The organism is Bradyrhizobium sp. SZCCHNR1051 (genome assembly GCF_032489615.1).
In the GTDB taxonomy this organism is placed as follows: Bacteria; Pseudomonadota; Alphaproteobacteria; order Rhizobiales; family Xanthobacteraceae; genus Bradyrhizobium.
The window spans coordinates 114,881-172,551 of record NZ_JAUEYJ010000001.1 but is presented as its reverse complement, the minus strand read 5'-3'; the positions used below and the strand labels follow the sequence as shown (position 1 = coordinate 172,551).

Here is a 57,671-nt window from a genome sequence, read left to right as displayed (position 1 = left end):
CGCGCACCAGCAGGTTCGACGTTCCGTTGGCCAGCGCCGTCGGGTTGAAGGTGTTGTTCGCCATAGATCATCTCTCCCCAAGTTCATCCGACGCCCGGCAGGGCCCCGTACCGAAACTGGCCAGACGATGCGGAAGCGCATCGGCCCTGCGTCGGACGTGCTGCGCGCCGCGCCTCACGCCCGTGCGCTTCTGTGCCGCGCGCTTTTCTGACGCGCGTTACTTTGTCGCACCTCGCTATATGCTCGGAGCAATCGGGCCAAAAAAGGCGTGGGGGAGTCCGCAATTATGTTGTTCTCGAGACATTGCGGATCTGTGACGGATGCGCCGCGATCGCGTGCCAAGTGATTGATTCTTGGTGGCAAGCGGCAAATGCGAGGGGTCGCGATCAGGCGCGAGCTGCATGTTGTCGTCAAGATGCTGCCTGCATCTCGCCGGTGAGTGGCCGGTCTCCAGAAGTCAGCCGTAGGGTCTGTCAGACGTTGTCAAGGCTGCCCGGCGACACTTGCGCGCGGCTTTGCCGCAGGGCCATCGCTGGAAAAATGCCGCGATGGATCATCCGTCCGGGTGAGCTTTAAGGTGAAGGCGTCCCTGGGCGGGGCGGCCGGCCAACCGCGCCGAACGCAATTCAGGATGTCGGCGCGACCTGGCGCTGCGCCAGGAGCGCAGTCCTGATCTTCTGCAGCAGCGCGGTGTAGAGCTGATTCCAGGCCGGATCATTCTGCCCGTTCGCGTCCAGCCCTTGCTTGGTCAGGCCGAGGCTGATCCGGTAGACGGCGAGGGCGCCGTCGATGTTGCCGAGCGGAACGAAGGCATCGCCCAGATTCTGGTAGGAGTTTGCAAGCGTCTGCTGCAGCAACGGATCGTTGGAGGCGCTGTTGGCGAGGTGGGTCATCAGCGCGGTGTTGGCGCGACGCTGATCGAAGGCTTCGGCATGCCGGCCCTGGGCGGCGAGCACGTCCGCCAGCAGAGCGTGACACCAGGCGAGATCGCGCTGGAAGCTGAGATTGCCGCGGTGTGCTGCGGTCAGCTTCTGAACGATGGCGAGGCTGGCGGAATAGGCGGCATGCGCGGCCTCGAGGTTTCGCTGAACGAACAGCACGGCGCCGATGCGGTTCAAGGCGACCGAGAGGTTGCGTTGAAACCCGGCGTCGTCCGGATTGGCTCCGGTCAGGTGTCTGACGATGGCGATGCTCTGCTTGTAGTTCTGCAAGGCCTCCATCAGATCGCTGGCGGTGGCCGCGCGATCGCCTTCCGCGATCCCGGCGGCGGCCTGATCCAGCAGTCTGCCGGCGGCGACCGTGACGCCGACCGCAAGGCCCCCGTGGGGAACGTCGCCGCGCGGCTGCGCCAGCAGTGCGGCGAGCGCGACCGGCTCGTCGCTCTCTACGGAGTCCTGCACAGACTCTGCCCTGGAGGTTCGATGCCGATCAAAGGGCGCAGGCGGCGTCTGCTGCTGAGAGGTGCGCGGTTTCGGACGCAATCCCTGTCCGAAGCCGGGAATTCGAAGCAACATGCCCTCGACCTGCGCGGCCGTGATCAGGCGCGTGCATTCGAACTGTCGAGGCGTGCCCTGCCATCGCGGGCACCACAGAAAGTCCTCATGGTCGAAGCGATGACGGACATCATTCCAGCAACTGTTGCAGGCGTGACGGTTGATGACCCGATAGGGGGTCGCGAACTCGTTGGTCGGATGAGTGAAGCCGCTGATCAGCACGACCGGAGTGCCGACAGCCCAGGCCAGCCATGACAGCCCCGAGGAAAGACCGATGAAGAATGCGGCGTGCTTGAGCCAGCGGGCGCGCTCGGGCAACGGCCGGTCACCGGTCTGATCCTCGGCTGCGGCGGGAATTTGCGTTTGGTAGGCGCCGTGGCTGCGCGCTGCGGTCTGATCGATGCAGATCACGCGATAGCCGGCCGCGCGCAGGAAATCGACGACGCTCTGCCAGCCCTCAGGATTGTTCCAGTGCTTGCACGCGGTCGTCGCCTGCACCGCGATGCAGACATAGGGCTCCTCGATGGGACGGCTGTCTTCGCTCAGTGCGACGCGCGGCGGCTGCTCGGCCGGATCGACGCCGAGGATATGAGCGGCCGTCCGATGCAGGCCGACCTGCCGGAAATCACAGGGCTGATGGACCAGCTCGGCATCGTCGAAGAACAGCGCGACCGAGTAGGTGGCGTAGTATCGCTCCGCCTGGATCGTCTCATGGCTGAGGAACGTGATGTCAGGGTAGGCGGCGCGGAACAGCGGGATCAGCGGCTCGCCCATAGCACAGCTCAGGCGGCACCGATGCAGGTCCTTGAACCTCACCGCATAGCCCATCCAGCCGATGATGTCGCCGATCGTGCCGACCGGGAACTGGATCAGGACGTCTCGGTCGGTGGCATCATAGTCGTGGCACAACAACAGCTCGGGCCCTGACCAGACTTCGAGCCTGAACGGGACGAAGTAGCGTTTGCTGCTGTTGACGTGCCCTGAACGCAGGTCGATGTCGAACAGGACGTTGGTGGTCTCGAGATCGCTCAGCCGGACGCGCCAGGGGTGTCCGGTGTCGGGGAGCATCACACGGCAGCCGTCGTTGAAATCGAAGCGCAGCCCCTGGGGACCCTCCTGGGTCGGCACGGCCGCTGGCGGCGGCAGTCGCGGCTTGCGTGCGTGATCAGACGCCTCGGTGCGGGCGCCGGGCTGGGCGTCGGCAGGTAACGCACTTGTCGGCACCATCGCCGGGTCCGAGGTGCGGGGAAAATTTGCAACGTTCATGTTGAGGTGCTGACGCGGTCTGCGTTCATTCGTGAGCGATGACGCCGACCGCGGCTGTTCGGCCTTGTTACTCCACGAAGGCGCGGCGCCACTGATCGAGAACCGGCTTCATCAGATAGCTGAGCATCGTCCGGCTGCCGGTTTGAACATAGACTTCGGCCTGCATGCCGGGCATCAGGTTGACGTTGCCAAGCCGCTTGCGCTCCTCGTCGGACAGCGTGATCCTGACCGTGTAGAAGGTGGAGCCGGTTCGCGGGTCATTGGTGATATCAGGCGACACGAACGAGACCTGGCCGCTCAATTTCGGCGTGGTGCGCTGGTTGAAGGCGTTGAAGTGGACCATCGCATCCTGCCCGGTGTGAACGTGATCGATATCCTTGGGCTGGACGTGCCCTTCGACCTGCAGTTCGTCCGAATCGGGGACCAGCTCCATGACGGTCTCACCCGGCTTGATGACGCCGCCGATGGTGTGGATCGCGAGCTGGTGGATGGTGCCGGAGTTCGGCGCGCGCATCTCGATGCGATCGAGTTGGTCCCGCGCGGCGACGCCCTTCTCGACCAGATCGCCTTCCTTGGCCTGGGACTCGCTGAGGTCCTTGACCACCTCGCTGCGGAAATCCTGATCGATCTTGACGGTCTGGAGCTCGGCTTCGCTGATCTTGGACCTCGTCTCCGCCACGCTGGACACCAGCTGGCCGCGTTCACCGTCGATCCGAGCGGCTTCCCGCTGCAGCGTGGTCAGTCGCGTCAGCGGAACGAGCCGCTTGTCATAGAGCTCCTGCACGCCGGCCAACTCGCCCTTGATCAACTCGATCTGCTTGTTCTTGGATTCGAGCTGAGACTCCATACCGCTGATCTCGTTGTTCAGCTGGACGATGCGGCCTTGCAGCAGCTCCTTCTGGCTCTTGCGGGTCGTGGCACGGGCCTTGAACAGCGCGTTCTCCGACGCGATGACGGTGCGGACATTTGGATCGTCCTGACGTGAGGTCAGCGTGGACGGATAGTCCGGCTGATCGAGACCGTCACGCTCGGCCGAGAGCCGCGCAATCTTGGCGCGCTGTTCGTTCAATTGCTTGGTGATCGCCTGGAGCTGGGCCTGGCTCTGCGTGGCGTCGAGCCGCACGAGCAGATCGCCCGCTGCGACGCGCTTGCCGTTGTCGACCTTGATTTCCGCGACAATGCCGCCGGTCGGATGCTGAATCGCCTTCACGTTGGATTGCACCACGAGATTGCCGGGGACCACGATCGCGCCGGCGAGCGGCACGAGGGTCAGCCAACCGCCGCCGAGAACGCCGGCGACAAGCAGCACCCGCATGCCGAGACGCAGCTCGTTCTCGAACATGCGGCTGACGCGCGGCACCAGCGATTCGTCCGAGCCGTCGTCGAGATCGGCCGCCGTTCCTTGCGTCGCAATGAAGGTCATGCCAGTGGTCAAGGCCGTGCCGGCGGTGCCGACCAGGCGGCCGACTCGGGTTTGCGGAACGACAGGCGCATGCGCCAGGCGGGCAGGGAGGTTCTGCTGTCCCATCGGCCGCGGCGCACCGACGCCGAAATTGCCGTCGCGTCGCGCATCCTGCAGGTCGAGCAGGGGTGCCGAATTGCCGCCCGCCATGCGTGCAGGCGGATTGCGCTGGGGTGGCGACAGCTCCGGCTCGTAGCCACGCATCGGTGCGGGCTGCTGCCAGTCCATCTCGCGGATGCCTTCACCCCGGCGTGCCCGGGGCGCCTGGGCGCCGAGACCGAACAGCGACAGCGACGCACCGAGGGCGCGGCCCATGGTGCTGCCCTTCTTCTTCGAGCGCGGCTTTGGCCTGACTTGCGACGGCGGCGGACGCCGGCGCTTCTTGCCGCCGTCACGTGCGCCGCGGCGCTGCCGCGGGTCCTCGTCCGAGCCGTCGTCGAATGCGCCCTGCAGCCGCTGCAGTTCGAGAATCAATGCATCGCCCTGCGGACCGACGGCGCGGGTCTTCGGTCGCACATAGTCGTCGTCGTCGAAGGGCCTGAAGTCGTTGATGTGTTTCATTGATCAAGCGCTTTCTGCTGGGGCGGCGCGACGAAGCGAGCGGGCGTTCGGATTTGGCGCCGCTGCCGGAGCTGCAACCCTGGGCGGAGCAGGAGCATGCGCGACGGCAGGTCCCGCGGCCTTGTTGGCCCCGGCGACGCGGGCAAAGATCTCCTGGCAGGGCCCGAATGCGATCGCCTTGCCCTCGTACAGCACCAGCGCCACGTTGAGCGCATTCAGCGCGCTGGGACGGTGTGAGATCACGATCACGATGCTCTGATTCTGTTGCCGCATGATCTGAATGGCGCGGCTGAGCGCGTTCTCGCCGTCGGTGTCCAGATTGGCATTTGGCTCGTCGAGGACGATGAGAAACGGATCGCCATACACCGCGCGGGCCAGACCCACGCGCTGCCGCTGACCGGCCGACAGCGACATGCCGCCTTGGCCGATTCGCGTCGAATAGCCTTCCGGCAGCCGCAGGATGATGTCGTGCACGCCGGCGATCTGCGCCGCCTTCAGAATCGCATCCGAGCTCGCATTCTCGTCGAAGCGGCAGATGTTGTCGGCGATGCTGCCATCGAACAGGGCAACGTCCTGCGGCAGGTAGCCGATGTGGCGGCCGAGATCCTCGTTGCTCCATTGGTCGAGCGCTGCGCCGTCGAGGCGGACGGAACCATGCTGTGCAGGCCAGATGCCGACCAGCGCCTTCGAGAGTGAGGTCTTGCCGGAGGCACTCGCGCCGAGCAGTGCCAGACCCGTGCCTGCCTTGATCGAGAACGACACGTTTTGAACAATCGGCCGGTCGGTGCCCGGCGCGGTGACCGTCAGCTCCTGTACGGTCAGCTCGCGGAACGGGCGGGGCAACGCGACCGGCGGCGCTTCCGGCCTGGCGGTGGCCTTGCAGATATCGCGCAGACGCGCGATGCCCTGGCGCGCGGCGACCAGCTGTTTCCAGCTGCCAAGTGCGATCTCGATCGGGGCGAGCGCGCGGCCCATCAGGATCGACGAGGCCATCATCACGCCGCCGGAGGCCTGCTCGGAGACGACGAGCGCCGCGCCGATGCCGAGCATGCCCGACTGCAGGATGAAGCGCAGCACTTTCGCGGCGGCCCCGAGATTGGCGTAGACATCGCTCGCGCGAATGTTGTCCTTCAGATAGCGCTCGTTGACGGCGTTCCAGCGTGCCGAGAAGCGATCCAGCATTCCGAGCGCGCGAATCACCTCTGCATTGCGCTGGGTAGCATCGGCGAGAACCTGCCGTGCGGCGCTCGTATCGCTGGCGGATTTGCTCGCCTGACGCGACAACCGGTCGGTCACCAGCGTCATCGAGATGATTCCGACCGTGCCGATGACGGCCGTGATGCCGATCAGCGGATGAAACAGAAACATGCCGATCAGGAAGATCGGTATCCATGGCATGTCGAGAAAGGCGGTCGGTCCCATGCTCGACATGAAGGCGCGGAGCTGGTCGAGATCGCGCAGTGGCTGCTGCATCAGCATCGGCTTGGTGCCGCGCAGGGGCAGGGTGGCCAGAGCGTGATGAATCGCGTCCTGCAAGCTCGCGTCGAACACGGTCGCCACCCGGCACAGCATGCGGGTGCGCAATGCGTCGAAATAGCCTTGAATCAGATAGACGACCAGAATCATCACCGACAGGCCGACGAGCGTGGCGAGATTTTTGCTCGGAACGACGCGATCATTGACCTGCATCATATAAACCGAGCCCGAGAGCATCAGGATGTTGATGACGCCGCTGAACACGCCGATGCCGGCCATGCGTTTGACAGCCTGGCGCAACCCGCGCGTCACCGGATCGTCGCTTCCCGAGAGAAGGTCGTTGAGGGCAGCCGCGGCTTTCGTTCTCGGGCGGTCTTGAGCCAGACTCATCCAGGCGCGTCTCCCAAAACACAGTGCTTCACTCCGCGCTATTGACAGTCGATACCGACGATTTTCCGGCAACAATTGGACACGTGGGCAATTCTGTCGCAGCGACGGGGGTACACGACCGGTGCGAGGTACAATGCGCCGGGCCGGCTCTGAAAAGTTGTGGCGTCGCTCAGCGCGATCGGGTCTGCGCGAAATCTGTCCGCGATCGTCGATAGTTGCAGCGTGATAACAGCCATCGGCATGCGACGCGCGTCACACATTCGTCCGTCTATCACCTTGGTTCCGTACGCATTGGTCGCGGTCCGGGCCGAATGACGCCACGAAGGCGAATAAATCTTCCTGCGGTGCAACGCACAGGCGTTGTCATCTCGATCATGCGGTATTCGATGATGGTGCTGAGAACGATCATGATGGCGGCGGCAACACGAGGGCGTGCGGCTCCGCGCACCAATCCAAGACGTGCAATCAGCTCAGCCGGCCATGGTGGCCGACGATGTGTTCTATCATCGAACGTGCGGCCGCTGTGGAACCAGTGACCCGTCCAGCATCGGGCGCACGAGATCAACATCAACTCGAGGGAGGACGAAGCAGATCAGTCCGCGGGTGATCCGAGCAACTCGTCACCGGCTCGGGCCGCGGCAGCTGATCGACCATAGGCGTGATCCAACCGATCACGTTCAAGCGTAGCGGGGCAACGATTGGGTGCAGAACGGCGCTGTGACGCCGAAGTCGGACGAAGTTGCTCACTTAGTAAAGCGTATCCGGGGGACGACAAAGTTGCTGGACGACATCACCATCGAGACGCGTGATGCGGGAATGGATTCGGGTCGAGGGGCGGCCTGCAGGGTTGAATACCTAATCATCCCGCGCCGGATCGATCCGCTGAGACGAAATACGGTCGCCGGGTCGGCGGTGAATCGCGCCGATCGCGTGCGCGCAGCTCTGGAGGCGCACGCATGAAGATCCGCAAGACCGACTATGGAACGATCATCCTGCACTGGACCCTGGTTGGGGCCACTGTGATCGCCTTCATGACAGGGCTTCGCATGGCGACCGAAGCGCCTGGACACGCGTGGATCGCCAACAATCTCGACTGGCTGCTGCCCCGGCACCGGACCTGGACCTGGCACATGCCGGCTGGGGTCGTGCTCGCGAGCGTGGCCCTCGCCTACATGATCTATATCTCGAAGTCAGGGCTCGGTCGCCGCGTCACCATCGACAAGATGCGCTTCAAGGGCTTGCTCGGCCGCCGGCCGGCGCGGCTGGGATCGATCAGTGTGATGCTGCATTGGGTGCTTTTCATCTCCATGGCGATCCTGATCGTCACCGGAGGCATGCTCTTCTTCGGCGTGGCCTCCGGCTACGTCACCATGATGATCCACTGGTACGCGACCTGGGTGATCCCGGCCTTCGTGGTGCTGCACGTCCTGGTTCACTTCAGCATCGGCGGAAAGATGCAGCTCTATCGCGTGTTCCGGCCGGCGCCGTTGCCGCCCCCGCCGCCGAAGCTCGATCCCGTCGAGCTCCTCACGATGTTGGTTGAGCAGTCGGAAAAGCTGGAGGAGGCGGAGGCGCCTCCGAAGAGGCCGGCGCCCGCTGCGCGGCCTGCAGCGCGTGAGCCGATGCCGGCGCCGCGGCGCATGGAGGAGCCGATGCGGGCGCGCTCCGAGCCGCGCGTGCCGCCAGGCCGTATGCGTCCGCCGTCGGCACCTGCCAAGGGCAATTCCCGCCGCCGCAATCCGAGCTTCCAATCCAACCCGTTCATGGTCGCGATCGCCGCAGCCATCGTGATCGGTTCCGCGATGTTCGCCGCCGACTACTACGCCGAGGACACCGTCACGGTGTACCGGATTGCCACATCCGATGCGCCGACCCTCGACGGCGATTCGTCGGATCGCGTCTGGCGCAACATCCAGCCGCACATGGTCACGACCAACCAGGGCGACAATTTCGACGGTACCGGCGAATCGCGAGTGTGGATCAAGGCAGCGCATGACGGCACGTGGGTCTACTTCCTCGTCATCTGGGAGGATCCGACGCGGTCGTTGAAGCAGCTGCCGCTGATCAAGAAGGCGGATGGCTGGCATCTCCTGCAGAACGGATTCGACAAGGGCGACGAGAACGACTTCAACGAGGACAAGTTCTCGCTGTTGTTCACGACGCTGCCGATCACCCTGGCCGCGGACCGAACGTTTCACATGAGCTCGCAGCCGATGCCAGACAAGCCGCCGACCCTGTCCGGTCGCGGCATCCACTACACGCCGGCGCCGAATCTCTATGCCGACGCCTGGCTGTGGAAGGCGACGAGCGGCGGCCCGACCGGATGGATGGACGATGATCATTTCGGTCCGCCTGCGGAGCCGACACCGGATCAGGTCAAGGGACTCACGCCCTACAAGGGCGGGTTCGCATCGGATCCGGGCACCGCGAACTATTCGGACAATTTCGTGATCGACAGGGAGGCCGCAAGACTAGGGAATCGGGGTGTGAGACCGAAGCGTCTTCCGAAGGACGTCGCCGCGATGACCGCGGCGATGGGCGAGATCAATCTCGATCCGAACATCGGCGAGAGCGAAGGCGCACGCTGGTTCATGACGGAGGCCGAATCCGTGCCGTATTCGGCCGAGGCGGATGCGCAGACGCCGATCGGGACCGTCGTGCCCGGTGTTCTCGTCAGCGGCGAGTTCACTGGTGATCGCGCGGACATCCGTTGCGCAGCGCGTTGGGCCGCGGGCCATTGGACGCTCGAAATTGCCCGCAAAATGGACACGAAAAGCAAGTACGACGTTCCGATCAAGAATGGCGTGTTCATGCGTGTCGCAGCGTTCGACCATACCCAGATCAGACATACGAGGCAGATCCGGCCTATGCGACTTGAGGTGCAGTGATGGGTAAGATTTGCAAAATCCAGTACAACAGGGAAACGTTCTACGCGAATGTGGGCGATATCCTGCTCGACGGCGCCATCAACAGCGGCGTGGATCTGCCCCATGACTGCCGCAGCGGAATCTGCGGATCCTGCAAAGTGACGGTCGTCGACGGCAAGCTGTTCGGCGGCATGGAAGGCGACATGGCGCATGCGTGCCAGGCGCGTGTGGTGTCCGACCTGAAGATCATCACGGAGCCCGTGCCGGACACGGTGACGATGAATTGCGAGGTGGGTGATCTCGTCCGGCTCGCGCCCGATGTCGTCGGTGTCACCATCGAGATGCCGAAGCCGCTGCGATTCTTCCCCGGGCAATACGCCAAGGTCCAGTACCGCGGTTTTCCGACGCGCTGCTACAGCCCGACCTATCCGATGGTCGGCGCGCCTGACAGCCATCTGCTGTATCTGCACATCCGCATCCTGAAGGATGGCTTGGTGTCGTCGGCGCTTGGCCGCGACATCCAGGTCGGCCATCGCGTCAAGCTGACGGCGCCGCTGGGCACTGCGTTCTTCCGGCAGAAGCATCGCGGTCGAATCATCCTGGTCGCGAGCGGCACGGGCTTTGCCCCGATGTGGGCGATCGCGGTCGCCGCCATCACCGAAAATCCGAAGCGCGAGATCGTCTTCATCGTTGTGTCGCGCACCTTGCAGTCGTTCTACATGCATCAGGCGCTGTGCCGGCTCGCGCGCTTCCCGAACGTGAAGATCATCCCGATCGTGTCGGAGCCGCAGAACGTCTCGCCGGCGATTCGCAGCGGCCGGCCGACCGAACACATGCCGGAGCTCACACCGAACGACGTCGTCTACACCTGTGGCGCGCCGGCCATGACGGAGGCGGTTGCGAAGATGGCGCGTGGGGCCGGAGCGAAGTGTCACTGCGATCCGTTCGTATCATCGGCGCAGCCCTCCGAGTCGAGCGGCGGACTCATGAATCGGCTGGTCGGGTGGCTCGACAGCCAGCGCGGCCGGCCGGCCATGTTCCAGCCGGCGGAATGAGATCGTGGCGGCCGCGACGCGCGCGGCCGCAGTCCGGCGCTCAGCCGGCCACGAAAGCGAGCAGAGTGCCCGTGGCCGATGCGGGCGGCACGACCAGGCTCGCACCGCTGCGCACGGCTGCAGCCCCCAGAGCCTTTTCGGTCGTGGTCAGATCATGTGAGGCCAGCACTAGGCCGGCGCCGCCCCGCTCCGGCAGACCGGCAAGCGACACGCCCGGATAGCGCGCTGCGAGTTGATCCCTGGTCAGGAACACGAAATCGGCGCGGTCACCGCCCGAGGTGACGGTCACTGCGCCGTCGGCTTCGTCTCGCCCGTCGCGATCGATCAGGCGCGACAGGTGAGCCGCGTCCTTGGCCGGGTCCGGCGTCACGATCAGCGCCTGCTTCAGTTGCCTGGCGGCGTTGGCATGGCGCATCAGTTCCGGGATCCACACCGTTTCGCGCGTCTTGTGCTGGCAGGCGAAGATGCGCAGGCCGCCCGGAGCCTCCGCGACCGGCCATTGAAACACGCGGAATTTCGCGGCCGAGATGCTGCCGTCGGGCAGGGGCACCGGACGCTCGAAGTCGATGGGACCAATCGGCTCAAAACCTTTCGCGCGGATTTCCTCGGCGCCGGCCGCGGAATCGATCGCCGTGAAGGCGATGCGCTCGATGCCTTCGCCGCGCTGGGCGAGGAAGTTGCGGGTCGGAACGTTATGGTCGGTCTCGGCGAGGATGCCGAGCAGCTCGATGTAGTCCGGATCGAGCATGATGGTGTAATTGCCGGATCCCATCTTGGCGCTGTGCGTGCCGCGCGGAGACAGCGTAAAACCCAACCGCTTCCAGGTATCCGCCGCCGCGTCGAGATCCTTCACCACGACGACCGCGTGATCGATACCGATGACATTCTTGAGGGCCACGCGTTTGTCTCCTTGCAGCGAACTTGGCATATTGGCGGCCGAACTATGCCCAATCGACCCATGCACCGCAACCGGCGCAGCCGGGCGCCGGGCGCAAGGCAAGATCGACCTCCGGGATGTTGGTCGATCAGCAAGGATGAGCTGTCCTCCATGAGCATGACCGCAGAAAACGTTCAATGGCCGCCGTCCTTGTGGACCGCACAGACCCCGCCTGGCCCTGATCTGCCCGTGCTACAGGGCAGCTTGCAGGCCGATGTCGTGATCATCGGCGGCGGCTTCACCGGCTTGTCGACGGCGCTGCATCTGCGCGAGGCCGGCGTCGATGTCGCGATCGTCGAGGCGATGGAGCCGGGCTGGGGCGCATCCGGCCGGAACAACGGTCAGGTCATTCCGACGCTGTCACGTCCCGATCCTGACGATCTCGTCGCGCGTCATGGCGCCGCGGGCGAGCGCTTCGTGGCGATGTTACGCGACAGCGCGTCCAGTCTGTTCGATACCGTGAGACGGTACAACATCGACGCCGAGCATGAGCAGGCCGGCTGGGTCCAGCCGGTGCATACGCCCGGCCGCATCAAGATCGCCGAGCGCAGGTTCAAGCAGTGGTCGAAGTTCGGCGCCGATGTCGAGCTGCTCTCACGCGACCAGACGCGCGACATGCTCGGCTCGGACGCGTGGCATGGCGGCTTCTGGAACAGGACCGGCGGCCACATCAATCCGCTGGCGCTCGCGCGCGGGCTGGCCCGAACCGTGCTGAGCCTTGGGGGCCGCATCTACGCGCGCTCTCCGGTGATCGATTTCGAGCGGCGGGGGGATCGCTGGGTCGTGCGCACCGTGCAGGGCGAAGTGTCGGCGCGCGCGTTGGTGCTGGCGAGCAATGCCTATAGCGGCGAGTTCTCCAAGGCTCTCGCGCCGGCCATTGCCCATGAGGTGATGCCGGTGCTGTCCTGGCAGATGGCGACGCAGCCGTTATCCGACAACGTGCGCAAGACGATCATTCCGGCGCGGCAGGCGATGTCCGACACCCATGGCGAGCTCTATTTCGCCCGGTACGATGCGCGCAACCGTCTGGTCACGGGCGGTGCCGTCATCAGTCCCGGCAACAAGGCCGAGCGGCTGAAGGCGCGGGTCGCCACCCGTCTGCAGCGGTTGTGGCCTGTTATCGGCGAGGTCAAATTCGACTACGTGTGGAACGGCTATGTCGGCATGACCACGGACTACATGCCGCGCGTGCATCGCCTGGGTCCCGACGCCTATGGCTGGACCGGCTGCAACGGCCGGGCCGTGGCGCTCACGATCCCGCTCGGCGCTGAGCTCGCCAAGGCCGTGCGTGGCGTACCCGCCAACGAGCTGGCGCTGCCATTCACGGAGCCGGTCACCATTCCGGCGCACGCCCTGCTGCGTCCGTTTGCGCCGCTGATGCTGCTCTTGTACCGATACCGTGACGCGCGCGAGATCAGCTAAGAGGTGGGATGTTCGGTCCGGGCGAAGTCGCCGCCCGGAATGGCCTCGAGCAGAGCCTGCGTATACGGATGCTGCGGGTTGCCGAACACGTCGTGCGTGGGTCCATGCTCGACGACGACGCCGTCCTTCATCACCGCGACCAGATCGCAGATCTGGGCTGCAACGCGCAAGTCATGCGTGATGAAGATGATCGACAGGTCGAGCCGCTCGCGCAGGCTGGTCAGCAGCTTCAACACCTGCGCCTGGACGGAGACGTCGAGCGCGGACACCGGTTCGTCCGCGACCAACACCTTGGGCCTCAGTGCCAGCGCGCGCGCCAGCCCGATGCGCTGACGCTGACCTCCGGAGAACTCATGCGGGAAGCGGTCGGCGGCGGACGGGTCGAGCCCCACCAAGCTGAACAGCTCGCGCGCCTCGGTCAGTGCCTGGTCTCGCGCGGTGCCGTGCACGATCGGTCCCTGCGCCACCAGCTCGACCGCCTTGCGCCGGGGATTCAGCGAGGCTAACGGGTCCTGAAACACCATCTGCATCTGCCGGGTCCGGCCTCTGACCTCGCTGCGCGAGAGGCGAGCCCAGTCCTCACCGTCGAGCAGGATCGTTCCTGCGTCGGGATCGATGAGGCGGATGATGCAGCGGGCGAGGGTGGATTTGCCGGAGCCCGACTCGCCGACGATGCCGAGAGTTGCGCCCTTTGGCAGTGCGAGCGAGACGTCCCTGACCGCATGGGTGACGCGCTCGCCGCGGCCGAGGAAGCCACCGGTGCGATAGGTCTTCGAGACGCCGGAGATGGTGAGGATCATCCGGTCCGACAGCTCGCGTGCCGGGGGCGCCGCCACGGGCGGCACCGCGGCGATCAACTGCCTGGTGTAGTCATGCTGCGGCCGTTGCAGGATATCCGCCGTCGCGCCCTGTTCGACGACGATCCCATGCTGCATCACGACGACGCGGTCGGCGATCTCGGCGACGACACCGAAGTCGTGGGTGATGAACAGCACCGCGGTCTTGCGCCGCTGCTGCAACTCGCGGATCAGCTTGAGGATCTGGGCCTGCGTCGTGACATCGAGCGCCGTGGTCGGCTCGTCGGCGATCAGCAGCTTCGGATCGAGCGCCAAGGCCATGGCGATCATCGCGCGCTGGCGTTGGCCGCCGGACAACTCGTGCGGATATGCCTTCGCCGCGCGCGGCGGATCGGGAATATGGACGTCGGACAACAGGGACAGCACGCGCGACCTGATCTCGGCCTTGGAGAGATCGGTATGGATGTCGAAGACCTCGCCGATCTGGTCGCCGATCGTGCGCAACGGATTGAGCGCGGTCATCGGCTCCTGGAACACCATCGCGATCTCGGCGCCGCGAATGCTGCGCATCTCGGCCGCCGTGGCGGTGCAGAGATCGCGCCCGGTAAACAGGATGCGTCCGCCATCCGTGCCTACACCGTCGGGCAGCAGCCGCATGATGGCATTGGCCATCATCGACTTGCCGGAGCCGGATTCGCCGACGATGCAGACGATCTCGTTTTCGGCGATCGCAAGCGAGACCTCGGAGATGGCATGCGTTCGGTCGGCGCCTTTCGGCAGCCGTACGCTGAGGCGATCGGCGGTCAGAACGGGCTTGGCTGGACTCATCGCTGCTTCAGCCGTGGGTTCAGTGCATCGTTGAGGCCCTGGCCGACCAGCGACACCGCAAGCACGGTGATGAGGATGGCAACGCCGGGGATCGCCGACACGTACCACTGCACGCGCAGCACATCGCGCCCGAGACCGATCAGGTTGCCCCAGGAGGCGACGTTGGCGTCGGACAGCCGCAGGAAGGCGAGTGCACTCTCCAGGAGGATCGCGACCGCCATCACGACGCCGGCATAGACGATCACCGGGGGCAGCGCGTTGGGCAGGATCTCGCCCAGGATCAGCTGGGTGTCGCGCATGCCGAGCGTGCGGCCGGCCTGGACGAATTCGCGGCCGCGCAGCGACAGGAACTCCGCCCGGGTCAGCCGCGCCGGCGCGGGCCACGACACGATGCCAACCGCGATCGTGACAGTCGTCAAGGTCGAGCCGAACACCGCCACCAGTACCAGCAGCAGCACGAAGTTCGGCAGCGTCTGGAAGGCCTCGGTGATGCGCATCAGGATGTTGTCGACCCATCCGCCGTAGTAGCCCGCGAGCGCGCCGACCATGACGCCGATCGCCACGGCAATCAACGTCGCGACGCCGCCGATCAGGAGCGAGATGCGGGCGCCATGAAAGATCTGGGCGGCAATGTCGCGGCCGGAATTGTCGGTGCCGAGCAGGAAGCGCGGATTGGCGAACGGCCAGATCAGCGGACGCCCGGCGAGCGCGAGCGGATCGCGCGGATAGAGATAGCCGGCGCTGATCGCCATGCCCACCACCACAAGAAGCAGGATCAGGCCGAACACCGCGGAGGGACTGCGGAAATAGCGTTTCACGGCGTCCATGCTCAGTTCTCCGCCGTGATGCGCGGGTCGAGCCGCGCATAGAGCAGATCGGTGATGAAGTTGACCGCAATCACCAGGAGCGCGGAGACGAACACGATGCCGAGCAGGGTGTTGAGATCGCGCTGGACCACCGATTCATAGGCAAGGCGTCCGAGGCCAGGCAGCGAGAACACGGTCTCGACGACGACGGAGCCGCCGAGCATCGTCCCCGCCTGCAGCCCGATCAGCGTGACCATCGGCAGCAGCGCGTTGCGCAGAACGTGGCGGGTGATGATGCGGGTCTCGTCGAGGCCCTTGGCACGTGCGGTGCGGACGAAATCGAGGTTCTGGACCTCGAGCATGGATGCGCGCATGATGCGCAGATAGATGGCCAGGAAGATCAGGCCGAGCGTCAAGGACGGCAACACCAGGTGGCGGGCGATGTCGAGCACGCGCCAGAGGCCGCTCGTGACCGCGCCGATATCCTCGAAGCCGCCGGCTGGCAGCCACTGCAGGTAGATCGAGAACACGACGATGGCCATCAGACCAAACCAGAACGACGGGGTCGCGTAGAAGATCAACCCCACGGTGGAGATCAGCGTGTCGGGCCACCGGTTGACGTCGCGCGCAGCGATCACCCCGAAGACAAGACCGAAGAAAAAGGCAAAGGACAGGGACGAAGTCATCAACAGCAGGGTCGGCGGCAGCCGCTCCAGGATCACGGCGGCGACGGGCTTGCCGTAGATCGCGGAGAATCCGAGATCGAGGCGCACCAGCCGCCACAGGTAATTGGCCAGCTGCATCGGGACCGACAGATCCAGCCCATAGAAGCGGCGCAACTCGCGGGCAGTCGCAGCATCGCCGCCGCCCATCTGGGCCATCATCGCGTCGACCGTGTCGCCCGGCGCGAGTTGCAGCAGCAAGAAGACGCCGATCAGGATCAGGAACAGGGTGGGGATCGAGGCGGCGAGCCGCCGCCCCGCAAGGCTCAAGATGCGCATGGCCTTATCCTGACGGATTCCGGCTCAGGCGGAAAGCCACAGATCGTGCCAGCTCGACGATCCCCAGCGCGGAGTGTTCGAGTGGTTGCGCGCCTTGGCCGTGATAACGGTGACGAAGATCTGCTCGATCGGCATCCACACCGGCAGCTCGGTATTGGCCTCGCGCACGAAATCGGCATAGAGCGCCTTGCGCTTGGCCGGATCGACCTCGGTCGCCGCGTCATCGATGATCTTGTCGATCTTGGCGTCGTCCCACCCCCACTGGTTGGTCCACGGCGCGCCCTTGGGCTGGCCGGAGCGATACCAGACCGTAGTCGAAACCGCGGGGTCGTTGCGGTACTGGTGCCAGCCGGTCGCGAGATCGAAGGTGTGCTCGTCATAGACCTGCTTGAGGAAGCCGCCGCCATCGTTGCGCACGATCTCGATCGCGATGCCGACCTCGCCCAGCGACTGCTGGAGGAAGGTCGCCCACAGCGAGATGTCCTCGCCCCATGGCGCGGGCAGCAGCCGCAGCGAGAAGCGGGTGCCGCCGGCGCCGGGCTTGTAGCCGGCCTCGTCCAGGAGCGCCGCCGCCTTGGCCTTGTCGTAGGGATATTGCGGCGTATTGGCGCCGGGGTAGAAGTCGGTCGAGGTCGACGGGATCGGACCGGTGCCCAGCTTGGCGAAATCGCCGAGGAAGTTCTCGATGAAGAAGGGAACGTTGATCGCGTGTGCGATGGCGCGGCGAACCTTCACGTCCGCCAGCTCCTTGCGGCGGACGTTGAACTCGAGCGTATTGGTGCGCGCGTTGCCCTCGTTGCCCTTCGTCGAGACGATGAAGCGCTTGTCCTTGCCGAGCCGCGCCATGTCGGAGATGGTCAGGCCAGAGAACGGGCTGTAGTGCAACTCGCCGGCCTCCATCTGCGCGGCTGCGGCGGCGCGGTCAGTGATCACTTTCCACACGATGCGATCGAGGTAGGGCGCGTTCGGCCGCCAATAATCGGTGTTGCGCTCGGCCATGATGTATTGCCCGCGCTCGTACTTCACGAACTTGAACGGACCGGTGCCGATGGGGGCGAGGTTGGCGGGGTTCTGCCGGATGTCGCCGCTCTCATAGATGTGCTTGGCCGAGACGTAGCCGAGATCGGGTAGCGCGCGCAGGAGCAGGTTGAGCGGCATCGGCCGCTCGTAGCGGAAGATCGCGGTCTGCGGATCCGGCGTGTCGACCGCTGTCAGGAACAGCTGCAAGGTCGATCCGTAGTTGAGGATCTTCTTCCACATGTTCATCGCGGTGAAGGCGACGTCCTCCGACGTGAACGGCTTGCCGTCATGCCAAGTGATGCCCTTGCGCAGCTTGAAAGTGACGGTCTTGCCATCCGGCGTCGCCTCCCAGCTCTCGGCAAGCACGCCGACCGGCTGGCCGTTGGCATCGAGGTCGACGAGGTTCTCCTGGATCTTGCCTCCGATGATGTAGACGCCGGTCGATGCCTGGAGGCTCGGGTTGAGCTGGCGCTGCTCGGCGCCGTAATGCACGTTGAATACGCCGCCTTTGCGCGGGGTCTCCTGGGCGAAGGCCCGGAATGGATTGACCACGTTCGCGGCGATGGCGGCGGAGGTCAGGAGGGCGGTCCGGCGGCTGATCTCGAAACGGCTCGAATTCATCAAGGTCTCCCGAAGGCCAAGCGGGGACGCTGGCCGATGGTGCAATCGCGGCGAAGATTACGCGGATCGCGGGTCCAAGTCATTTGCGAATTGCGATGCAGATCTGCGCCATTCTCGGCCGGTCCATGCAGCCGGCGGCACCGTGGCATACATTGCTCGTATACAAACGAATGGGAGAAGATCTTCGCCGACGGGGACTTGAATGAGGTGGGGATTGCCGGCTGCCACGAACCGACGGGAGGCAACTCTGACGCGGCGCCAATAGACTGCGCTATCTCAGGTCGACGTCATGGGGCCTTCGATCGGCAGCCGCAGCTCGAACGCAACACCGTTGTCGCCCGGCCGCAGCGAGATCTCGCCGCCATGGCTTGCCATGATGGCGCGCACGATCGCCAGCCCCATGCCGGTACCGCCGCTGTCGCGCCGGGTCGTGAAGAAGGCATCGAAGATGCGGTCGCGGTTCTCCGGCGAGATCGGATCGCCGTCATTGCTGGCGATGACGATCAGCATCTCCTTGCTCTCCTCGGCCTCGAGGCGGATGCGCCGGGCGCCGTGCCGGACGGCGTTGTCGACGAGATGCGTGAGCACGATCAGCGCGGTCTCGTTCGGGAGCATGGTGCTGCGCTCGACCGGGCCGGACGTCTCGATGACGGTCGAGGGGAAACGCGCTCGCAGCGTGCTGACGGCCTCGGCTATGCTACCGGCCTCGACCGTCGACACCGTCTCCGCCCGTGCCAGCTCGCGCAAGCGTTGGGCCAGCGCCGCGAGGCGGTCGGCGTCGCCAAGGATGTTGGTGAGGAATTTCTCCTGCTCGGCGCGTGTCAAGGTCTCGGAAGGACTGGCCAGAGAGTCGAGCAGCAGCTCGGCTGCGCCCTTGATCGAGGTCAACGGCGATTTGAGCTCGTGCGTCAGATGCGCGGAAAAGCTCCGGATGTAGTTGGAGCGTTGGGCCAGTTGCTCGGCCATGGCGAAGAAGTGCTCGGCGAGCTCGGCGAAGTCGCGGGTGCCGTAATGGGCGAGCGGGCGGAAGCCGGCGGGATCGTTGCGTCCGATCCTGCCGGCGCGATCGACCAGCTCGCGCATCGGCCGTGTGATCGTGCGTGCCACGACGAGGCCGACCAGCAGCGTCGTGAGGACGATGGCGGAGCCTGCGGCAACGAACTTGCCGCGCTCTTGATAAAGATGCTCGAAGATGTTGCGGGGCGTGCGCGAGGTATAGATGACCCCGGCGACGTGATCGTCGACGATCACGGGCATGGCCGAGAACACATGGACACCGACGCCGCGGCTGATCGAATAGATCGGTGGCGGCGTCTTGTCCGGAATGCGAATGCGGAGCGCGGCGCTGTAGCGTCCCTTCAGGGCGGCAGCCACCTCGTCGATATGGGCGAGTGACTTGCCCATTTCATCGCGGCCGGCGATCACGACGCCTTGCGGATCGAGCACACGGAATCCGGCCAAGGTGACCTTCTGCGTCTCCCTGACGATCGGAAGCAGCCGCGCGCCAATCGCGACATAGGCGGGATCCGCAGGATGGATCGCGTCGCGGGCGTCCGGGCGGCGGACGAACAGATCGTTGGCCAGCAGATCGAGTAGGGGACGGATGGGTGTCACCTCGTCTGCGGAATCGGGCCGTGCCTCGGGCGGGATTTCGGCGCCGAGCGGAAGGCCAGCGGCAAGGCGCGCGGACACCTCCTCGGCAAAGACCGCCGCGAGCACACGGCTCTGCGCGATCAGCTCTGCCTGTGTCTGACGGATCAGCTGGTTGTCGTAGATGCGAAAGAAGAACAGCCCGACCAGGGGCAGGGTGGCGACCAGCGCCAGCACGCCGAAGACGATCTGTCCCAGCGACGGCCGCCATTTCGCCTTGGGCTTGGGCGCGATCATGAGGCGCCGCAGCGGCCGAGCCGGAAGCCCACGCCATGGACGGTCTCGATCGCGTCCTCGCAATGCGCGGCTGCGAGCTTCGCTCTGATGTTGCGGATGTGGCTGTCGATCGTTCGGTCGGAGACCTGGATGTTGAGCTGATAGGCGGCGGTCATAATCTGCTCGCGACTGAAAACGACCGCAGGACGCGTCATCAGCGTACGCAGGATGCTGAACTCCAGCGCTGTGAACGTCAGCGGCGTATCGCCGAAGCGCGCCAGATGCTGCTGCGGGTCGAGACGAAGCCTGCCGTGCGCCAGCTCCTCCGGTTCGAGCGAACGATCCGCAGCACCGGAGTTGACCCGGCGGAGAATGACGTTGACGCGGGCAACCAGCTCGCGCGGGCTGAACGGCTTGGTCACGTAGTCGTCGCCGCCGATCTCGAGCCCGAGAATGCGGTCGATCTCCTCGTCGCGCGCCGACAGGAACAGGATCGGCACCTGCGAGGACCGGCGGATGCGCCGGCAGACTTCGAGCCCGTCGAACTCCGGCATGCCGACGTCGAGCACGATGAGGTCGGGCCGGTCCTCGGCGAACCTGACCAGCGCGGCCCGACCGTCGGCCGCCTCCGTCACCGCCATGCCGGCCTTGCTCACGGCGACACGCAGAACCTCGCGGATATGCGCGTCATCGTCGACAATGAGGATTCGGGGGGACACGGCCAGGGCTCCGCGGCGAGGCATCAACTGGGATTCTGCGTTAGAGGATGTCTATCGAGATAGCGCTGCAAGCGCCAGCCGCGAAAACTCCAGGATCGCCACGACGCCATTTCGGCCAGCTGCTGGTCCAGCAGCCGGTTGTGGATCCGGGGCAGACCGGCGTCCTGCGGCAACAGCAACATGGCCCGCCGCACGGCCGGCAGGGCTTGGGTACCGAGGCTGGAGAGATAGTCGCTATCGATGGCGGAGCCGCTGCGTCCTGCCTCACGGCTGTTGGTCACGTTGTAGTCGGCGATCAGCCCGTTGAAATTGACCAGCGCGCACCCGTAGAGCGTCGCCGCGAGCGCAAGCAGGTTCATGCGCACGAGCCATGCATTGGGCTTCTCCAGAATGATCCGCGCCATGATCAGGATCAGTCCCACGGCGACCAGCGCCATCCATATCAGAGCCGCGATGCGCCACTGCGTCAGGAGATAGCTCTCGATATAGATGTGGACCCGCTGAATCGAGGATACGACCAGCATCACGTTCTGTCCGACCCAGAGATAGACGAGCGGGCGGATGAGCCGCGACCCCTCCTGTCCCGAGCGGACGGCGGCGATGACAAAGGCGGCCGCCAGAAGTGCCGTAGCGATCAGCGGGTAGGCGCCTCGGTGGGCGTAGGTCGCGTAAGTCATTCCGTTGGGAAGCGCCGCATGTCCCCACAGATAGACGCCATCCAGGGCGGTCTGGATCGCAAACAGCAGGTTGAACAGAATCAAGGAGCGGACGACGGTCTGCTGGTTGAGGAGGGGGCTGACGACCGACGGCGCCTGGTCGCCATCGAGATCGATCGGAGGACGTTGCGTCTTGCCTCGTTGGCGCCAGCGCAAGTTGATGATTGGCCAGATCAGGGACACCATCAGGAGCCAGAAGATGGGACGGCCTACGCTCAGGCTCGACGCAATGTGCTGAGGATGCAGTTCGTCGAGCCATTGCTCGATGACGGGATTGGCTGCCGCGAACAGGAGAATGAAGACGAGGCTAAGGGCGAGGGGGATGCTCCAGGTCAGCACGATGCGTGTAAAATCGTTGGCACGAAGCGTGGCCAAAGTATCGGGGATCAGTTGGAACGGCCCGATCAGAAGAAGTTGCCGTGCTGCGCTCAGCGGCACGAGAAGTCCTTCGGCGGCCGGATCGGTCGACAGGGCGACGGCCGATATCGTCCCAAGGACGACGATCAATACCGACAACGTCGTCAGGTCCTCGATCGCGGGCAACAGGCCTGCAACGAGGACGATATTCGCAAGAATCGCGCGCGGGCGGTGGATCCGGTCGTGATTGGCGAGGAGGCTGGCTGCGAAGAGCGCTGCCGCAAAGATCGGGAAGGAGAGGCCTAGCGTCTGGTCGTAAAGCAGGATGTCGGCGAGCCCGAGCAGGCCGATCGCGATGATGAACTTGTGCCACATGGACTCAGATGCCTCTGGGGAAGCCGTCAGGTCGGCGGAGCCTTTCATTGAAGTAGTCCTTGGTTGAATCACGACTCGGTCGGCAGCGCCCGCCGATGAAGCGAGCATGACCCCCGCGCGTGCAGCGGTGCCGGAGACGGTCTGCAGCATTTCAGGATTTGTTTGCAGATTTCGTGCAGACGCGATTCCACATCTGGCGCAGGGGAAGCGTGGTTGTTACGCAATGGTCGTCTCTCCTTGGGATGATCGGCTGCACACATGCTCGGACGTATCAGGACCGCGGTTCTCTGGCTTCTTGCTCTGCTCTTCATTTTCGTCACGCTGAACAGCAACGAGCCCTATCTGGTTCGGCTGCGGGGCAGTGGCCACGCAGCCCTGCTTCTCATAGGACTTGCCGTTCCGCTGCTACTGATGCTCGGCGGTCGGTGGCGGCGGGATGCCGCCGGACGCGCTCTCGTCGTGGCATGGTGTGTTCCGCTGATCATGCTGACGTCGACGCAGTTCATGTTTGCTTGGCGCAAGTACGAGACGTTCCGCACGCCCCCGGACGTGGCGCATCTGCTCGGCCGGCATTTCATCGTCGGCTACACGGCCGTGGACGACGCCGCCGCGCTGGCGCGACAGGGATTGATCGCGGGCGTCTATGTGACACACCACAACGTACGTGGCCGGACCGAGCCTCAATTGCGCGCCGAGATCGCGCGATTGCAGGCCGAGCGCCGGAGCGCCGGGCTGTCGCCCCTGCTGGTTGCGGCGGATCAGGAGGGAGGCACTGTCGCACACCTGTCTCCGACCCTGCCGAACATGCCCGGCCTCGCGACGCTGGCCGATCTGCCGGCCTCTCGCCGCGCGCAGGATGCGTTCGCGATGGGACGTACCCAAGGTGAGGCGCTCGCGGCTGCGGGCATCACCCTCAATCTGGCTCCTGTCGTCGACCTTCGCCCGAGCTGGACGCGCAACCGACTGGACTTCCACACCTTGATCGGCCGGCGCGCGATCTCCAACGATCCCACGGTGGTCGGCGACATCGCGCTTGGCTATGTCCGCGGCCTGGAAGCAAGCGGTGTTCGCGCGGCGGTGAAGCACTTCCCTGGCCTGGGGCGCGTCGCGGCGGACACGCATCACTTCTCAGCACAGCTCGACACGGCAGTCGATGTGTTGGAACAGTCGGATTGGCGGCCGTTCCGACAAGTGCTGCAGGGCTCGCACGCGGCAATGATGGTCGGTCACGTGATGGTCGATGCGATCGATCCAGAGCGGCCTGCCTCACATTCCAAGGCCGTGCTCGATGGCCTCATTCGCGGCCGCTGGAACTATCAGGGCGTGGTCGTGACGGATGATCTGGTGATGGGGGCGGTCTATGGCCGTGATCTGTGCAAAGCCGTCGTGGAAGCGCTCAATGGCGGCGCCGATCTCTTGCTGGTGGCCTATGACGGGACTCAGTTCCATCGCGTGCTTGCTTGCGCCAAGGAGGCTCGGGCGGAAGGACGCATCGATCTCGATGCACTCCGGAGGAGCGATGAGCGGCTGAGGCGCTGGAGGCCTGAGGACAATCCGTCCGAGCCTTCGACCATCTCGACGGTTCGGGTGGAAGGCGTGCGTCGGAATGTCGTCGACTGACTCGCAGCAGGAGCCCACGGTCAGCGCGGGCCGTTGCCCGTCCAGTTGCGCCAGGCGACGTTGGAGAGACTACGCAGGTCGGTCGCCAGCGGGCGTCGCGTCTGCTTATCGTGCTGGGCAATGACCTGCTCGGACTCACGAATCTTGAGCTGGAGCTCAGCGACTTGCCGCTTGGTCAGTTCCAGCGCTTTCCCGTCGGCGCTCTCGCCGACGGTGAACCGGGCCGTCTCGATCTGCTTCAAGACCGCACGATTCTTTTTGAGCTGGGCGCGATGCCAGGCAACCTTGCTGTCACTGTCCGCAACCATGGTGCACTCCCGCGAAATGCCGCGAAGACTAAACAACCAGGTCTTGATTCGCGACGGCTCCAGGCCGGCATCGGCAACATGGGAATACCATTTGTCGATCTGTTGTCCTGATTACTTGGGGCACGAACGCTCCAGTCCCCCGCGAGCGTCTCGATCTCATTGATCAGTTCGGATGCCCCAGCCTGTGGAGTGGCTTGCGTAAGTTCATGATTTGTTCTAGATTGCAGCGATGCTTGCCTATGGGTGCTCCATGCGCGATCTGTGTTGGGTCCGAGACGAGATCGATCGAATGCGTCTACAGGTCGGGCGGCAGCGTCGTGAAATCCTGCAACTGCGGCGAGCCGGAGTGGCGACAGCCGCGGCCGAGGCGCTGTTGCAGCGCATGCTGCAAACTCTCGAGCGGCTGCGGCAGCAGCGCGAGCAGCTCAAGGTGGAGCAGGCGAGCCTGCTGCCTCGCAAGCAGCGGGGCGCCCGGCACGCATGAGATGCTGGCGGCGTTGGGAGCATCGCGGAGCGATGCCAGTCATCTGGAGCCAGAGCGAAAAACGGACCCTCCGGACGCGAGGGCTCTGATCGGCCGATGTGCGTCAGCGGTTCGATGCTTGCGACAGGTCGTTGTTCGGCGCGCCCGAGCCGACTTCATCCTGATCCGTTGCACCCTGGCTGGAGCGTGCGGAACCCTGCGACTTCCTGTTGGCTGCCGTCGTTGGCGCTGGTTCGGAGGTACGAGCCTCGGGCAAGACGATGTCCGGCGGCACGGTCATGAGCTCTTCCGCGGTAGCCTCGCACGATTTGATCTCGAAATTGTTGTCCAGGATCTTTTCGCCGTGCGTGCCGAGCGTGATGAGATCAGCCTGTTCCGCAGCCTCCCAGACCTCGCGCTCGGTACGAAACGGACGGGTCAGCTGTTCGTCATTCTCAAACAATGCGTAGGGCACGAGCGCCTCCAGATTGCGATCCATCGAGGCAGCGATGCCGCGCTGCTCAAAGCCGGCCGTCCATTCGAGGCAGGCACGTCCAGACAAACTGCTGCAGGTGCTGGCTGGTTCCACGCAGGAGATTGCCGATCCGACCGACCAGTTGTGACGATCCGTCCGGCCCGCCCGGCGGAACATGGACGCAAGCGCGAGGTTGCCCGCGGTGTCGAATTTCCAGGAGAATTCAATGGACATCAAGGGAAAGAGGATCGCGATCCTCGCGACCAACGGGTTCGAGCAATCCGAGCTCGAAGTGCCGCGCGATCGCCTCAAGCAGGCGGGCGCGACCGTCGAGATCATCTCGCTCGCGCCGGGCGAGATCAAAGGCTGGGATGACAAAGATTGGGGACGGTCCGTCAAGGTCGACAAGACTTTGGACCAGGCTTCTGCTGCGGACTACGACGCCATCGTGCTGCCGGGCGGCCAGATCAATCCGGATCTGCTGCGTCTGGAGCCGAAGGCACTGCGATTCATCAAGGAGATCTTCGAAGCCAAGAAGATCGTTGCGGCGGTCTGTCATGCGCCGTGGCTCCTGATCGAGACGGGAATTGCCAAGGGGCGCAAGATGACGTCCTACAAATCGATCAAGACGGACGTCGCCAATGCCGGCGCGCAGTGGCAGGACGCGGAGGTCGTGGTCGATCAGGGCGTGATCACCTCGCGCAATCCCAGCGATCTGGAAGCCTTCAGCGCCAAGATCATCGAAGAGGTCAAGGAAGGCCGCCATCTCAAACGCAATGCGGCCTGAGTCCGCAGCGATCGGGGCGCGGGGACGGGCCCAGCGTCCGAAGGTGTTCGGACGCTGGGCCGCAGTCCACACGGAGCGCCTCCAGCGCAATGGGGGAACGCCGCCAGAGGCCCAGAAAAGACGCGCGGCGGGCTGGGTCGTTCCCAATTCCGCCCCCGATCGCACATTGGCCAGTGGTCGACGGCCTCGCAACGTTCAGTGAGACGTCGGAACTTCGCTGCTCATCCCGGGTTTGCCGCTCTTGAACGGGCCGCGGGAGATGTGTCGTGAGTGAGAAAGCAAAAATCGAGGACTACAAGGCTCCGGCCGGCGGTTGGGGATCGGTGCGCGCGGTCGCGAGCATCCTGACGCAGGAGGAGGTCACGCTGCTCGGCAGCGAGATCCTGCTCAAACAGAACAAGCCAGGCGGCTTCATGTGCGTCAGCTGCTCCTGGGCCAAGCCGGCAAAGCCGCACCCGTTCGAATTCTGCGAGAATGGCGCCAAGGCAACCGCGTGGGAAATCACCGGCAAGACGGTCGGACCGGAGTTCTTTGCTCGGCACACGCTAGCTGAGTTACGGACATGGTCGGATCATCAGCTGGAAGAGCAAGGGCGTCTTGCTCATCCCCTGCGCTACGATGCTGCGGCGGATCGCTATGTCGCCGTGAGCTGGGAGGAGGCCTTTCGTGACGTCGGCGCGGAGTTGAACAATCTCGATCCGCATTCGGTCGTGATGTATACCTCGGGCCGGGCTTCGCTCGAGACCAGCTACATGTATCAGTTGTTCGGCCGCATGTACGGCACCAACAATTTTCCCGACAGCTCCAACATGTGCCACGAATCCACATCAGTGGCTCTGCCGGAGGTGATTGGCGTCCCCGTCGGTACGGCGCTCCTTCAGGATTTCGACAAGGCAGATTGCTTCTTCTTCTTCGGCCAGAACACGACGACCAACTCGCCGCGCATGCTGCATCCGTTGCAGAAGGCGGCACAACGCGGCGTGCCCATCATCACGTTCAATCCGCTGCGGGAGCGTGGGCTGGAGCACTTCACCAATCCGCAAAATCCCATTCAAATGGTGCTCACCGGGGCAACGCGGATCAGCACGCAGTATCATCAGCTGCGCATTGGCGGCGATGGTGCGGCGCTACTCGGATTGTGCAAGGCCGTGATCGAGGCGGATGATGCCGCGGTCGCGACCAAGAGCCCGCGCGTGCTCGATGTCGCCTTCATCGAGCAGCACACGTCCGGCTTCGAAGCTTTCGCAACCTGCTGCCTGCAGGCGTCGTGGAGCGATATCGAACGCTCCTCCGGCCTCACGCGCAGCGCTATTCTGGAGGCCGCCAAGGTCTACGCAGGCTCACGCGCCGTCATAGCCAACTATGGGATGGGAATTACCCAGCATCGCCATGGCGTCGAGACAGCCAAGATGATCGTGAATCTGCTGCTATTGCGCGGCAACATCGGGAAGCCCGGGGCGGGTATCTCGCCTGTCCGCGGCCATTCCAACGTGCAGGGGCAGCGTACCGTGGGAATCTCGGAGAAGACCAAGCTGGTGCCGCTCGACAAGCTGGCCGAGCTTTATTCCTTCGAGCCGCCGCGCTGGGACGGTCTCAGCACGGTCGATGCCTGCCAGGGCATCATCAAGGGCGACGTGAAGGGCTTCGTCAGCCTCGGCGGCAATTTCCTGCGCGCCGTTCCGGAACGTTCGCTGATGGAGCCGGCATGGTCGAAGCTGCGGCTGTCGGTGCAGATCGCAACCAAGCTCAATCGCAGTCACCTCGTTCCGGGCGAGGTGACCTATCTGTTGCCGTGCCTCGGCCGCATCGAAATCGACCGGCAGGCGGGCGGAGAGCAGGCGGTCTCGATGGAGGACTCCACTACCTGCATTCACGGCTCGCGCGGCCAGCGCCAGCCAGTCGCCGAGACCCTGTTGTCCGAACCAGCCATTGTCGCCGGTCTCGCCAAGGCCACCCTGAAGCCAAATCCGCGAGTCGACTGGGATGCCTGGGTCGGCGACTACGCGCGCGTCAGAGATGCCATCGAGCGAACCTATCCCGACCAGTTCAAGGACTTCAACAAGCGCCTGTTTCAGCCCGGCGGCTTTCCGCGGCCCATTGGCGCCCGCGAACGCAAGTGGAAGACATCGACCGGCAAGGCGAACTTCACCGTGCCCAAGGCGGCACTCAATCCGACGGAGGAAGGCAATGGCGTGTATCAGCTGATGACCTTGCGCGCCGACGGCCAGTTCAACACCACCATCTACAACGAGGACGACCGATTTCGCGGCGTCACGGGTGGCCGTCAGATCGTTTTCATGAACGCGAGCGACATGGCTGATCTGGGCATCAAGCAGGGCGAACTGGTTCGGCTTTCGACCGAGGCCGATGACGGCGTGGCGCGCTCGCTGGGCGGGCTTCAGGCGGTGGCGTTCGACATTCCGCGCTACAGCGTTGCGGCCTACTATCCCGAATGCAACGGATTGATTCCGCTATGGCACTACGCGGAGGGGAGCAAGGTGCCCGCCGCCAAGTCGATCCCGGTCCGGATCTCGCGCGACATGGCCGCCTGAGCCGTCCGGAGCGGTCAGCCCGCAGCGCGTTGTCGTGCGTCGCCCGGCGCCACCGTTGCGCAAGGGCTTGTGATCTCCGGCGGGGTCGCGCCGGGGCGGAGCGGGACGACCAGCCGGCACACCAATCCCTCGGGACGCCAGTCGAACGAGGCGCGCCCACCGAGCTGGCTTTCCACACTGGCCATCAGGCTGCGCGTGCCGAAGCCGCGCGAGGTCGGCGCGCGCACCAAGGGACCGCCGGTTTCAATCCAGATCAGATCCAGGCGCTCATTCTCGATGGTCCATTTGACTGAGAGATGCCCGGAGCGGACCGACAGCGCACCGTATTTGGCCGAGTTTGTCACCAGCTCGTGCAGCGCCAGCGCCAGCGTCTGCGCGGTCGCCGGCTCGAGTTGCAGCTCGGCGCCGTCGAAAGCGACCTGGCCGCCAGTCGCATAGGGCGCGAGTTCTTCGGCCACCAACCGGCTTATCTTCGCACCTTCCCAGCTTGATAGCGAGAGGATGGTGTGTACGCGGGCCAGCGCGCTGATGCGCCCCTCTACCGCGTCGACATAGGTCTTCACGCTGTCGGCTTTTGTCAGGCGAACGATCGACTGGGCCAAGGTCAGCGCATTCTTGGCGCGATGATCGACCTCGCGGGTCAGCAGGTTCTGGCGTTCCTCGGCGCGTTTGCGCTCGGTGATGTCGATCGTGACCCCGCTGACGCGGATCACGCGACCGGTCCTGTCGGTTGTCGCTGCGGCCGTTCCGACGCACCAGCGTTCTTCGCCATCTGGCCGGTTGATCCGGAACTCAGCCTCATACGATGTCGTGCCTCGGCTGAATTCCGCGACCACTTGGCGGGCACGCTCGGCATCCTCCCGGTGCAGGAGCGCCATGATGTTCACGGTGTTCAGCTCGAAGCTCTGAGGCGAGACGCCGAAGATGCGGTACTGGCCCTCGTCCCACATCCAATCGCCATTGACACCGTCCCAGTCCCACGAACCCATCCTGCCGGCCGCGATCGCCATGCTCCGACGCTGCTCGCTCTCGACGAGCTTTGCTGTCGATCGCTCAAGCTCGGCCGTGCGGGCCCGTACCCGGTCCTCCAGCTCAAGGTTGAGATGTTCCAGCTCGCGTGTCTTGCGATAGAGCTCGGCAAAAACCTTGATCTTGGCGCGCAGCACCTCCGGCACGACGGGAACCGGTACGTAGTCGACGGCGCCCATCTCATAGCCACGAAGGCGGTCGAAGTCGCTCACCTGGATGGCGGAGATGAAGATGATCGCAATCTTCTGGAACCTCGGATGCTCACGGATCATTTGCGCCAGTTCGAAGCCGTCGAGCTCGGGCATGCAGACGTCGACGAGGATCACCGCGATCTCGTTCTTCAACAGAATTTCGAGCGCCTCGCGCCCGGAGGTGGCGACTACGAGTTTCTCGCCGAGTTCCTTCAGGATGACCTCGTAAGCCAGCAGCTTCGCCGGCTGATCGTCGACCAGGAGGATGTTGACCTTCGCATGTTCCATCATGATGAACCGTTCAGCGGTGCAGCCACATGCGGATCGCAAGGAGCAGCTGCTCGGTGTTGACGGGTTTTGCCAGATAATCGGAGGCGCCAGCTTCGAGACACTTTTCGCGGTCTCCCTTCATGGCTTTCGCGGTCAACGCGATGATGGGGAGCCGGACGAAGGCGGGATTTTGCCTAATGACGCCGATCGTCTGGTAACCATCCATCTGCGGCATCATGATGTCCATCAGGACGATCGAGATCGCGGGATTGCTCTGCACCAGGTCGATCGCTTCGCTTCCGGTGGTCGCCGTCAGCACTTTCATGCCGCGGCGTTCCAGCACGCTGGAGAGAGCAAAGATGTTGCGGGCGTCGTCGTCGACCAGCAGCACCGTCTTGCCGATCAGATCTTCGTCGGAACTGTTCAGCTTCTCCAGCATACGCTGCTTCTCGAACGGCAGTTCCGTAATCACACGGTGTAGGAACAACGACGTCTCGTCGAGCAGCCGCTCCGGCGACTCGACGCCCTTGACGACGATGCTGCGCGCCATCGTATGCAGTTCCGCATCCTCCTCGGCCGACAATTCCCGCCCGGTGAAGACGACCACCGGAACGCTCGATAAGAAATCGTCGGAGCGCAATTGATCGAGTACGTCGAACCCGCTCATGTCTGGCAGCCGCAGATCGAGAACCACGCAATCGCACGGCGCGCTGCGCAGCGTCTCGAGCGCCGAAGCTCCCGTATCCGCCGCGATGATCTCGATGTCGTCGTGATCCAACAACTGGCGGATGCTGAGTTGCTCGGCCGCGTTGTCCTCGACGATCAGCAGCCGCTTGCGTCGCGGCTTGGCGTATTCCTTGATCTGCGACAGGGCCGCGCTGACGCCTTCCGTTGTCGTGGGCTTGCTGACAAAGGAGAACGCGCCACGCGCCAAAGCGTGCTGGCGGTCTTCGTCGAGCGTGATGATCTGCACCGGGATGTGCCGCGTCAGCGGATTATGCTTGAGCTGGCTCAGAACGGTCCAGCCGAGCATGTCCGGCAGGAAGACGTCGAGAGAGATCGCGGCCGGTTGATACTGCTTGGCGAGGTCCAGCGCCTCGGCGCCGCGGCCGGCGATCAGCACCTTGAAGCCCTTGTCGCGCGCGAGGTCGATCAGGACGCGCGCGTAGTGCGGATCGTCCTCGACCACGAGCAGGATCGTATCGCCGGGTTCGAGATCGAGACGATCGTCCGGCGGGGGCTCGATCCCGCGCTCCGGCGCGGCCGCTTGCTGTAGTGCTGGGGGTTGAACATAGGGAACGGGCGATGCTGGACTGACGCGGGGCGTCGTTGCGGGACCTGAATATTTGAGCGGCAGATAGAGCGTGAAGGTGCTGCCCTTGCCGGGTGCGCTCTTGAGATGGATCTCGCCGCCCAGGAGGTTGGCGAGCTCGCGGCTGATCGCGAGCCCGAGGCCGGTGCCACCATATTTGCGGCTCGTGCCGGCATCCGCCTGCTGGAACGCCTCGAAGATCAGTTTCTGCTTGTCTTGCGGAATGCCGATGCCGGTGTCCGAGACTTCGAACGCGATCACGGCCGGTGCAGTGTTGAGCACCGGATGTTCTGCGCTCCATCCGCCGAGCGCCGCAGATACCTTCAAGCGCACCCCTCCTTCGGCGGTGAACTTGAAGGCGTTCGAGAGCAGATTCTTCAACACCTGCTGCAGGCGCTTGGAATCCGTGACGATGCTACGCGCAAGGTTCGGGTCCACGTCGATGTTGAAGGCGAGCAGGCGATTTTCCGCCTCGTGGCGGAACGGACGTCCCACGGTTTCCAGGAGGTTGGTGGTGAGGATCTCCTCGGCATCGACCGTCACGGTGCCGGACTCGATCTTGGAGAGATCGAGGATGTCGCTGATCAGATTGAGCAGATCGGTGCCGGCGCCATGGATGGTGCGGGCGAACTCGACCTGCTTGAGGGTGAGATTGCCGTCCGGATTCTCGGTCAGCTGCTGGCCGAGGATAAGGATGCTGTTGAGCGGCGTGCGCAGCTCGTGCGACATGTTGGCGAGGAACTCGGACTTGTACTTGGATGTCAGCGCGAGCTCGGTCGCCTTTTCCTCGAGCGCGCGGCGGGCCTGCTCGATCTCCTGGTTCTTGCGCTCGACCTCGACGTTGCGCTCGGCGAGCTGTTGCGCCTTCTGCTCGAGCTGCTCGTTGGTCTGTTGCAGCTCGCGCTGCTGGGTCTGAAGCTCCGCGGCGAGCTGCTGCGACTGCTTCAACAGCCCTTCGGTCTGCATCGTGGCTTCGATCGAATTGAGCACGATGCCGATGGAGTCGGTGAGCTGCTCGAGGAACGTCATCTGCGACGTCGTGAACAAACTAAGCGACGCCAGCTCGATCACCGCCTTGACCTGGTTCTCGAACAACACCGGCAGCACCACGAGGTTCTTCGGGACGGCGCGGAGCAGGGCGGAGCCCACGGGGATGACGTCGGATGGAATCTCGGAGACGAGCCGCTGTCGCTTGTCGATCGCGCATTGTCCGATCAGCCCCTCGCCGAACTGGACGTGCGTCCGGTGAGGATAGATGCCGTCATCGGCGTATGAGGCAAGCAGGCGCAGCTGTGGCGTGGACTCGGTCTCGACTTGGTAGATCACACCGCGGTGGGCGTTCACCAGCGGCGTCAGCTCGGTCAGCAGCAGGCGGCCGACGGTGGTCAGGTCGCGCTGGCCCTGCAGCATGTTGGTGAACTTGGCCAGGTTGGTCTTGAGCCAGTCCTGCTCTGTGTTGAGGTCGGTGGTGAGCCTCAGATTGGTGATCATCGTATTGATGTTGTCTTTGAGCTCGGACACCTCGCCGCGGGCATCGACCTGGATGGAGCGGGTGAGATCGCCCTTGGTCACGGCCGTCGCGACCTCGGCGATGGCGCGCACCTGGGATGTCAGGTTGGCCGCAAGCAGGTTGACGTTGCCGGTCAGATCCTTCCATGTGCCGGCCGCGCCGGGCACGTTGGCCTGGCCGCCGAGCCGGCCCTCGACGCCGACCTCGCGGGCAACGCTCGTCACCTGGTCGGCGAAGGTCGCCAGCGTCTCCGTCATGTTGTTGATGGTTTCGGCGAGTGCTGCGACCTCGCCCTTCGATTTGACCGTGAGGTTCTGCTTGAGATCGCCATTGGCGACGGCGGTCACGACCTTGACGATGCCGCGGACCTGTTCGGTCAAATTCGCGGCCATGAAGTTCACGGTATCAGTGAGGTCCTTCCAGGTGCCGGCAACGCCCGGCACCTGCGCCTGTCCGCCGAGCTTGCCCTCGGTGCCGACCTCGCGTGCCACGCGCGTCACCTCGCCGGCGAAGGCGTTGAGCTGATCGACCATGGTGTTGATGGTGTTCTTCAGCTCGAGGATCTCGCCCTTCACGTCGACGGTGATCTTGCGCGACAGGTCGCCGCGCGCCACCGCCGTGGTCACCTCGGCGATGTTGCGGACCTGCGTGGTCAGGTTGGCGGCGAGCAGATTGACGTTGTCGGTCAGGTCCTTCCACGTGCCGCCGACGCCGGGCACAACGGCCTGGCCGCCCAACCGGCCCTCGGTGCCGACCTCGCGCGCGACGCGCGTCACTTCGGCCGCGAACGAGCGCAACTGCTCCACCATCGTGTTCAGGGTGTCCTTGAGCAGCAGGATCTCGCCGCGCACGTCGACGGTGATCTTTTTCGACAGGTCGCCGCCGGCGATCGCGGTCGCGACCTCGGCGATGTTGCGCACCTGGGCCGTCAGGTTCGAGGCCATGAAGTTGACGCTGTCGGTCAAATCCTTCCAGGTGCCCGCGACTTCCGGCACCTCGGCCTGGCCGCCCAACTTGCCTTCGGTGCCGACCTCGCGCGCCACGCGCGTCACTTCGGAGGCGAAGGCGTTGAGCTGATCGACCATGGTGTTGATGGTGTTCTTCAGCTCGAGGATCTCGCCCTTCACGTCGACGGTGATCTTGCGCGACAGGTCGCCGCGCGCCACCGCCGTGGTCACCTCGGCGATGTTGCGGACCTGAGCCGTCAGATTGCCGGCCATCGAGTTGACGCTGTCGGTGAGATCCTTCCAGGTGCCGGCGACGCCGGGCACGTTGGCTTGGCCGCCGAGCCGGCCCTCGGTGCCGACCTCGCGCGCGACGCGCGTCACCTCGCCCGCGAAGCGGTTGAGCTGATCGACCATCGTGTTCAGCGTCTCTTTGAGGCTCAGGATCTCGCCGCGCACGTCGACGGTGATCTTGCGCGACAGGTCGCCTCCGGCGATGGCCGTTGCCACCTCGGCGATGTTGCGGACCTGAGCCGTCAGATTGCCGGCCATCGAGTTGACGCTGTCGGTGAGATCCTTCCAGGTGCCGGCGACGCCGGGCACCTCGGCCTGTCCGCCGAGCTTGCCGTCCGTGCCGACCTCGCGCGCGACGCGCGTCACTTCGCCGGCGAAGGCGTTGAGCTGGTCCACCATCGTGTTCAGCGTCTCCTTCAGCTGAAGGATCTCGCCGGAGACGTTGACCGTGATCTTCTTCGACAGGTCGCCCTTGGCGACGGCGGTGGCGACCTCCGCGATGTTGCGGACCTGGCCTGTCAGGTTGGAGGCCATCGAGTTGACGCTGTCGGTCAGGTCCTTCCAGGTGCCCGCGACTCCGCGCACCATGGCCTGGCCGCCGAGCTTGCCCTCGGTGCCGACCTCGCGCGCGACGCGGGTCACCTCGCCGGCGAACGCGTTGAGCTGGTCGACCATCGTGTTGATGGTGTCCTTCAGCTCCAGAATCTCGCCGCGCACGTCGACGGTGATCTTCTTCGACAGGTCGCCATTGGCGACGGCGGTCGTCACCTCGGCGATGTTGCGGACCTGCGCCGTCAGGTTCGACGCCATCGAGTTGACGCTCTCGGTGAGATCCTTCCAGGTGCCGGCGACGCCGAGCACGTTGGCCTGTCCGCCGAGCCGACCGTCGGTGCCGACCTCTCGCGCCACGCGCGTGACCTCGCCGGCGAACGCATTGAGTTGGTCGACCATTGTGTTCAGCGTTTCCTTCAGCTGAAGGATCTCGCCGGAGACGTTGACGGTGATCTTTTTCGACAGGTCGCCGCTGGCGATGGCCGTGGCGACGTCGGCGATGTTGCGGACCTGTGCCGTCAGGTTCGACGCCATGAAGTTCACGTTGTCGGTCAAATCCTTCCAGGTGCCGGCAACGCCGGGCACCTGCGCCTGGCCGCCGAGCTTGCCCTCGGTGCCGACCTCGCGCGCCACGCGCGTCACCTCGGATGCGAAGGCGTTGAGCTGGTCGACCATCGTGTTGATGGTGTCCTTCAGCTCCAGGATCTCGCCGCGCACGTCGACCGTGATCTTGCGTGACAGGTCACCGCGGGCGACCGCAGTGGTGACGTTGGCGATATTGCGGACCTGAGCGGTGAGGTTGCCGCACATCGCGTTGACGGAGTCGGTGAGGTCCTTCCAGGTGCCGGCAACGCCGGGAACGATGGCCTGACCTCCGAGCTTGCCGTCGGTGCCGACCTCGCGCGCCACACGCGTCACCTCCGACGCGAACGACCTGAGCTGATCGACCATCGTGTTGATGGCTTCCTTCAGCTGCAGGATCTCGCCACGAACGTCGACCGTGATCTTCTTCGATAGGTCGCCATTGGCGACTGCGATCGTCACCTCCGCGATGTTGCGGACCTGGCCGGTGAGATTATTGGCCATGGAGTTGACGCTCTCGGTCAGGTCCTTCCAGACGCCCGTGACTTCGGGAACCTGGGCCTGGCCGCCGAGCTTGCCCTCGGTGCCGACCTCGCGCGCCACGCGGGTCACTTCGGACGTGAAGACGCTGAGCTGTTTGATCATCGTGTTGACGATGGTCGCCGACTGCAGGAACTCGCCGCCCAGAGGCCGGCCATCGACGTCCAGTTTCACGGTCTGCAGGAGGTCGCCTTGGGCCACGGCGGCAACCGCGCGCGTCACCTCACGGGTGGGCCATAGAAGATCGTCGATCAACGTGTTGATCGAACTCTCCATATCCGCCCAGGAGCCGCTTGCGATGCCGAACCGCACGCGCTGGCGCGTCTTTCCCTCCCGTCCCACGACCTGGCCGACGCGCTCGAGCTGCTGCGCCATCCGCTCGTTGGCCGCAATGATCTCGTTGAACGTGTCGGCGATCTTGCCGTCGATGCCGAGATAGTCGCCGCCCATACGCACGGAGAAATCTCCGGAACGCATGGCCTGGAGAGCGCGGAGCAGGTCCTGGCTGGCATCGGCCGCCTCGGCTCCGTTGCCTTGGCGGCCAAACCCTTGGCGCTCGGGCATCGGACTGGCAGCAGAATCGAGATCGCTCATCAAGTTCCCCGTGGCAGACCGTCTACCAGCAAAAATCCGAGACTCGGATAGCCGGCGGCCATAGAAGCCGCCGCAACTACTCAAATCAAGCCAGGATGCCGATTTCCAAGGCTAATGGAACCGGCCTTTACTGGCGCGAGTGCTTCAACTCCAATCCAGGAAAAGGGTTCCCATGTATTCGTCGCTGACGAAGGAGGCGATTTCCATTGGAACGGGGAAAGGGGGCGCGTCTCATTCGAGTAAGAGGAGAACCTGCCTCAAGTTCGCTATTGCTGCCGTCTTGATGCCTCCGAAGGGGACTAGCAATGGAAACCACGGCAGAGACGGGGATGCCGGAAGCAATGGCGCCGAGATGCCGACGGATCCGAAGATCCCGAGACGCCTAAGAATGCAGGCCCTTCACGTTGGCAGTGTCGCGTCGCTTCTGAGCAGGACCCGCGCTGCAACGTGCGCCATGTTCCACCAGCGCAGAGCGAACATTAATATCGTGTAACAGAGTTGCGGCGGTCCGCCGTGGCTCCCAGCTGATTGAGATGAAACGATCGGATCTTTTCAGAGAGAACGCAGACAACTGTCTCCAGCTCGCGGAGCGCGCCGACGGAGAGCCGGCGTTCCGGCGCTATCGACGCATGGCCCAAGGCTGGAAAGCGCTCGCGCTCCAGCAGGATTGGCTCGATGGCGAAATCGCACCGCTCGGCGAGTACCGGACCGCGCTACGCGAGTAACCAATCTGGATGGAGGAGCGTCCCATGACCCCCCGCACCGTTCTCATTGCGCTGCTGACGGCCTTCAGCCTGGCCTCGGCCGTCGCCGCGTTCACGACGATTCGTCAGGTGCATACGGAGGCGTATTCGCTGCCGCAGCCCATCACCCACATCTGAACCAGCGGCAGCCGAACTTCTCCATCTTCTCCATCGTGGCCCCGCCGGAGACCTGAAGCGGCGTCCAGATCGGCCCGGGCGCGACGGCGTTCACGCGTATGGCCTTCGGTCCGAGCTGCTTGGCCAACGACTTCACATAGTTCATGGGTCGCCGCCTTTGTTCGCGCATAGTCGTAGAGATCCGCAGAGCCATCATAGGCCTGCTCGGACGAGGTGCCGATGATGACCGATCCCGGCTTCAGATGGGGCAGGGCGGCCTTGATGATCCAGAACGGGGCATAGGTATTGGTTTTCATCGTCGCGTCGAAATCTTCGGACGAGACATCCAGGGTCGACTGACGCGTCTGCTGCCGCGCGGGTGTTATTGACGACAATGTCGAGTCCGCCGAGTGCTTCGACGGCCTGTTGCACCAGCCGCCGGCAGAACGTCTCCTCTCGAGGGACGTGGTCAACAGCCTGAGATCGCCAACGTTTCGTTTGGATCGCTCAAAGCACCGTGTTGCGCCAGATGCGCGGTCGGCTCTGCGGCCTGTTGGCTCAAGGAGGGAACGAACAGGCGCGGCCCGCGTCGTTTCGATCGAATCGCAGCGGCGTCAGCGCTATCCAATCCGGCGCCCTTCGTGGATCACCAACCAAGGAGAGCCATCCGATGGCGCAGCAAGGCCAAGGCATCGTCAGGACAGGACGCGGTGAGGATCAGCCCGCCGACAAGGAGCGTGCGCAGCAGGTTCATAAGACCACATCTCCGGATGCTCCGTCCCGCGAGGCGACACGTCATCCCGAGCAGGACGGTAACCCGTCGGAGGCCGACTGAGAGCGCTTCAGGCTCTTGGGAACGGCCGGTGACGGCCGAACGTTATCGATCCACTCGCACCGGGAGGACCACATAACGTCGATGCTCGATGAACGCGAATATGGCAACCTGATTGGAAGCGACAAAGTCGAAGGCACGGCCGTTTATGGCGCCGACGACACCAAGATCGGCACCATCGAACGCGTGATGATCGACAAGCTGAGCGGGCGGGTCTCGTATGCCGTCCTGGGCTTCGGCGGTTTCCTCGGGCTTGGGAATGATCACTACCCGTTGCCCTGGCAATCCCTGAAGTACGACACGCGACTCGGCGGCTACGTTACCGGCGTGACCGAGAACCAACTGCGAGGCGCGCCGAAATATTCCGACGAGCGTGAGTGGGACTGGGGGGATGCCGGGGCGGGGCGCAAGGTCGACGACTATTACGGCGTCCAACTCGCGTAGGACCGCCGATCCCGTTCATTGCCCTGGCGAGGCTTGCTGACGAACGTGGCGCGTAGCGGCCATCGTCAGCGATCTCCGATGAATCTCAGGCGGCCGGCGGCTGAGCGCCGCTTTCGGCCGCCGATCCAGCCATCATGCTGCGGCGGCTCGACAGCCAGATCGGGATCTCGCGGTAGCAGGTGCCCTTTTCATTCATCTCCGCGACCGTCCACCGGCTCGGATGCCGTTCCTTGCCGACGAAGACCCAGTCGTCGGCCGCGGGCGGCGGCTCATTCGGCCTCGTCCTCAGCCATGCCGAACGGGCTCCTTTCGGCAAGCGATCCTGCTTCATCTGATAGAGATCATATACTGGTGAACGCATGACGCTACTCGTCCTCAAGCAACCGCAATCCTCAACGCCCTCAGCGTGTCGCGTCGTCGCGGCGGAATTGTGGGAGCGGCGCGGCCAAGCTGTGCAAAAGCACGATCAGGACGGCATCTGCCATATTCTTCGCGTGGCGCGTATCACTTCGAAAAGGCGACGCGCGGGGCCGTTCAATAACCCCGCGAGCCCGGACCGACGCCGATTGCGTCCGGCAATGAAGAGCCGCCAGCCTCGACCGGCAGACTGATCAAATCAGAAGAAGGCGTAGCTGAGATCGAGACCGTAGGTGGCGTGGAGAATGAAGCCAAACGCAGTGGCGCCGCAGAGCATCAGGATCGTGCGCAGCTTCTCGGAGTCGATACGAGTCTCTTCGAGATGGGTCGGGAGAGCCTTGATGAGTGTTGTCATTGTGGGACCTCTGTACGCGAAACGAAGACGGAGAGTGAGTTTTGAAAAGTATATCCGAGGTTGTTAGATCCCGTTTCTGGGGAGGTGGTTTTTGTAGGGCCCCAGAAGAGTTCTAATTGTGAAAGAGGAACCCAGCATCGTGCAGTTTTTGGGGCAAAGTTGCGGAAAGTAAATGATCAGTAAATTAAATCTGAGGTTGATATTAGTTGCGTGCAGTATTGTTGCACGTTTTGGCTGTTGAAAGAAGTTGCCAGGTTGCGGAGACGCGGCGTCGCACGTTTTTAAGCCAAATTCCTTCAGGGAAGCGGTTTAGGTGCGCTCAGCCTGCGCGGGCCGGTGCCGATAAGCACTGTCCGAGGTACGACGCCAATGCGGTTGCAAAAGCAACTCGAAGTATAGAGGCAGCCCACCTCGACCTCGGCCGATTTGTGGCGAGGTGTTAACGGCTATGGCGATGTCGCCACTCGCTCGCCAGCTTCTTTGGCATGACTGGTATCATGTGAGTGGTGACGACGGAAGGCGGTCGCTGAAATCTCGCGGGTGGGTGTGCTCATCAAACAACAGCCGCACAATCATCGAGCGTGGATCCCGCGTGCGTCTCGCGTCGAGCCTAGTTGAGGCGTCAGCGTGGCAGGCGTTTCGTGGATGATGATCGCGGGAGTACGCGCGGCACGTCTGCTCGCGTGACGACAGCGCGTTGCTAGGCCGGGGCAATCAAGGCGGAGGGCTGGTCAGTCACGGACACACAAGCGGTCCTTGTGTCGAAAGCTGCGTCGGGCGGGGGCGCGCTGGCGCAGTGAATGATCCGGCTTGCCGGCATGTTGGCCTTGACGGTGCTGCCATTCTCTCTGGCGCGTCGGGCTTCCAATCACCGCCTCGAAGTCAGCACCGGGATCGGGACCGAGTGCGAGTTCTCTTGATGCTCGCGGGATGACCCCCGCAGGCGAATGGCCTCCCGCTGGGTCTGCGATCCGTCGGCGTCCCCACGCGGCGGGGCCGTGAGATGGTGCGGCAATTCGGATACACCAACCAAGAACGGTATTTCCGTGTGTTTCGGTGCGTTGCAATCCATTTGCGGACATGTCAGCAGGTAACTCGTTAGGGCGAATGGCCCGCCCAGGCTACCAGCATGACGCGCACAAAGGTTTTGGAGTACCGGCCGGACATCGATTGGCTGCGCGCCGTAGCCGTGATTTCGGTCATTGGATTTCATTTCGAGTTGCCAGGTTTTGGCGGCGGGTTTGTCGGCGTCGATATCTTCTTCGTCATCTCCGGTTATGTGATCTCCCGGCTCATCTGGAGCGGCATTCAATCCAATTCGTTTTCGTTCATCGCCTTCTACGAACGAAGGGCGCGGCGCCTGCTTCCAGCGCTCTACCTGATGATTGTCGTCACCGGGATAGTCGCGTGGTTCTTTGCGCCTCCTGGCGACTACCGAATGTTTTTCGGAAGCGCGGTCTCTACGCTTCTGTTTTCGTCGAACATCTTCTTCTGGTCGCAGACCGGCTATTTCGATCTTCCAACGATCGGGAAGGTTCTCATCCACACTTGGTCATTGTCGGTGGAGGAGCAGTTCTACTTCCTGTTTCCGGTCGTGACTTGGCTCTGGAGCAGGCTGTTTCCCGACCCAACGTCGAAGCTGTCGCTCGGACTGGTCGTCACCGGAACGGTCGCGCTGTGCGTGCTCGATGAGCTTTGGATCAAGCAATCGCCCTCTGCCGCCTTCTACATCGCCCCGCTGCGGGCCTGGGAGTTTTTGATCGGAAGCATCGCGTTCTTTCTGCATCGATGGTCACCGGTCAGAAGCGAGGCGCGTCTCATCCTTGCGACAGCCGGCATGGGCTCCATGCTGATTCCCGTGGTCATCTTCCGCGCGGAGACACGATTCCCCGGGTTGCATGCGCTGATTCCCTGTCTCGGTACTGCGTTCTATATTGTCGCCTTCAATCAGGAGCAGGGCAGGCCCCGGCTGCCGTTCCGCGAGACCGGAGCCTTCCTCGGCCGTCTGTCCTATTCGCTCTATCTTTGGCATTGGCCGGTGTTCGTCCTCGGCAGGGCCGCGCTGCCGCTCGATGTCGCGACCTCGGCGTTTGCTACCGCCGGGCTCCTGCTGTGCTCGCTGCTGCTGGCCTATCTCTCTTACGTCATCGTCGAGCGGCCGGCACGCGCGCGAACGGAGTGGGTTGGCGTGCGTGGCTCCCCGGTGATCGCGGGCATTGCCGTCGTCCTGATCGCGGTCGGAGTTCACGGCGTCGCTCATGACGGCTACGCCGATCGCTTCCCGCAATCCCAGGCACGAATGCTCCGGTACGATTCCCGGACGATGGAGCCGTTCTATCGTGCGCACAGCTGCTTCTTGCAGCCCGATGAGCCGCCATCGGCCTACGACTTTGATGCGTGCCTGAAGCCGGCCGCAAACAAGCGCAACATTCTGCTCGCCGGCGACAGTCTCGCCGCACATTATGCCTGGGGATTGCGCAGCTACCTATCCTCCGATGCCTATCATCTTCTGCAGCTTACGTCAGCGGCCTGTCCCCCGTTCGTCGAGCTCAAGCTGAGCACCTCGCGAAACTGCAACGACGTCAATCAGCTGCTACGCGATCAGATCAGGGCCCACGGCTTTGACGGCGTCGTTCTTTCCGGCAATTGGCGCGCCTATCTCGAAACCTACGGCCAGCCTCCTGCACGGCGCGTCGATCGGTATTTGAACGCGCTGCTGGCGGCAGCTCAGGAAGCCGGCGTTCCAGTTCTGCTCCTCGGTCCTTCGATCGAGTTCCCCGCTCCCTTGGCTTCGACGTTGTTCAACCATGAGCAGACGCACGTCCCAATCGGCAATTCGCTCTTGCCGAGAGAGGGGGCGTTCAAGGCGGACGACCGTTTGAAGGAGATCGCCAGCGCGTATCCGCTCGTTCAATACGTTTCCATTCTCGACACGATTTGCAGCAAGAGGCGTTGCCCGCTGACGATCGACGCGGAAACGCCGATTGTTTGGGACACCATCCATTTCACCCCGGAAGGGTCGAGGTTTGTCCTTTCGCAACTCGCGCCGCAACTGGATGCGTTCTTGCGGAGACTTGAGCAGCCCGCCGAGACCGGAACGCACGAACTCATGGCGGGTGACGGCCCGACGGCAACCCGGAACGTCGCTCCATCCCAGGTTCAATGATGAGGAGCGATCGAGCACGGGACCTGCGGGAGCCATGAACCTTCGACTGGGGTCGCGCGTTCGCCTGCCGCTGATGGCGGACGCTGCCTTCGCTGAGCCGCGAAGGTGGTTCAACGTCATGTTTTCTCAAGCCGTTGGGGACGACAGACATGAATCCGATCATCAAGGCCATGGCTGTGCTTGCATGCGCCGCGTGCTGGAGCAACGCCGCGCCGGCCGAATCGGTGCGCTGGAACACCTATAGGATCCCGGAGACCGGCACGTCGGTCGACATTCCCGTCTCGATCTTCAGCGACACGGCGGGCCAACCCGAGGGCTACGGCCAGCGCTTCCAGACCGCGGACGGTCGCGCCAATCTGACCGTGCAGTCGATGCCCGATGACACCCGGGAGTCGCCGGCGCGATTCCTCGCCCAGAAGAACCCGCCGCCGAACATCCAGTACAAGCGCGTCACCTCGCGCTTCTTCGCGGTGTCGAGCTACAAGGGCGACTACGTCTGGTATAATCGCTGCAACTTCGTTGGGGGCTATGTCCACTGCGTGCTGATCAACTACCCCCGGGCCTGGGAGCGCGATTGGGACGGCATCGTCACCCGCATCAGCCTGTCGCTGAATCGGAGCTGAGCGGGACGCCCATAGCGAAGCCTGGGACCGGCGGCTTTGATCCGCCTCAATGATACCGTCGGGCTCCGTCGCATAAGCTTCGGCTTCATTTCAGCCGCCGCTTACAGACGAGCCCGCCCCTCATGGCCGCCGCGTCCTTCACCGTCCGGGCCGAAAGCGCCAGCGCGATCGCCACCATCAGGTGCCGCAGCGCGCAGGATGCGCTGCTCACGGCAAACGCCTATCTGCGTCTCGGCGCTGCCTGCGTCAGCATAGAGACGCCGGGTGGACAGAGGATGAGCCCAGACCGGCTCGATGCGCTGCTCAACGATTCCGGCGGGCGCATCGGCTTGTGAAGCCGGGCGTCATGCAGATCGGCAATCATCGCTGGCGTGATCGCGACGGCCTGCCCGGTGCCTCCCGGGAGCACATCCAGGTTCAGGGTGACGACGCTTCGATGCGGTCGTCGGGCAGCGCCGTCGGCCACGAGACATCCGCGATATAGGGGCCGTAGAGGACGTCCTGACGCCGCCGGTAAATGATCGTGAGGGCGACAGCGGCGATGAAACAGATTGCGGCAAACATGGCTAGTTCAAACATGGTCCAACTCCATCGCCCAAGACGTGGCGGATGAAGGGCGTCGGCGTCAAATGGAAGCCGCCATTAAGCTGAAGAGCAAAGCTTGATGCGCGTGGGTTTTCCGGACGAGCAGTCTGCAGGCAGACAGCCAAAGTGGGCCGGCGGCGCCCGCGCGGCTCAATCTCGGATCGAAATTCCGGCCACTCGGCCGCGACCTACTCCGCGACGGTCGACTGATCGGTATTGAGCTCTGGAAACATCGCCCGGCAGCTCAGGCAATAGGATTCGAAAATGAAGCTCAGCAACGCGGACATCGGTAACCCCTACGGTCGATTTGATGTTCGGCAACATGCCGGGGGTCTGTTTCACGACGACTTCGTAGGCGCGGCGAAATGGTTTCGATCGGCTCCCGGAATGTTTCGTCCTGCGCGGGGGAGGGGCGATTGATCAGCGACTGTGACGTCATCATCGACCAGCCCGGCTCATCCGCAGTTCCGGACGTGGGCGCGTGCAAGCTCCTGAAGATGAAGTTGTTGCAGTAGTCCTTCCGCTTCCAGAACCATTCGCCATCGGCGCGCTGGTGGATCTCCGGGTCGAAGGCGGACAACGGAAGCAATCTCCCGCGGCTCAGGAATTGGCCTCGATAGCCAAGACCCCGCAGGAGCAAGAACGTCTCCTTCACCCTGTCGAGCGTCGCCAGGCGGTGGTCGCACTCGACCACGATCAACGGCCGGCATCGGCGCAAGGTGCGCTCGGCGCCGCGCAGCACGTCGAGTTCGGCACCCTCGACGTCGATCTTGATCGCAGACACATTTCCCGTATCGGGGAGATAGTCGTCCAACGACGTCGTCTGCACCTGGATCGTCTTCGAGGTCTCGGCGGGGCGGAGCAGCGAGGCCCCGGGCTGGTGCCCCTCGGGCACGAACAGGGTCTTCTTGCTGGAGCACGAATAGACGGCGCGCGCTTCGACCACGACGTTGTCGAGCGAGAACCGCTTGCAGAGCCGCGCCAATCTTTCGGCCAGGTCCGGCTGGGGCTCGAAGGCGACGACCCGCCCCGGCGCCGACCACCGCGCCAGCCAGTAGAGAAAACTGCCCTTGTTGGCGCCGATGTCGCAGACGACGTCGCCGCGCCGGATGTGACGCCGCAGCTCGGAAAGCTCCGTCTTGTGGTCGCGGAATCTGGACCGCAAAATTCTCACCAGAAACCGGGATCCTTCATGTTTCGCCAACCGAGCCCCCCAATGCCATGGCCACGCATGCGCCAAACGAAGGCAAGCTTGGGTGCGCACGCCCTGTCGTTCACGGCAATGTTTCGAAATGGACGAGCGGCGGGGCGCCACGATGGCGCTGGCGTGGCGATTGGCGATCCCAGCAGGACTCGAACCTGCAACCCGCGGAGTAGAAATCCGCTACTCTATCCAGTTGAGCTATGGGACCGTCGTCGCGACGTGAACGGCACGGGCGGACGTCGCGGGATGACTCCCCGAGGCGAAGCCCCGCCGGTACGGCCATCCCATAGCATGGGTCATATGAAAAATCTTCCGTTTCGCCAAGACCGTCCGAACCGGATACGGGCCGGCGGCGACCAAGCGGAGGCGGAGGAGGGTCATCAAGGGCCGTTCGCGCGTCAGCGGCGCTGGTCAAACGGCTGCTGCGGTCTTTGCCGGTATGCCATGTCCTGTGAACATGTCCTTTGAATTGCCGTTGATGAACAGATTTTCCCGGCCGCGGCCGCCTGCCGATGGCAGCCAAGGCCACGGGTCGCTATCTTGGCCCCTACAACTCTTGCCATCAGTCCGTCACCATTTCGCGTCCATTCTCGCCACCAATCGGCCAAACACGGGCGTCGATCCGTGCACCGCCAGGACCTGTCCGGAAATCTTTCCAGAGAACGTTCAAAGAGCCGTCCAAGGAGCTGTCCCATGATCGGTCTGGTTCGCGCCGCCGCCCTCTGCGCCACCATGGCGCTCGGCCTCGTGGCCGCCCACGCCGCCGACAAGGCGTTCAAGCGCGACGATCTGGCTGACGCCGCCGTCAAGCTGGAGGCCCAGATCAAGAGCGAGGCGGGGGCGGTCAACAAGCCGCTGGCGACCTTGCGCACCGACGCCGATGCGGCGCTGCGCCGCAACGACCTGCGCACGGGTCTGCAAATCCTCGGACAGATCGCCACAGTGGCCCCGGATGATTCCGGTAATTGGCTGCGGCTGGCGCGCACCGTGCTCAACCAGATCAAGCCGATCAACTCGTCGGAGCAGACCTTCCTGCTGGAGCGCGCCTCGACGGCGGCCTACATCGCCTATCAGCGCGCCGGCAATGCCGGCGAGGAGGCGGACGCGCTCGCGGTGCTCGGCAAGACCGTGGCCGAGCGCAAGCTGTGGCGGCCGGCGCTGGATGCGCTGCGGATGTCGCTCGACCTGCGCGAGGTCGCCGATGTCAGGGGCCAGTATGAGCGGATGCGCGACGAGCACGGCTTCAAGCTGCTCGACTATACCGTGGATTCCGACTCGGCGAGCCCGCGCGCCTGCTTCCAGTTCTCCGAGGATCTTGCCAAGCGCACCGACTTCTCGCCGTTCGTGGCACAGGCAGGTACCGACAAGCCGGCGCTGACCTCGGAGGACAAGCAGCTCTGCGTCGAAGGCCTCAAGCATGGCGAGCGCTACAACATCAACCTGCGCGCCGGGCTGCCGTCAGGCGTGAAGGAAAGCCTGCCGAAATCGGCCGAGTTCAACATCTATGTCCGCGACCGCAAGCCGTTCGTGCGCTTCACCGGCAAGGCCTATGTGCTGCCGCGCACCGGCCAGAAGGGCATTCCGCTGGTCAGCGTCAACACGCCCGCCGTCAACATCAACGTCTTCCGGATCGGCGACCGCAACCTGATCAACACCGTCATCGACAGCGACTTCCAGCGGCCGCTGTCGAGCTACCAGCTCACCGATCTCGGCAATGAGCGCGGCATGAAGGTGTGGAGCGGCGAGCTCTCGACCGCGATGACCCTGAACCAGGATGTCACCACCGCCTTTCCGGTGGATCAGGCGCTCAGCGACATGCAGCCCGGCGTCTATGTGATGACGGCCGCGCCGAAGGGCCCGACCAATGGCAATGACGAGGACAGCGGCGGCCAGCTCGCCACGCAATGGTTCATCGTGTCCGATCTCGGTGTCGCCGCGTTTTCCGGCAATGACGGGATCCATGTGTTCGTCAATTCGCTGGCGTCCACCGATCCGGTGGCGCGCGCCGAGGTGAGGCTGGTGGCGCGCAACAACGAGATCCTGGCGACCCGCAGGACCGATGAGGCCGGGCACGCGCTTTTCGAGACGGGGCTGGCGCGGGGCGAGGGCGGGCTGTCGCCGGCGATGCTGACGGTGGTCGGCGAGAAAGCCGACTACGCCTTCCTCAGCCTGAAGACGACCGCCTTCGATCTCTCCGACCGTGGCGTGTCCGGCCGCGAGGCGCCGGCCGGGCCGGACGCCTTCGTGTATTCCGAGCGCGGCGTCTACCGGTCCAGCGAGACCGTCTACCTCACGGCGCTGCTGCGCGACGGCAAGGGCAACGCCATGACCGGCACGCCGCTGACGCTGGTGGTCGAGCGCCCGGATGGAGTCGAGTTCCGCCGCGCCGTGCTGCCTGACCAGGGTGCCGGCGGGCGGTCGTTCAGTGTGGCGCTGAATTCGGCGGTGCCGACCGGCACCTACCGCGTGCGCGCCTTCACCGATCCCAAGGGGGCGTCCGTCGGCGAGACCACCTTCATGGTCGAGGACTACGTCCCCGAGCGGCTGGAATTCGACTTGTCGTCCAAGGACAAGCAGATCAAGGCTGAGACTCCTGTGGAGGTGAAGGTCGACGGCCATTTCCTCTACGGCGCGCCGGCCTCCGGCCTGCAGCTCGAGGGCGACCTGCTGGTGACGACCGCCTCCGAGCGGCCGGGCTTCCCGGGCTACCAGTTCGGCGTCGCCGACGAGGAGAGCGCCTCCAACGAGCGCACCCCGATCGAAGGCATGCCGGAAACGGATGAGAAGGGCGCGGCGACGTTCCCCGTGAGCCTGTCCAAGCCGCCGTCCTCCAGCCGGCCGCAGGAGGCGCAGATCTATGTGCGGATGGCTGAGACCGGCGGCCGGGCCGTCGAGCGCAAGCTGGTGCTCCCCGTGGCGCCCAAGGCCGCGCAGATCGGCATCAAGCCGTCGTTTTCCGGCAAGAGCGTCGGCGAGGGCGAGAAGGCCGAGTTCGACGTCGTGTTCGTCTCGCCCGAGGGCAAGACGCTGGCGCGCAATGGGCTGCGTTATGAGCTGCTCAAGATCGAGTCGCGCTACCAGTGGTACCGGCAGAACTCCTATTGGGAGTACGAGCCGGTGAAGTCGACGCGCCGGATCGGCGATGGCGACGTCACGATCGCCGCCAACAAGCCGGCGCGGCTGAGCTTCCTGCCGGAGGCCGGGCGCTATCGCCTCGACGTCAAGTCGGCGGATGCCGACGGTCCGGTGACGTCGCTGCAGTTCGACGTCGGCTGGTACACCGACGGCAGCGCCGATACGCCGGATCTCTTGGAGACCTCGCTCGACAAGCCGCAATACCAGTCGGGCGACAGCATGGTCGTGACGGTCAATGCGCGCACCGCCGGCAAGCTGACGGTCAATGTGCTCGGCGACCGGCTGCTGACGACGCAGACCACCGAGGTCAAGGAGGGCACCAACCAGGTCAAGCTTGCAGTCGGCAAGGACTGGGGCACTGGCGCCTATGTCGTGACGACGCTGCGCCGTCCGCTCGATACGGCCGCGCAGCGCATGCCGGGCCGAGCGCTCGGCGTCGCCTGGTTCGGTATCGACAAGTCGGCGCGCACGCTCAATGTCGCGCTGACGCCCCCGGCGCTGGTGCGTCCGGGCTCGGCCTTGAAGATTCCGGTCAAGATCGGCGGGCTCAATCCCGGCGAGGACGCCAAGGTCGTGATCGCCGCAGTCGATGTCGGCATTCTCAACCTCACCAACTACAAGCCGCCGGCGCCGGACGACTATTATCTCGGCCAGCGCCAGCTCTCGGCCGAGATCCGCGATCTCTATGGCCAGTTGATCGACGGGATGCAGGGCACGCGCGGCCAGATCCGCTCTGGCGGTGACTCTGGCGGCGCCGAGCTGCAGGGCTCACCACCGACGCAGAAGCCGCTGGCGCTGTATTCGGGCATCGTCACCGTCGGGCCCGACGGAACTGCCGAGGTCAGCTTCGACATTCCGGAGTTCGCCGGCACAGCGCGGGTGATGGCGGTGGCGTGGAGCGCCACCAAAGTTGGCCGCGCCAATGTCGACGTCACCGTGCGCGATCCCGTGGTGCTGACCGCGACCCTGCCGCGCTTCCTCCTGTCAGGCGATCGCGGCACGCTGTCGTTTGATGTCGACAATGTCGAAGGTGTGCCCGGCGACTATGTCGTCAGCGTGAAGGCCGGCGGTCCGGTCAAGGTGTCCGGCAATGCCAACGTCACGATGAAGCTCGCGGCCAAGCAGCGGGCGTCGGCGACCCTGTCGCTGGACGCCAGTGGCACCGGGCAGGCGCAGCTCGATGTCGACATCAAGGGCCCCAACGGGCTTTCGCTGGCGCGGCACTATCAGTTCGACGTGAAGCCGGCGACCCAGGTGCTGGCGCGTCGCTCGATCCGCACACTCGCGAAGGGTGAAAGCCTGACGCTGACATCGGACATGTTCTCCGATCTCGTGGCGGGCACCGGCACGGTGTCGCTGTCGGCGGGGTTGTCGACCGCGCTCGATGCGGCGACCATCCTGAAGGCGCTCGACCGCTACCCCTATGGCTGCTCGGAGCAGATCACGAGCCGCGCGATGCCGCTGCTCTATGTCAACGAGCTCGCGGCCGGCGCGCATCTGGCGATGGACACCGAGGTCGACCAGCGCATCCGCGACTCGATCGACCGGCTGCTGGCGCGGCAGGGATCCAATGGCTCGTTCGGCCTGTGGTCGTCGGGCGGCGATGATCCCTGGCTCGATGCTTATGTCACGGACTTCCTGACCCGCGCCCGCGAGAAGGGATTTGCCGTGCCGGACGTGCTGTTCAAGAGCGCGCTCGACCGCGTCAGGAACTCGGTGGTGAATGCCGAGGAGCCGGAGAAGACGGGCGGCCGCGATCTCGCTTATGGCCTCTACGTGCTGGCGCGCAATGGCGCGGCGCCGATCGGCGACCTGCGCTATCTCGCCGACACCAAGCTCGGCAATCTCGCCACCCCGATCGCCAAGGCGCAGCTTGCCGCGGCGTTGGCGCTGGTCGGCGACCGCGCCCGTGCGGAGCGGGTCTATGCCGCCGCGGCCGACAGCCTCGCGCCGAAGCCGGTCTTGGTGTTCGGCCGCACCGATTACGGCTCCGACCTGCGCGATGCAGCGGCGCTGGTGTCGTTGGCGGGCGAGGGCAATGCGCCGCGGGCGACGTTGACGCAGGCCGTCGCCCGTATCGAAGCCGCGCGCGGGCTGACGCCGTACACCTCGACGCAGGAGAATGCGTGGATGGTGCTGGCGGCGCGCGCGCTGGCCAAGGAGACGCTGACGCTCGACATCAACGGCCAGGCCGTAAAGCAGGCGATGTACCGCAGCTACAAGGCGGCGGAGCTCTCAGGCCAGCCGCTGAAGATCACCAACACCGGTGATGCGCCGGTGCAGGCAGTGGTCTCGGTCTCCGGCTCGCCGCTGACGCCGGAGCCGGCCGCGTCGAACGGTTTCAAGATCGAGCGCGGCTACTACACGCTCGACGGCAAGCCGGCCGATATCAGAACCGCGAAGCAGAACGACCGTTTCGCTGTCGTGCTGAAGGTCACCGAGGCCAAGCCAGAGTACGGCCACATCATGGTGTCGGACTATCTGCCGGCGGGGCTTGAGATCGACAATCCGCACCTGGTGTCGTCGGGTGACAGCGGCACCCTGGACTGGATCGAGGACGGCCAGGAACCGGTCAACACCGAGTTCCGCGATGACCGCTTTACCGCCGCGCTCGACCGCGCCGCGGATTCGAAGGCGGTGTTCACAGTCGCCTATGTCGTGCGTGCGGTGTCGCCCGGCAAATACGTGCTGCCGCAGGCCTATGTCGAGGACATGTACAATCCCTCGCGCTATGGCCGGACGGGCACCGGCTCGGTGGAGGTCCGCGTGGCGAAATGAGCGAGGGGGGGACGAGCGATCGTGAGTTGGGTGGCAAGACGGACCTACACACTCCGTCATGCCCGGGCTTGACCCGGGCATCCACGCTCTCTCCGCGCACTCCGAATGACGTGGATGGCCGGGACAAGCCCGGCCATGACGGCAGGAGAGGGCGGGGCGTCAAACGGCTGTTCGCCATTGCGCTCGCATTGGTCGCGTCGGTCTCCGTCGCCGCCTGGACCATCTCCCTCGGCCCGCTGCCGCTGGGCGAGGCGAGGGCGGTCTCGACCACCGTGGTCGATCGCCACGGCAAGCTGCTGCGTGCCTATGCGATGGCGGACGGGCGGTGGCGGCTGCCAGTCAGCGCCAAAAAAGGCGTCGATCTGACCTATCTGAAGCTGCTGCTGGCCTATGAGGACCAGCGCTTCTTCGACCATCACGGCGTCGATCCGCGCGCGCTGGTGCGGGCGGCCATCCAGCTCGGCTCGCACGGCCACATCGTCTCCGGCGGCTCGACCATCACGATGCAGCTGGCGCGGCTGCTCGAGCCGCGGCGGCAGCGCTCGCTGCATGCCAAGCTCCGGCAGATCGTGCGCGCGCTCGAGCTCGAGCGAGAGCTGAGCAAGGACGAGATCCTCGATCTCTACCTGACGCTGGCGCCCTATGGCGGCAATCTCGAAGGCATCCGTGCCGCCTCGATTGCATATTTCGGCAAGGAGCCGAAGCGGCTGTCGCTGGCGGAAGCGGCCCTCTTGGTGGCGCTGCCGCAGTCACCGGAGACGCGGCGGCTCGACCGGCAACCCGAGGCCGCTCGACACGGCCGCGACCGCGTGCTCGACCGCATGGTGTCGGAGAACGTGATCTCCGCCGAGGACGCGGCGCAGGCGAAGGCGCAAGCCGTGCCGGCCTTCCGCAAGCCGATGCCGATCCTGGCGCCGCATGCCGCCGACCAGGCCTCGGCGGCCGTCAAGGATCAGCCGATCATCCGCCTGACGCTCGACGCGTCGCTGCAGAAAGTGCTGGAGCCGCTGGCGCGCGACCGTGCCATCGCATTGGGACCGAACATCTCGGTCGGCCTCATCGTGATCGACAATGACAGCGGTGACGTGCTCGCCCATGTCGGCTCGGCGGATTATTTCGACGAGAAGCGGGCAGGGCAGGTCGACATGACCCGCGCGGTGCGCTCGCCGGGCTCGACCCTGAAGCCGTTCATCTATGGGCTCGCCTTCGAGGACGGCTTCGTCCATCCGGAAAGCCTGATCGAGGATCGCCCGGTGCGCTTCGGCTCTTATGCGCCGGAGAATTTCGACATGACGTTCCAGGGCACGGTGCCGGTGCGCAAGGCGCTGCAACTGTCGCTGAACGTGCCGGCGATCGTGCTGCTCGATCGCGTCGGGGCGAGCCGGCTGTCGTCGCGGCTGAAGCAGGCCGGCGGCAATCTGGTGCTGCCGAAGGACGAGGCGCCGGGCCTCGCCATGGGCCTCGGCGGCGTCGGCGTGACCTTGCAGGACCTCGCCCAGCTCTATACGGGCTTTCCGCGGCTCGGCACCACCAAGCCGCTACGCGAGATCATGACGGCTGACGGCGCGCAGGATAACGCGCGCGAGCCGATGCGGCTGATGGATTCGGCGGCCGCCTGGCAGGTCGGCAACGTGCTGCTGGGGACGCCGCCGCCGGAAAACGCAGCCCGCAACCGGATCGCCTTCAAGACCGGTACCAGCTACGGCTATCGCGACGCTTGGTCGGTCGGCTTCGACGGCCGCGTCACGATCGGCGTCTGGGTCGGCCGGCCCGATGGCGCGCCGGTGCCCGGCCTAATCGGCCGCGTCGCCGCGGCGCCGATCCTGTTCGACGCTTTTGCCCGCAGCGGCAAGCTGCCAGCAACATTGCCGAAGCCGCCCAAGGGGGCGCTGGTCGCCAGCAATTCAAAGTTGCCGCTGCCGCTGCGCCGGTTCCGGCCGATCGGCGAATTGCTGCGGACCGGCGCCGAACAGGCGCCGCACATCCAGTTCCCGCTGAACGGCTCGCGCATCGATGTCGACCGATCCGCGGGACGCGAGGCATCGGTGATGCCGGTGAAAGTGTCGGGCGGCGTGCTGCCGCTGACCATGCTGGTCAATGGACTGGCCGTCGGCGAGATCGATAGCCGCCGCCAGCGCCTGATCGATCCGCCCGGGCCGGGCTTTGCCCGCCTCACCGTGATCGACGCCACGGGCGCTGCGGACACAGTTGTGGTCAGAATCCAGTGAGGGTTCGCTAAGCGGTTGTCGACATGGCGGTTTCAGCGTATTCGGAACCCCATGGTCGAGACCTATGCCCGCCCCCGTTTTGGAGAGCCGCGCGAGCCGAAGAACCTGGTCAATCCAGGCAATCGGCTGGTGCGGATGATCGATGCCGTCACCGTGAGCCACACCAGGGCGGCGGCGTTCCTGCTCGTCTGCGGGCTGCTGTTGTTCCTGCCGGGCTTCTTCACGATCCCGCCGATCGATCGCGACGAGGCGCGCTTCGCCCAGGCGACCAAGCAGATGGTCGAGAGCGGCGATTACGTCGACATCCGCTTCCAGGACGACGTGCGCTACAAGAAGCCGGTCGGCATCTACTGGTTGCAATCGGCCGCGGTCGAGACGGCGTCGGCGATCGGTCTGCCGCGTGCGCAGCTGCGCATCTGGGTCTACCGCATTCCCTCGCTGATCGGCGCGATCGGCGCGGTGCTGCTGACCTATTGGACCGCGCTCTCCTTCGTGACACGGCGCGGCGCCGTGTTCGCCGCCTTGCTGATGTGCTGCTCGGTGCTGCTCGGCGTGGAAGCCCGGCTCGCCAAGACCGACGCGATGCTGCTGTTCACCGTGGTGGCTGCCATGGGTGCGCTGGCGCGCGTCTATCTGTCGTGGCAGCGCGGCGAGGATCCGGTGCATCCGCCCTGGGGACCGCCCGCGATCTTCTGGACGGCGCTCGCCGGCGGCATCCTGATCAAGGGCCCGCTGATCCTGATGTTCGCCGGACTGACCATCGTGACGCTCGCGATCATGGATCGCGGCGCGGGGTGGCTGGGGCGTCTGCGCCTGCTGTGGGGCCTGATGTGGATGCTGGTGCTGGTGCTGCCCTGGTTCGTCCTGATCTTCCTGCGCGCCGGCGACACCTTCTTTGCCGACTCCGTCGGCGGCGACATGCTGAGCAAGATCGGCGCCCAGGAGTCGCATGGCGCGCCGCCGGGCCTCTATCTGCTGCTGCTGTTCATCACCTTCTGGCCCGGCGCGCCGCTGGCCGCGATGGCGGCACCTGCGGTGTGGCGCGCGCGGCGTGAGCCGGGGGCGCAGTTCCTGCTGGCCTGGCTGCTGCCGTCCTGGATCGTGTTCGAGGCGGTGCTGACCAAGCTGCCGCATTATGTGCTGCCGCTGTATCCGGCGATCGCGATCCTCACGGTGGGCGCGCTGGAGCGGCGGGTGCTGGCGCGCAACTGGCTGCGGCGCGGCGCCGCCTGGTGGTTTGCGATTCCCGCCATCACCTCGGTGGTGGCCGTGATTGGCGCCATCATCGTCACGCACCAGCCGGTGTTCCTGGCCTGGCCGTTCGTCGCGGCGTCGCTGATCTTCGGCCTGTTCGCCTGGTGGCTCTATGACGACGGCCGTGCCGAGCGCTCGCTCTTGAATGCCGGCGTGGCGGCGATGTTCCTGGCGTTCGTGGTGTACGGCGCCGTGCTGCCGGCGCTGACGCCGCTGTTTCCCAGCGCGGAGATTGCGCGCGCTCTCCGCAACGTGGTCTGCGTTGGGCCGAAGGCGGCGGCGGCAGGCTTCCACGAGCCGAGCCTCGTCTTCATGACGGGGTCGTCGACGCAACTCACCGACGGCTCCGGCGCTGCCGACTTCCTCAGCCAGGGCACCTGCCGCTTTGCTTTGGTCGAGCAGCGCACCGAGCGCGCCTTCGTGCAACGGGCCGAAGCGATCGGGCTGCGCTACAACGTCGCCAAGCGCATCGACGGCTACAACATCTCGCAGGGCCGTCCGGTCTCGATCGCGATCTATCGCTCGGAGGGCACCGAATAGATGTCGGCGCCCGACAGCCCCGCGCGATCGTCAGGCTATTTCGCCCAGCTCGCGCTGGTCGGCAAATTCTCGCTCGGCCGGCTGGTCCGCCAGCCGCAAACGGCGCCGGAGGCCGCGAGCCAGCAACGCCTGGGGCGCGAGCTTCTCCTGCTCGGCGCCATCGGCCTGAGTGTGGTCCTGGTGCTGATGTTCGCGTTCGATGCTTACGAGATCGGGCTGGTGCCGGCGCGGGGAACACCGAGCCTTTGGCCGGTGCGGATCATCACCGAGTTCGGTCAGGATGAATACGTGCTGGGACTGTTGGCCGTGGGCGTCGTCGCGACGATCCTGATTGCGCCGCTGTGGCCGGAAGCCAGCCGCAGCCGTTTGCTCAATTTCGCGACCCACGTTCAATACGCCTTCTTCGCGGTGCTGAGCGCGGTACTTGCTGCCCAAGTGCTGAAATACATCATCGGCCGCGGCCGCCCCTTCGTCGGCGGCAAGGCGAATGCCTTCAATTTCGACCCGTTCAACGGCACGCCGGCCTATTTCAGCATGCCGTCCGCACATGCGGTGACGGCCTTCGCGCTGGCCTTTGCAATGTCCGCCATCTGGCCGCGGTTGCGCGTTCCCATGTTCATCTATGCCGTCGTGATCGCCTTGAGTCGGCTGGTGCTGCTGGCGCATCATCCGAGCGACGTGGTCGCCGGCGCCGTGGTGGGATTGGCCTGCGCCATGCTCGTCCGGTACTGGTTCGCAGCTCGTCGGCTCGGCTTTCGTCTCGGCAAGGACGGCCAAATCGTACCGCGCTAAAGGGGTTGATAGCGGGCCCCAAGCCCCATAAGAAGCCTCCGCCGGAGCGCCCCGGGGCAGGAACCGGCCCGATCACGCCCTTACGAGTCTCAACTCTTGTCGACCGAATCCCCCGTTGCCGTCTCCATCGTCGTTCCCGTGCGCAACGAGGCCGGCAACATCACGCCGCTGATCAGCGAGATCGCGACCGCGCTCGATGGTCTGTGGCCGTACGAGATCATCTACGTCAATGACGGCTCGACCGACGAGACCGCGCAGCGGCTCGCCGAGGAAATGGCACGGCGGCCGAACCTGCGCGTCCTGCGGCATGAGACGTCTTCCGGCCAATCGGCGGCTGTCAGGAGCGGCATCCGCGCCGCCCACGGCGCTGTCGTCGCGACGCTCGACGGGGACGGGCAGAACAACCCTGCTTTTCTGCCCGAGCTCATCGCCGCGCTCGAAAAGGGCGGTGCGCATGTCGGCCTCGTCGCCGGGCAGCGGGTCGGCCGCAAGGATACTGGCTTCAAGAAACTGCAGTCACGGCTCGCCAACAAGATCCGCAATGCGGTGCTGCACGATGGAACGCGTGACACCGGCTGCGGCCTCAAGGCGGTTCGCCGCGACGTGTTCCTGATGATGCCGTATTTCGATGGTCTGCACCGCTTCCTGCCGGCGCTGGTGCGGCGCGAGGGCTATGACATCGCCTATGTCGACGTGATCGACCGGCCTCGGCACTCCGGTGTCTCGAACTACGGGTTCTTCGACCGGCTCTGGATCGGGATCATGGATCTCGCCGGCGTGTGGTGGCTGATCCGCCGCAAGAAGCCGACGCCGGTTGCGATCGAGGTGAAGTAATGCTGATTCAATTCGGGCAGGCGTTCAGCAACTATCTCTACGACATCTTCATCGCCAAGTTCGATTTCTGGCTGGTGTTCGGCCTCGCCGCACAACTGGCCTTCGCTGCGCGCTTCCTGGTGCAGTGGATCGCCAGCGAGCGCGCGGGCAAGAGCGTCGTGCCGCTCGCATTCTGGTTCTTCTCGATCGGGGGAGGGCTGATGACGCTGATCTATGGTCTCGTGAAGCGCGAGCCGGTCATCATCTTCGGCCAGCTGTTGTCGAACATCATCTACGTCCGCAACGTGATGTTGATCTTCAAGAACCGCCAGCGGGAATCGCAGACGCTGAGCAATTGATCGGGCCGTAGGGGTCTCACCACCGCCGACATTCCGGGTTCAATCGCCACGCGCAGCCGCGTCGCGGCTGCACATCGACGCTTGCCCAGGAATGACGGTGGTCGTGAAACCGGAAGAGTAGTTTCACTGATAGGACGCGCAAGACTCAGCGCGGCAATGGCTGGGCCGACGATGCGGGCAGGGCGGCGGCCTCTGCGCTCTCGGCTGCTTCGCTGCGGCGGGTCGCGACCTCGCCGGCCGCATCGAGCACGGGATAGGCGACCGAGCAGATGTGCGAGTGGATACGCCTGAGATCGCGCAGCACGTCGAGATGCAGCGAGGTGGTTTCCAGCGTCTCCGAGCGGCCCTCGCGCAGACGTTCGAGGTGCCGCTCGGTCGCGCCGAGTTCGGCGTTGCGGAGCTCGGCTTTCTGATCGAGCAGTTGGTGGGCTTGCTGCGCATCGCCGGACATGAAGATGCCGAACGCGATGCGGAGCGCCTCCATGATCTGGCGATGAAAGGCCTGCAGCTCGTCGGCGCCCTCAGCGGAGAACTGGAACCTGCGTTTGATCTTCTTGGTCGCGAGCTCGCTCAGGTTCTTGTCGATGATGTCGCCGATATGCTCGAGGTTGATCGCGAAGGAGATGATCTCCATCGCGCGCTTGCCCTCGCGCTCGTCCAGGCTGCCGCGCGTCAGCTTGGTGATGTAGAGCTTGATGGCCTCGTCGAGCCGGTCGACGACGTTGTCCGCGCGTGACACCTGATCCACGAGGCCACGGTCGTTGGTCATCATCGCGGTCATGACGTTGCGCAACATGGTCTCGACCAGATCGCCCATGCGCAGCGCCTCGCGCGCCGCGTCCGCAAGCGCAAGCGACGGGGTTTCCAGCGCGGTCTCGTCGAGATAGCGCGGCTTCGCCGGATCGACCTCGGCTGGGCGGTCCGGAAACAGTCGCGTGAGCAACTTCTCCATGCCGCCCAGCAGACCGATGAAGACCACGGCCGTGCCGAGATTGAACGCCATGTGGAACTGCGCTGTCAGCTTCGACAGATCCGGTTGCCACGATTGCAGCAAATTGGCGAGCGGATGCAGGAAGGGTGTGATCAGCGCGACGCCGATGATGCGGTTGAGGAGATTGCCGACGGGCAGGCGATAGCTCGCGGGATTGTCGCGGTGCGCGCCCTCGAACACCGGGTTGACGGCGCTGCCGAGATTGGCCCCGAGCACGAGCGCCAGCGCCGCATCGGC

41 protein-coding genes, 1 tRNA gene and 2 pseudogenes (2 of these 44 running past the window's edge) are annotated in these 57,671 nt (G+C 64.7%); 21 read left to right on the top strand and 23 right to left on the bottom strand.

Annotated elements, in window-relative coordinates; genetic code table 11:
- The 4 genes from QW868_RS00735 to QW868_RS00720 form a co-directional block, all read right to left on the bottom strand.
- Positions 1-64, bottom strand: partial view of a hypothetical protein gene (locus QW868_RS00735; RefSeq protein ID WP_316229696.1) — the 5' end (the start) only. The gene continues 3,191 nt to the left of window position 1, outside the view; the window shows 64 of its 3,255 coding nt (coding positions 1-64); it begins with the start codon at positions 62-64; the stop codon falls past the left edge of the window.
- A gap of 562 nt (positions 65-626) precedes the next feature.
- Positions 627-2,759 (bottom strand): autotransporter strand-loop-strand O-heptosyltransferase, encoded by a 2,133-nt coding sequence (locus QW868_RS00730; RefSeq protein WP_316229695.1) that lies wholly within the window; start codon positions 2,757-2,759, stop codon positions 627-629.
- A 67-nt stretch (positions 2,760-2,826) separates the two neighbouring features.
- Positions 2,827-4,782 carry an HlyD family type I secretion periplasmic adaptor subunit gene (locus tag QW868_RS00725; protein WP_315738088.1) on the bottom strand — a complete coding sequence of 652 codons (1,956 nt, stop codon included), beginning with the start codon at positions 4,780-4,782 and terminating at the stop codon, positions 2,827-2,829.
- 3 nt (positions 4,783-4,785) lie between these two features.
- Positions 4,786-6,648, bottom strand: a complete 1,863-nt coding sequence (locus QW868_RS00720; RefSeq protein WP_315738087.1) for a type I secretion system permease/ATPase — start codon at positions 6,646-6,648, stop codon at positions 4,786-4,788.
- A 777-nt stretch (positions 6,649-7,425) separates the two neighbouring features.
- On the opposite strand from QW868_RS00720, the gene QW868_RS00715 reads away from it, so the two are divergent.
- The 3 genes from QW868_RS00715 to QW868_RS00705 are packed head-to-tail and all read left to right on the top strand — an operon-like array spanning position 7,426 to position 10,570.
- Complete coding sequence (locus tag QW868_RS00715; protein WP_315738086.1) at positions 7,426-7,608, top strand: hypothetical protein; 183 nt, start codon at positions 7,426-7,428, stop codon at positions 7,606-7,608.
- Positions 7,605-9,536 (top strand): ethylbenzene dehydrogenase-related protein, encoded by a 1,932-nt coding sequence (locus tag QW868_RS00710; RefSeq protein WP_315797478.1) that lies wholly within the window; start codon positions 7,605-7,607, stop codon positions 9,534-9,536. The genes QW868_RS00715 and QW868_RS00710 overlap by 4 nt, the downstream gene beginning before the upstream one ends.
- The gene (locus QW868_RS00705; RefSeq protein ID WP_315738084.1) at positions 9,536-10,570 is read left to right on the top strand and encodes a 2Fe-2S iron-sulfur cluster-binding protein; all 1,035 of its coding nucleotides are present in this window, start codon (positions 9,536-9,538) and stop codon (positions 10,568-10,570) included. Before QW868_RS00710 ends, QW868_RS00705 begins: the two co-directional genes overlap by 1 nt.
- Positions 10,571-10,610: 40 nt before the next feature.
- Here QW868_RS00705 and QW868_RS00700 read toward each other — a convergent pair whose 3' ends face one another.
- Positions 10,611-11,468, bottom strand: coding sequence for a VOC family protein (locus QW868_RS00700; protein ID WP_315738083.1), 858 nt, complete (start codon positions 11,466-11,468; stop codon positions 10,611-10,613).
- Positions 11,469-11,618: 150 nt separating this feature from the next.
- Between QW868_RS00700 and QW868_RS00695 the strand changes: the two genes are divergently transcribed.
- The gene (locus QW868_RS00695; protein WP_316229694.1) at positions 11,619-12,929 is read left to right on the top strand and encodes an NAD(P)/FAD-dependent oxidoreductase; all 1,311 of its coding nucleotides are present in this window, start codon (positions 11,619-11,621) and stop codon (positions 12,927-12,929) included.
- On the opposite strand, the gene QW868_RS00690 is transcribed toward QW868_RS00695, so the two are convergent.
- The 7 genes from QW868_RS00690 to QW868_RS00660 form a co-directional block, all read right to left on the bottom strand.
- Entirely contained in the window at positions 12,926-14,554 is a 1,629-nt protein-coding gene (locus QW868_RS00690; RefSeq protein WP_316229693.1) for an ABC transporter ATP-binding protein, read from the bottom strand. The two genes, QW868_RS00695 and QW868_RS00690, sit on opposite strands and share 4 nt — an antisense overlap.
- Complete coding sequence (locus QW868_RS00685; protein ID WP_315738080.1) at positions 14,551-15,381, bottom strand: ABC transporter permease; 831 nt, start codon at positions 15,379-15,381, stop codon at positions 14,551-14,553. Before QW868_RS00685 ends, QW868_RS00690 begins: the two co-directional genes overlap by 4 nt.
- A gap of 2 nt (positions 15,382-15,383) precedes the next feature.
- Positions 15,384-16,361 carry an ABC transporter permease gene (locus tag QW868_RS00680; RefSeq protein ID WP_316229692.1) on the bottom strand — a complete coding sequence of 326 codons (978 nt, stop codon included), beginning with the start codon at positions 16,359-16,361 and terminating at the stop codon, positions 15,384-15,386.
- 24 nt (positions 16,362-16,385) lie between these two features.
- Positions 16,386-18,002 (bottom strand): ABC transporter substrate-binding protein, encoded by a 1,617-nt coding sequence (locus tag QW868_RS00675; RefSeq protein ID WP_316229691.1) that lies wholly within the window; start codon positions 18,000-18,002, stop codon positions 16,386-16,388.
- A 276-nt stretch (positions 18,003-18,278) separates the two neighbouring features.
- A complete protein-coding gene (locus tag QW868_RS00670; RefSeq protein ID WP_316229690.1) occupies positions 18,279-19,889 on the bottom strand; it encodes a sensor histidine kinase in 1,611 nt (536 codons plus the stop codon).
- Entirely contained in the window at positions 19,886-20,587 is a 702-nt protein-coding gene (locus tag QW868_RS00665) for a response regulator transcription factor (RefSeq protein ID WP_316229689.1), read from the bottom strand. Before QW868_RS00665 ends, QW868_RS00670 begins: the two co-directional genes overlap by 4 nt.
- Before the next feature lie 23 nt (positions 20,588-20,610).
- The gene (locus QW868_RS00660) at positions 20,611-22,083 is read right to left on the bottom strand and encodes a DUF4173 domain-containing protein (RefSeq protein WP_316229688.1); all 1,473 of its coding nucleotides are present in this window, start codon (positions 22,081-22,083) and stop codon (positions 20,611-20,613) included.
- 210 nt (positions 22,084-22,293) lie between these two features.
- Between QW868_RS00660 and QW868_RS00655 the strand changes: the two genes are divergently transcribed.
- Positions 22,294-23,655, top strand: a complete 1,362-nt coding sequence (locus QW868_RS00655) for a glycoside hydrolase family 3 N-terminal domain-containing protein (protein WP_316229687.1) — start codon at positions 22,294-22,296, stop codon at positions 23,653-23,655.
- Positions 23,656-23,675: 20 nt separating this feature from the next.
- On the opposite strand, the gene QW868_RS00650 is transcribed toward QW868_RS00655, so the two are convergent.
- Positions 23,676-23,963, bottom strand: coding sequence for a hypothetical protein (locus QW868_RS00650; RefSeq protein WP_315738073.1), 288 nt, complete (start codon positions 23,961-23,963; stop codon positions 23,676-23,678).
- A gap of 289 nt (positions 23,964-24,252) precedes the next feature.
- On the opposite strand from QW868_RS00650, the gene QW868_RS00645 reads away from it, so the two are divergent.
- A complete protein-coding gene (locus QW868_RS00645) occupies positions 24,253-24,447 on the top strand; it encodes a hypothetical protein (RefSeq protein ID WP_315797468.1) in 195 nt (64 codons plus the stop codon).
- A 103-nt stretch (positions 24,448-24,550) separates the two neighbouring features.
- On the opposite strand, the gene QW868_RS00640 is transcribed toward QW868_RS00645, so the two are convergent.
- Complete coding sequence (locus QW868_RS00640) at positions 24,551-25,135, bottom strand: hypothetical protein (RefSeq protein ID WP_316229686.1); 585 nt, start codon at positions 25,133-25,135, stop codon at positions 24,551-24,553.
- Here QW868_RS00640 and QW868_RS00635 point away from each other — a divergent pair.
- Both QW868_RS00635 and QW868_RS00630 read left to right on the top strand, forming a co-directional pair.
- Positions 25,128-25,688, top strand: coding sequence for a type 1 glutamine amidotransferase domain-containing protein (locus QW868_RS00635; RefSeq protein ID WP_316229685.1), 561 nt, complete (start codon positions 25,128-25,130; stop codon positions 25,686-25,688). The two genes, QW868_RS00640 and QW868_RS00635, sit on opposite strands and share 8 nt — an antisense overlap.
- Positions 25,689-25,954: 266 nt before the next feature.
- Positions 25,955-28,240 (top strand): FdhF/YdeP family oxidoreductase, encoded by a 2,286-nt coding sequence (locus QW868_RS00630; RefSeq protein ID WP_316229684.1) that lies wholly within the window; start codon positions 25,955-25,957, stop codon positions 28,238-28,240.
- Between the two features lie 14 nt (positions 28,241-28,254).
- Here the strand turns inward: QW868_RS00630 and QW868_RS00625 are convergent, their stop codons facing one another.
- Positions 28,255-29,748 carry an HWE histidine kinase domain-containing protein gene (locus QW868_RS00625; protein WP_315797467.1) on the bottom strand — a complete coding sequence of 498 codons (1,494 nt, stop codon included), beginning with the start codon at positions 29,746-29,748 and terminating at the stop codon, positions 28,255-28,257.
- A gap of 13 nt (positions 29,749-29,761) precedes the next feature.
- Positions 29,762-35,941 carry a HAMP domain-containing protein gene (locus QW868_RS00620; RefSeq protein ID WP_410051274.1) on the bottom strand — a complete coding sequence of 2,060 codons (6,180 nt, stop codon included), beginning with the start codon at positions 35,939-35,941 and terminating at the stop codon, positions 29,762-29,764.
- A gap of 650 nt (positions 35,942-36,591) precedes the next feature.
- Between QW868_RS00620 and QW868_RS00615 the strand changes: the two genes are divergently transcribed.
- A complete protein-coding gene (locus tag QW868_RS00615) occupies positions 36,592-36,783 on the top strand; it encodes a hypothetical protein (RefSeq protein ID WP_315770763.1) in 192 nt (63 codons plus the stop codon).
- Between the two features lie 24 nt (positions 36,784-36,807).
- On the top strand, positions 36,808-36,939 hold the full coding sequence (locus QW868_RS00610; protein WP_315756589.1) for a hypothetical protein: 132 nt from the start codon (positions 36,808-36,810) through the stop codon (positions 36,937-36,939).
- A 10-nt stretch (positions 36,940-36,949) separates the two neighbouring features.
- Here the strand turns inward: QW868_RS00610 and QW868_RS00605 are convergent.
- A pseudogene (locus QW868_RS00605) lies at positions 36,950-37,377 on the bottom strand (SDR family oxidoreductase); the annotation flags it as partial.
- Positions 37,378-37,588: 211 nt separating this feature from the next.
- On the opposite strand from QW868_RS00605, the gene QW868_RS00600 reads away from it, so the two are divergent.
- Together QW868_RS00600 and QW868_RS00595 are read left to right on the top strand one after the other, a co-directional pair.
- Entirely contained in the window at positions 37,589-37,753 is a 165-nt protein-coding gene (locus QW868_RS00600; protein WP_315738065.1) for a hypothetical protein, read from the top strand.
- A gap of 81 nt (positions 37,754-37,834) precedes the next feature.
- Positions 37,835-38,194 (top strand): PRC-barrel domain-containing protein, encoded by a 360-nt coding sequence (locus tag QW868_RS00595; protein ID WP_315827632.1) that lies wholly within the window; start codon positions 37,835-37,837, stop codon positions 38,192-38,194.
- A gap of 85 nt (positions 38,195-38,279) precedes the next feature.
- Here the strand turns inward: QW868_RS00595 and QW868_RS00590 are convergent, their stop codons facing one another.
- A complete protein-coding gene (locus tag QW868_RS00590) occupies positions 38,280-38,555 on the bottom strand; it encodes a hypothetical protein (RefSeq protein WP_315738063.1) in 276 nt (91 codons plus the stop codon).
- Positions 38,556-38,810: 255 nt separating this feature from the next.
- Positions 38,811-38,966 (bottom strand): hypothetical protein, encoded by a 156-nt coding sequence (locus tag QW868_RS00585; RefSeq protein ID WP_315738062.1) that lies wholly within the window; start codon positions 38,964-38,966, stop codon positions 38,811-38,813.
- Between the two features lie 1,129 nt (positions 38,967-40,095).
- Here QW868_RS00585 and QW868_RS00580 point away from each other — a divergent pair.
- The 3 genes from QW868_RS00580 (at position 40,096) to QW868_RS00570 (ending at position 43,090) form a co-directional block, all read left to right on the top strand.
- The gene (locus QW868_RS00580; protein ID WP_316229682.1) at positions 40,096-42,132 is read left to right on the top strand and encodes an acyltransferase family protein; all 2,037 of its coding nucleotides are present in this window, start codon (positions 40,096-40,098) and stop codon (positions 42,130-42,132) included.
- A gap of 149 nt (positions 42,133-42,281) precedes the next feature.
- Positions 42,282-42,755, top strand: a complete 474-nt coding sequence (locus QW868_RS00575; RefSeq protein ID WP_315738060.1) for a hypothetical protein — start codon at positions 42,282-42,284, stop codon at positions 42,753-42,755.
- 122 nt (positions 42,756-42,877) lie between these two features.
- Positions 42,878-43,090, top strand: coding sequence for a hypothetical protein (locus tag QW868_RS00570; protein ID WP_315738059.1), 213 nt, complete (start codon positions 42,878-42,880; stop codon positions 43,088-43,090).
- A gap of 82 nt (positions 43,091-43,172) precedes the next feature.
- Here QW868_RS00570 and QW868_RS00565 read toward each other — a convergent pair whose 3' ends face one another.
- The 3 genes and pseudogenes from QW868_RS00565 to QW868_RS00555 all read right to left on the bottom strand — a co-directional run bounded on the left by QW868_RS00565 (position 43,173) and on the right by QW868_RS00555 (position 44,752).
- Positions 43,173-43,319 carry a hypothetical protein gene (locus tag QW868_RS00565; protein WP_315738058.1) on the bottom strand — a complete coding sequence of 49 codons (147 nt, stop codon included), beginning with the start codon at positions 43,317-43,319 and terminating at the stop codon, positions 43,173-43,175.
- A gap of 499 nt (positions 43,320-43,818) precedes the next feature.
- Positions 43,819-44,544 (bottom strand): annotated as a pseudogene (locus QW868_RS00560) (FkbM family methyltransferase); the annotation flags it as partial.
- A gap of 131 nt (positions 44,545-44,675) precedes the next feature.
- Positions 44,676-44,752, bottom strand: a tRNA-Arg gene (locus QW868_RS00555).
- 485 nt (positions 44,753-45,237) lie between these two features.
- Here QW868_RS00555 and QW868_RS00550 point away from each other — a divergent pair.
- The 6 genes from QW868_RS00550 (at position 45,238) to QW868_RS00525 (ending at position 56,443) form a co-directional block, all read left to right on the top strand.
- The gene (locus QW868_RS00550; RefSeq protein ID WP_316229681.1) at positions 45,238-50,457 is read left to right on the top strand and encodes an alpha-2-macroglobulin; all 5,220 of its coding nucleotides are present in this window, start codon (positions 45,238-45,240) and stop codon (positions 50,455-50,457) included.
- Entirely contained in the window at positions 50,454-52,685 is a 2,232-nt protein-coding gene (gene pbpC / locus QW868_RS00545; RefSeq protein WP_316229680.1) for a penicillin-binding protein 1C, read from the top strand. The genes QW868_RS00550 and pbpC overlap by 4 nt, the downstream gene beginning before the upstream one ends.
- A 51-nt stretch (positions 52,686-52,736) precedes the next feature.
- The gene (locus tag QW868_RS00540) at positions 52,737-54,479 is read left to right on the top strand and encodes a glycosyltransferase family 39 protein (RefSeq protein WP_316229679.1); all 1,743 of its coding nucleotides are present in this window, start codon (positions 52,737-52,739) and stop codon (positions 54,477-54,479) included.
- Positions 54,480-55,271: a phosphatase PAP2 family protein gene (locus QW868_RS00535; RefSeq protein WP_316229678.1), complete on the top strand. Its 792-nt coding sequence runs from the start codon at positions 54,480-54,482 to the stop codon at positions 55,269-55,271.
- 96 nt (positions 55,272-55,367) lie between these two features.
- On the top strand, positions 55,368-56,105 hold the full coding sequence (locus tag QW868_RS00530) for a glycosyltransferase family 2 protein (protein WP_315780016.1): 738 nt from the start codon (positions 55,368-55,370) through the stop codon (positions 56,103-56,105).
- Positions 56,105-56,443, top strand: coding sequence for a lipid-A-disaccharide synthase N-terminal domain-containing protein (locus tag QW868_RS00525; protein WP_172109779.1), 339 nt, complete (start codon positions 56,105-56,107; stop codon positions 56,441-56,443). The genes QW868_RS00530 and QW868_RS00525 overlap by 1 nt, the downstream gene beginning before the upstream one ends.
- 145 nt (positions 56,444-56,588) lie before the next feature.
- Here QW868_RS00525 and QW868_RS00520 read toward each other — a convergent pair whose 3' ends face one another.
- Positions 56,589-57,671: the 3' portion of a Na/Pi cotransporter family protein gene (locus QW868_RS00520; RefSeq protein ID WP_316229677.1), read on the bottom strand. It continues 612 nt past the right edge of the window; the window shows 1,083 of its 1,695 coding nt (coding positions 613-1,695); the start codon falls outside the window, past its right edge — the gene reads right to left on this strand; it ends in the stop codon at positions 56,589-56,591.

Coding starts and splice junctions, on each gene's coding strand:
- QW868_RS00730 (WP_316229695.1), bottom strand. CDS start 2,759: ATGAACGTTGCAAATTTTCCCCGCACCTCGGACCCGGCGATGGTGCCG.
- QW868_RS00725 (WP_315738088.1), bottom strand. CDS start 4,782: ATGAAACACATCAACGACTTCAGGCCCTTCGACGACGACGACTATGTG.
- QW868_RS00720 (WP_315738087.1), bottom strand. CDS start 6,648: ATGAGTCTGGCTCAAGACCGCCCGAGAACGAAAGCCGCGGCTGCCCTC.
- QW868_RS00710 (WP_315797478.1), top strand. CDS start 7,605: ATGAAGATCCGCAAGACCGACTATGGAACGATCATCCTGCACTGGACC.
- QW868_RS00705 (WP_315738084.1), top strand. CDS start 9,536: ATGGGTAAGATTTGCAAAATCCAGTACAACAGGGAAACGTTCTACGCG.
- QW868_RS00695 (WP_316229694.1), top strand. CDS start 11,619: ATGAGCATGACCGCAGAAAACGTTCAATGGCCGCCGTCCTTGTGGACC.
- QW868_RS00690 (WP_316229693.1), bottom strand. CDS start 14,554: ATGAGTCCAGCCAAGCCCGTTCTGACCGCCGATCGCCTCAGCGTACGG.
- QW868_RS00685 (WP_315738080.1), bottom strand. CDS start 15,381: ATGGACGCCGTGAAACGCTATTTCCGCAGTCCCTCCGCGGTGTTCGGC.
- QW868_RS00680 (WP_316229692.1), bottom strand. CDS start 16,361: ATGCGCATCTTGAGCCTTGCGGGGCGGCGGCTCGCCGCCTCGATCCCC.
- QW868_RS00675 (WP_316229691.1), bottom strand. CDS start 18,002: ATGAATTCGAGCCGTTTCGAGATCAGCCGCCGGACCGCCCTCCTGACC.
- QW868_RS00670 (WP_316229690.1), bottom strand. CDS start 19,889: ATGATCGCGCCCAAGCCCAAGGCGAAATGGCGGCCGTCGCTGGGACAG.
- QW868_RS00660 (WP_316229688.1), bottom strand. CDS start 22,083: ATGAAAGGCTCCGCCGACCTGACGGCTTCCCCAGAGGCATCTGAGTCC.
- QW868_RS00655 (WP_316229687.1), top strand. CDS start 22,294: ATGCTCGGACGTATCAGGACCGCGGTTCTCTGGCTTCTTGCTCTGCTC.
- QW868_RS00650 (WP_315738073.1), bottom strand. CDS start 23,963: ATGGTTGCGGACAGTGACAGCAAGGTTGCCTGGCATCGCGCCCAGCTC.
- QW868_RS00645 (WP_315797468.1), top strand. CDS start 24,253: ATGCGTCTACAGGTCGGGCGGCAGCGTCGTGAAATCCTGCAACTGCGG.
- QW868_RS00635 (WP_316229685.1), top strand. CDS start 25,128: ATGGACATCAAGGGAAAGAGGATCGCGATCCTCGCGACCAACGGGTTC.
- QW868_RS00640 (WP_316229686.1), bottom strand. CDS start 25,135: ATGTCCATTGAATTCTCCTGGAAATTCGACACCGCGGGCAACCTCGCG.
- QW868_RS00625 (WP_315797467.1), bottom strand. CDS start 29,748: ATGGAACATGCGAAGGTCAACATCCTCCTGGTCGACGATCAGCCGGCG.
- QW868_RS00620 (WP_410051274.1), bottom strand. CDS start 35,941: ATGCGTTCCGGAGATTTCTCCGTGCGTATGGGCGGCGACTATCTCGGC.
- QW868_RS00615 (WP_315770763.1), top strand. CDS start 36,592: ATGAAACGATCGGATCTTTTCAGAGAGAACGCAGACAACTGTCTCCAG.
- QW868_RS00610 (WP_315756589.1), top strand. CDS start 36,808: ATGACCCCCCGCACCGTTCTCATTGCGCTGCTGACGGCCTTCAGCCTG.
- QW868_RS00600 (WP_315738065.1), top strand. CDS start 37,589: ATGGCGCAGCAAGGCCAAGGCATCGTCAGGACAGGACGCGGTGAGGAT.
- QW868_RS00595 (WP_315827632.1), top strand. CDS start 37,835: ATGCTCGATGAACGCGAATATGGCAACCTGATTGGAAGCGACAAAGTC.
- QW868_RS00590 (WP_315738063.1), bottom strand. CDS start 38,555: ATGCGTTCACCAGTATATGATCTCTATCAGATGAAGCAGGATCGCTTG.
- QW868_RS00585 (WP_315738062.1), bottom strand. CDS start 38,966: ATGACAACACTCATCAAGGCTCTCCCGACCCATCTCGAAGAGACTCGT.
- QW868_RS00580 (WP_316229682.1), top strand. CDS start 40,096: ATGACGCGCACAAAGGTTTTGGAGTACCGGCCGGACATCGATTGGCTG.
- QW868_RS00575 (WP_315738060.1), top strand. CDS start 42,282: ATGAATCCGATCATCAAGGCCATGGCTGTGCTTGCATGCGCCGCGTGC.
- QW868_RS00570 (WP_315738059.1), top strand. CDS start 42,878: ATGGCCGCCGCGTCCTTCACCGTCCGGGCCGAAAGCGCCAGCGCGATC.
- QW868_RS00565 (WP_315738058.1), bottom strand. CDS start 43,319: ATGTTTGCCGCAATCTGTTTCATCGCCGCTGTCGCCCTCACGATCATT.
- QW868_RS00550 (WP_316229681.1), top strand. CDS start 45,238: ATGATCGGTCTGGTTCGCGCCGCCGCCCTCTGCGCCACCATGGCGCTC.
- pbpC (WP_316229680.1), top strand. CDS start 50,454: ATGAGCGAGGGGGGGACGAGCGATCGTGAGTTGGGTGGCAAGACGGAC.
- QW868_RS00540 (WP_316229679.1), top strand. CDS start 52,737: ATGGTCGAGACCTATGCCCGCCCCCGTTTTGGAGAGCCGCGCGAGCCG.
- QW868_RS00535 (WP_316229678.1), top strand. CDS start 54,480: ATGTCGGCGCCCGACAGCCCCGCGCGATCGTCAGGCTATTTCGCCCAG.
- QW868_RS00525 (WP_172109779.1), top strand. CDS start 56,105: ATGCTGATTCAATTCGGGCAGGCGTTCAGCAACTATCTCTACGACATC.